This window comes from uncultured Shewanella sp., from assembly GCF_947495455.1.
Classification (GTDB): domain Bacteria; phylum Pseudomonadota; class Gammaproteobacteria; order Enterobacterales; family Shewanellaceae; genus Shewanella.
Genome location: NZ_CANLZC010000034.1, coordinates 1 through 49,121, shown reverse-complemented (window position 1 = coordinate 49,121; position 49,121 = coordinate 1). Strand labels below are relative to the sequence as shown.

Below are 49,121 nucleotides of genomic sequence, written 5' to 3'. Positions count from 1 at the left end.
CGCTTTTCGCTTTTCGCTTTTCGCTTTTCGCTTTTCGCTTTTCGCTTTTCGCTTTTCGCTTTTCGCTTTTCGCTTTTTAAACCAGTGTGAATATAAAAATAACCATCGGAAACAAGGATGTTTCCGTTTGAGCCTATAGGGACATATTCACGGCGAGTTATTTTTGTATTTACACAAAAGCCTGCGGCAGGCAATAAACTCGAATATGGCTATGATTTTCAATTAGCTACCCAAGACAACGACGGATAAATGACGTTATCATTGAGTATACTTGCAAAATACTTGAAGAAAAATCCATATAAATGAGCGAGTACCAATAAGCCATCCATAAAAAAGACCACTTAATGTGGTCTTTCGGTTCGATCATACAAAATCAATTCTATTGATTTTGTATCAACTCCTTTGGCGAGCAGGCTTATTCGCCGTCGCTTTGTGCTTACGTACTGCACGACGAATTTTTGCGCCGCGCACTTTATTACGGGCCACACTGTGCTTATCGGTACCTAAAAGTGTGCGCGTCTCAGCTTGCATGCCCGCTGTTTGACGCAAGTAATTGACTTGCTCAATGGGCAGCTCAATCCAGCCACCACGAGGCAATGACTTAGGCAATTCAATATTGCCATAACGAATACGGATCAAACGGCTCACTTGCACTTCTTGTGATTCCCACAGACGGCGAACTTCACGATTACGCCCTTCAGCAAGAGAAACGTGCCACCATTTATTCATGCCTTCGCCACCAGCAGGTTTAACTTTATCAAAGCTGGCGGGACCATCTTCTAAGATCACCCCTTTTCGCAGGCGCTGAATACAAGCATCGGTGACTTCACCAAAGGTGCGCACCGCGTACTCACGCTCTACTTCGTTAGAAGGGTGCATGAGTCGATTGGCCAGCTCGCCATCAGAGGTAAATAACAATAATCCTGAAGTATTAATGTCCAAACGCCCCACTGCCACCCAACGTGAATCTTTAGTGCGAGGCAGACGATCAAACACCGTTGGACGCCCTTCAGGATCTTTACGGCTACAGATCTCACCTTCCGGTTTATGATAAGCAATGACGCGGCATACCACATCTTCTTCAGCTTTAATTGACACCGCACGACCATCAATGCGCACCTTGACATCAGATTCGACGCGATCGCCTAATTTTGCAATTTCACCGTCAATACTAACTCGACCTGCAGCAATCCATGCCTCCATCTCACGACGGGAGCCATGGCCTGCACGGGCCAAGACTTTCTGCAATTTTTCACTCATTAGTAGACTCTTCTATTTTTTCTTTTCAATGTTCTGGCGCCATTTCCTCATTGGAAAACAGGCCCGCTAACGACTCAGGATCCGTTAACAGCGGTAAGGCCGTTATACTCTCTAAGCCAAAGTACCCTAGAAAATCGGCCGTGGTGGCATATAAAGCGGGTCTGCCCGCCACTTCTTTATGGCCCACGGTTTTAATCCAATTTCTGTCTTGTAATGTTTTGATGATTTGGCTGCTCACCGCCACCCCTCGAACTCGCTCAATGTCACCACGAGTCACAGGTTGCCGATAGGCGATCACAGCCAAGGTTTCTAATGTGGCACGTGAATACTTAGGTGATTTTTCTTGCCAAAGTGGCTGTAACAATGGACTTAATTCGGTTAAGGTTTGAAACCGATAGCCATTTGCCACTTTCACCAACTGTACGCCTCGCCCCTCATAATCTTGTTGCAATTGCTCAATCGCCCTTTGAATATCAGCTCGCGATACCGAGAGTGACGCTAGTACTCCAGATTTTAACCCGCTGATCGTCATAGGTTTTGCCAATACAAACAAGCTTGCTTCTATTAGCTGTTTGAGCTGTTGTTCATTTATCGTTGACAATTAATAAGCCTTTACATGTATGTTTGAGAAAGGATCCGTTTGGATCAACTCAACCAGTAACTCCTTAATGAGTTCCATCAGGGCCAAAAAGCTCACCACCACACCACTGCGTCCTTCAGTGATATCAAATAATGCCTCAAAAGGTAAATAGTCTTGCCCTTTGAGCTTGGCTAAAATTTGTGTCATTCGCTCACGTGTCGATAAAACCTCACGTTCTATATGATGATGAACATGGGCTTCCACCCGTTTCAAAATCTGCGAAAATGCCCTTGCCAAATCACTTAACGAGACCTCAGGGGGCAATAATTCTGGCTGAATATTATCAGCAGGAGTTGCCCTTGCCTGAAAAAAATCCCGCTCTAATCGCGGCAAGTTATCCAATTGCATTTGCGCTTCTTTAATCACTTCATAGGCCTTTAGCTGCCGAATTAATTGCAAACGAGGATCCTCTTCTTCCTCCTCGCCCAGATCCGGCTTGGGCAGTAATAACCGCGATTTAATTTCAGCCAAAGTCGCCGCCATGACTAAGTAATCTGCTGCCAACTCCACCTTGCTGCCTTGTAAAAAGGCCACATATTCTAAATATTGCTCCGTGATCACATGAATGGGCAAGTCCACCACATCCAGCTTTTGCTTACGGATCAAGTACAGCAATAAATCCAATGGCCCTTCAAAAGACTCTAAAAAGACTTCCAACGCTTCTGGAGGAATAAAAAGATCTTTGGGAAAAGCCTTCATTGGCTCGCCTTGGATCACGGCTAAGGGGGTGGAGTCTTGATGCCCTTCCATCCGTTTATCCTCTTAGTTAAATCTCTATCTTACTCATTAGTTTGTTGAGACAAACAAGACAGACCGCCTTTAGCTCACAACCCAATTTGATGATAAAGGGATCATTATCTGCGCGCGCTCAAGTTAAACATGCATTCAAGTTAAACATGCACTCAAATTAAACATGCGCTCAAGTTAAACATGCACTCAAGTTAAACATGCACTCAAGTTAAACATGCACTCAAGTTAAACATGCGCTCAAATTAAACATGCGCTCAAGTTAAACATGCACTAGGGATCCCATTAATGCAAATAAAAATCCCTCTGTTTATTGAAACTGTTTGCTATTGGCTCAACTTGCCCCGCGCTAGCTCCTGTTTTAAGCGTGCGCCATTACAAAGGCGCGATTATACCTGCAACAAAGTGACAATTAAAGAAAAGGCGTTACATCTCCCGCCCCTTCTCGAATAACCTTGATGTCCCCTTCTGATAAATCAATCACTGTGGTGGGTTTTTCACCTAAATAGCCACCATGAACAATCACATCCACTTGATGTTCTAACAGATCACGAATGTGCTCAGGATCGGACTCGGTAAAATCTTGCCCTGGCAAAATCAAACTCGTTGACATCAGTGGCTCATCGAGCGCTTCCAATAAAGCTAATGCAATCACATTATCGGGCACACGGATCCCAATGGTTTTCTTTTTAGGACTTTGCAACCGCTTAGGCACTTCTTTTGTGGCTTTAAAAATAAAGGTATAAGCCCCTGGCGTATGATGCTTAAGTAAGCGATAAGCTTGATTATCCACTCTGGCATAAGTCGACAACTCAGATTGATCACGACACATCAAAGAAAAGTCATGATCGTTGTCAATTTGCCTAATTTTTGCAATGCGGCTCATGGCATTTTTATCACCAATTAAACAACCCAATGCATAGCCTGAATCCGTTGGATAAACAATCACTCCCCCATTTTTTAATGCATTAATAGTTTGATTGACTAATCGTGTTTGAGGATTATCTTCATGTACGTAAAAAAACTGACTCATTTTGCTTCCATCCAACGTTTTGATTCCCAAACCCAATTAACACCTTGGGGTTGAAACAAATTACGGCCTAATTCTATCCAGCTACCGGGAAAGTGAAAATCACTGCCTAAGGAACAAGATAAATTATTTAATACACTTAATGCAATTAACTGAGCGCGATCGTCAATGGTCTGTTGACCTAGCACCACTTCCATCGCGTCCCCACCCGCTCCCTTAAAGTCTCTGACGAGCCGCTTCACCCATTTTGTAGACAATTTATAACCATGGGGGTGAGCCAGCACAGCGACACCGCCCGCTTGGTGGATCACATCAATGGCCTGCTCCATACTTCCCCAATTATTGGGCACATAACCGGTTTTCCCCCGTGCTAAATACCGTTTGAACACATTGGCGGTATTGGTCGCATAACCTTTCTCTGCCAGCCAACGTGCATAATGACCTCGGCTAATAGCGGCGTCCCCCGCGTAGGCTTTCGCTCCTTCATAGGCGCCTTCTATGCCCGCTTTTTGCAAACGCTCTCCGATTTCTTTGGCACGCTCCCTGCGCAAAGTACGCTGGTTTTCAAGAAAATCCACTAATACTGGATTATCCACAGCCACTTTTAAGGCCACAATGTGAATATCGAAGTTATGCCAACGGGTTGATATTTCAACGCCATCAATCAAAGTCAGAGGGGTCGCATGGGCATTATTATAGGCATGAGCCTCAGCAAGCCCATCTGTTGTATCATGATCGGTTATCGCAAACACCTTCACGTTTTTTTCGATTGCCCGCTCAATTAATTCAGACGGTGTTAATTGCCCGTCTGACGCTGTGGTGTGACTGTGCAAATCAGTCAATATTATTTCATCTGTCATGGGGGCGCATTCTACGTGAGTTTTATCTTATTAGGGAGTTTAAATCAGCATTAATGCGTAATTAATTGGCTGAATCGTCCGCTCAAGCATAATTCCTTAACCATTAGCTTTATTTGTTTCGCAAACCTGTCAGTCCATGTTCAAAAAAAGCAGGTAAAAAAATGCCAATCAAGGATATGATTGGCATTATATCGATGTTAAATTGAAAAGCTTTATCGCACTTTACGTTGCTCGTTCATTAATTCTGTGAAAGTTGAAGAGACTTGCTTAACAATGCTGTCGGCAACGGGCTTGTCATCTGCATCCGTTAAATAAATCGCCGTTTTATTAGGCTCACCCGGCACATCTTTTAAGGTGATTCTGTATTCGCCTTCGGGGATGGTCATGTCACTGTCACTCCAAATGGAGCTCCAAAAACCAGAGTCATCGACCACTTTCACAAAATACACGCCTAACTTAGGATCTGTGTCCGTAATATCAAAGCCCATTTCAGGGATCACTACCCCTAATCGCTCCCAAGCGCGTTGGAAACCGGCATCCGCTATCCAATGCGGTGCTTCACCACTGTCATTAATGAATTGAACGGTGATCCCTTGACTTTCTTCTAAGCGTTTGTTTTTAAGCGCGCGATCACGTTTAATGCCAATATAACTCACCACCTCATTGAGCATATCGATAGTATAGCGACGCTTATCATCTGCCGTTAATAAAATATCTTGAGGTTCACCATTATAGCTTTGCTCATGCTCAGCCAAATTAATGGTTAAAGACCCCGTGCGGCCATGAGGACTCACATTGATATCAAACAAATAACGTTGACGTAAAACAAAGACCTTATCTTCCCCCCACATACTGGAGTCGACCACTTCTTTGGTGGTGATCCAATCGGTTTCTAGGGTGCCGGCATCAAAATTTTCTTTTAAAATCTTAATACCTGCTTTTGACAAATACTCTTTCACATCGCCAAACAATTCTTGTTTCAGATCAATATCAATACCTATGCTTTCAACAATGACTTTGATATTATCACTGCCTTCTTCAACCCGCGTTCCTTCTGCCATAGGCAAAACTTGAAGCGGCGGACGAATATCTAAAGCGGGACCAATCAATTTCGGATCGGCCTGACTCCCAATAGCAGGAATGTCATATTCTAAACTGTATTTAGGGGTTAATAGTCCTTCAGGGATCGTCAGATCAGGCGTTACCTTTGCATTGGCATATTTCTCAGCACCATTGGCTTGTCTTCGTTCCATGGACGTACTGCAAGCTGAAACAGCTACAATCAGGATCAGTGGTGTGACTTGCTTTAGCATTATATTAATTCACCTCTATGTGGGCTTTTTTCATTTCTTCTACTAACAGACCATGATGCTCATCAGAAAGTTCCGTCAAAGGAAGACGAATCGTCCCGTTAGGGATCAATCCCATACGATGAGTCGCCCACTTAACCGGAATAGGGTTCGCTTCACAAAATAAAGCGCCAAATATTCCTTTTAAGGGGGTTTCTATGATCTTGGCTTTTTGAGTATCACCTGCCAACTGTGCATCGCACATATCTTTAAACTGTCTAGGCACAATATTATTAGCAACAGAAATAATCCCATTGCCGCCGAGTTCGATAAATTCACGGCCAGTATCATCATCGCCACTGTACAGTAAAAAATCAGCGCCACATAGCTCACGTAAACGCGCAACTCTTGACACATCACCAGTGGCTTCTTTAATACCAATAATATTGGGTACACTTGCTAATTCGGCAACGGTTTCAGGTAACATATCCACAGCCGTTCGCCCTGGTACATTGTATAAAATTTGAGGAATATCGGTACTGGCTGCCACGGCTTTAAAATGGGCAATAAGGCCTTTCGGTGACGGCTTATTATAATAAGGTGTGACACCTAACATCGCTGCCACTCCCACTTTCGCTTGCCCTATGGTTAATTCAATGGCCTCAGCGGTGGAATTAGCCCCATTTCCACCAATAATGGGAATACGTCCCTTTGCGAATTTAACCACTTGTGCCACAACGTTAATGTGCTCTTCGGTCGGTAACGTGGCTGACTCGCCTGTAGTACCGACGGCCACAATGGCATCAGTCCCTTGGGCGATATGGTATTCGACGAGTTGTTCTAAGCTTGCAAAATCTACTGAGCCATCACTATTCATTGGTGTGATTAAGGCTACAATGCTTCCGGTTATCATGTGTCTTCCCCAGGGGTTCAGGATTCGCTATGGTACTGATGACAAGGTTGAAAAACAAGCCCTAGTCTACTCTCTCAACCCGTTATCCGCAATTCTCATTCAAGGAGATATATGATTAATGACCATTTAATGAATCGATTTTCCCCTTCACCCTGCCACTTAAACAAGTTAAAAATTAATATTCAATGAGTTAATTCACATTTTCCCCCTTCATCACGTGATTTAGATAACATGATACTATTTATCCCTGATAGCAAGTTTAATTTTACGTTAGGGTGATAGTGACTCCCCACAAAAAGAATAAGTTGTGATAGCATTACCCAAGAAAAAGCATGAAAGCCCCTTGGCTGCTACTATTTTAATCAATAATGAGGAATTGGAATGTCCAATCACTTGGTTGTCACATCAATGGGCGCTGATCGTCCTGGCATTGTCAGTAAATTTGCTCGATTAGCCAGTGACTGTGACTGTGATATTGTCGACAGTCGAATGGCATTATTTGGTAATGAGTTTACGCTCATCATGATGCTATCAGGATCTTGGAGTGCAATCTCTCAAATGGAAGCCCAATTACCAGAATTAAGCGTCGCCCTTGAAATGATGACGGTGATGAAGCGTACGTCAAAACATACCGCACCTCACTATCCTTCTCGCTTAGAAGTGACATTTAATGGCGTCGATCAACGCGGTACCATGCAAAAAATTACTCAGTTTTTAGCAGATCAATCCCTTGATCTCGCCGCCGTTCGCTCCTACTCTGAAAATGATCAAACAGACGGTCCAACACAACACGTCTATTTAAGTATTAATGTTCCCGAAACAGCGACATTGGACACACTTGAACTTAATATCAAACAACTTGCCAATGAACTGTCTCTTGCGTGTAACATTCAACGAATGCAAAATATATCGGCACATGAAAATCAGGACGCTATAACACAATGAATACGTTAAAAGCAGGCGATAACGCCCCCCATTTTACGCTTATGGATCAAAATCAAAACAGTATTTCACTTGAGGACTGTTTAAAAAAAGGGCCGGTACTGGTTTATTTCTATCCTAAAGCCATGACACCTGGCTGCACTGTCCAAGCCTGTGGATTACGGGATAGTCAAGCCCCCTTGAATGAGAAAAATGTCACCGTATTAGGCTTAAGTCCCGATCCTGTGGCTAAATTAGCGAAATTTGCCGATAAACACGCGCTCAATTTTTCACTATTAAGTGATGAAGATCATGCCATTGCCGATGCTTTTGGTGTGTGGGGCGAAAAGAAATTTATGGGAAAAGTCTACGATGGCATTCATCGCTTGAGCTTTTTAATTGGTCAAGACGGTAACGTGAGTCACGTGTTCGATAAATTTAAAACCAAAGATCATCATGAAGTCGTACTGGCACATTTAGAAAAAGAATAAGCTTGTACTCAAAAAGGTTTCAGGTGCTCGCCCTCTCGTTGACTTGAAACCTTACATTTTTTACACACTCTTTCAAGATCACAATAAGTTTAGATAAGGCGCAATCAGGATCACAGCAAGAGACCACATGACTAAACAAATTGCCCTATCCAGATAAACCCAAGCCTGTGAATGGGTAAATAATGGACTTAAATATTTTGCCCCAAAACTTAAACTGAAAAACCAAACTAGCGATGCCATAATCGCCCCAATAGCAAATAAAGTGCGCTCAAGACCTTGAAATTGTACACTAATACTACCTAACAATAGCACAGTATCTAAATACAAACTGGGATTTAACAGACTCACTCCTAAAGTAAGCAATAATACTTGGGAAAAGGAACCAACAGATTTGGACTTCATACTGAGCTGTTCATTGCAAACGAAAGACATATACAGAGCATGGGCACCATAGCCAAAAAGAAACAAGGCACCACCAACTCTTGCCACATTAACAATAACAGGATAAGCATCAATAACTTGACCAAAACCTAATACGCCAAAGGTGATCATTATGGCATCAATACACGAACATAACACCGCAATAAGCAGAGGATAAGACTGCCTTAACCCTTGTTTTAGAATAAAGGCATTTTGCGCTCCCACAGCAACCGTTAAGCTCCCTCCTAGACTAAATCCTTGTAAAAAAGCGATTTCCATTCAACCTTTCCTCGACAAATATCAAAATAACCTGTTCACTGATTATCGAGCTGCTCAGGTGACGCTGATACAGCCTCAGGCACTGGCCAAGCATTGACAACAGCTTTGATCAAAGAGGCTAAAGGTATTGCAAAAAACACCCCCCACACCCCCCACAAGCCACCAAAAATCAAGACTGCGGCAATAATAAAAACAGGGTGTAAGTCCACCGCATCTGAAAAAACGATTGGCACTAACACATTGCCATCAAGGGCCTGAATAATGCCATAACCTAACATGAGATAACCAAATTCAGGTGTGATCCCCCATTGAAAAAAAGCTACTAAAGCAATAGGTAATGTCACCAAGGTGGCACCAACATAGGGGATCAGCACAGACAAGCCCGTTAACACGCCAAGCAAAGCCGCATAACGAAGATCCATTAAAGCAAAAAAGAGGTAACTCACTACTCCCACAATCACAATTTCGATCACTTTACCGCGAATGTAATTTAAAATTTGTTGATGCATCTCACGCCAAACGCGATGAGAGAGTTCTCTATTTTGTGGAAAGAATCGCGTTATGCTTTTGATTAAACTCTCCTTATCCTTTAAGAAGAAAAAAACCAATAACGGCACTAAAATAACGTAAACCATGAGGACTAATAGGGAAGCCGAGTACCCCAATAAATGTTTACCAAAATTCAATAAATGTTGGGTATCTAACAGTTTTTTGATTTCCAATATCATGCTATCTAATTGGGCAGTATTGACCCATTGTGGATATTGGTTGATGTAAGATTGTAAGGTCTTCAATCCTTGATCTAACATAGAAGGTAAATCAGACGTTAACGCCACTCCCTGACGCCAAATACTGGGCACTAAACCAAACACAGTTAATACACAAAGCCCTAAAAAAATCAGTAATACTATCGATGTCGCCGCCGTACGCTTAATGCCTAAACGCCCCATTTTGGCGACAGGCCACTCCAACAAAAAAGCCAACACTAAAGCAACCAATAAGGGAGCTAGTATATCAGCGGCGAAATACAAAATGCACGCCCCGCCCAATAAAATCAACACTAAGGTGACGGCTTGGGGATCGCTAAAGCGCCTCTTATACCAATGACGAATAATCGAAAACATGTGACTTCCTAAAAGGATTTCTAAAATAATAGATGAAAATAAGGCAAATCGGCGTCATTTATCCTGATCACCTGATCAGAGTTGACGTACTCATTCACCCTATATAAAAATAAAAACGAGTTGTTTTTCTTAAGAGCTGAAATTTCAAAGGGAAACGCTCAAGCGCATCACGCCTTGATCTATAACAGTTTCATAGCAATAACCCTTTTTTTTTAAAAACAAGGGAACATCTTGCTTAGAACCTGTGTCTGACAATAACACAATTAAAGATTGATTAGGCTGCAGTTGTTTTAAGGCCAACTTAAACTTAACCAGTGCTAACGGGCAAACATCATTTGTTAAATCAATAATATTCATAATCAACTTGCTATCAACAATCTTTGCCTATTATCCTAGTAATACCAATCTAAGTAAATAAATGATCATTCAGCGGGAATTAAAAATACGGTAGGAAAAGTCGTTAATTGCTCCTGCATTAACAGACAGTCCCACCATCCATGGCGGTCGCGTCTGTTTGACGCTAATAGTGATTCTATATCGAAAAGTGAAATCACAAGCTTGTCATTTCAAGTGCTTTATGTGATATCTTGCTCGCCATGTACTGCAAAAGGCGCTAAAGCAAGATAATATGTGTTGTATCGTTGTTGCTGTAATCTATAGAGGTTAAAAAGGATCCATTTGAGTAACTCTATCTTTTCTAAAAAAATACTGGCAAGTACCTTATCGCTACTGATCTCGATAAGCCCCGCTATGGGGAAAAATAGCACTGAACTTCCGGATTTAGGCACGGCTGCGGTTAATACCTTTAGCTTAGAAAAAGAAGCCATTTATGGTGATGCCTATATGCGGGTGATCCGCTCCTCCAGTCCGGTTTTAAATGATCCCGTGCTCAACCAGTATATTACTGAGCTTGGCAATAAATTAGTTGCCCATGCTCAAGATGTCAAAACACCCTTTTACTTTTTTCTCATTCGAAATGATGAAATCAATGCCTTTGCTTTCTTCGGCGGCCATGTCGGCGTGCACACTGGACTCTTTTTAAATGCCGATAACGAAAGTCAGTTAGCCTCAGTGTTAAGCCATGAAATTACCCACGTCACCCAGCGCCATTTAGCCCGCTCTATTGAAGCGCAAGATAAAACATCCACCGCCACCATGGCAAGCATGTTAGGCGCCATTTTACTGACTATTGCCGCTCCTCAAGCGGGAATGGCGGCACTGGCCACGACACAAGCCCTGTCGACACAAGCAAAAATCAATTACACCCGCTCTAATGAAAAAGAAGCAGACAGAATAGGCACACAAGTAATGGTTGATGCGGGGTTTGATCCTAAAGCCACAGTTGACTTTTTTGCCAAATTAGCTGCCCGTTATCGCTATACCACCACGCCGCCTCAAATGCTGCTAACTCACCCTTTGCCAGAATCACGGATCACCGATGCTCGCAATCGTGCATTGCAATATCCCAATCGCTATGTGCCTGACAATTTGAATTTTCAACTCGCAAAAGCCCGTATTCAAGTTCGCTTTTCCAGCTATAGCCCTGAAGCGGCATTGAGCTTATTTAATCAAGCATTAAAAGATAAAAGCTATACCTTTAAAAGCGCAGCCCTCTACGGTAAGGCGCTGGCCTTATTTCGCTTAAAAAAATACGATGAGTCCAAAGCGATTATTGATAACTTATTGGCCAAAGATAAGCATAACGTGTTTTATATCGACACAGAAACCGACTTATTGCTGGAAAAACAAGAGTATCAACAAGCAATCACTATGCTCAAAAATCGTCAACAGCTCAAGCCAACTTCCATTGTCATCAATACTAATTTAGCCAATGCCTATATTGAAGCGGGAGAGCCTACAAAGGCCATTCCATTATTAGAAGATCTTATTTTTCTCAATAAAGAAGATCAAATTGCCTATAGTTTGTTAGAAACCGCCTATCAAAAACTCCACAATAAAGGCATGGCCTATTTTGTAAAAGCCGAATCTTTGGCACTGATGGCCGATTATAAAAACGCCATCGATCAACTCAATTATGCTTATCGCTATTCAAAAGGTAAGCCTTTACAGCTGGCGCGGATCAATGCCCGCATTCAACAATTTAAACAGGCAGAGAAAACACTCGACAGTTTGAAATAAGTTCATTGGCCAAAACAGTCAATTACAGTATCATAAGCCGAATATTACACATAGGATCAACCTTGTTATGACACAAGTCAGCATATACCATAACCCTAGATGCTCAAAGAGCAGACAAACATTAGCCCTATTAGAAGAAAATCATTGTCAAATTACTATTATCGAGTATTTAAAAACGCCACCGAGTGCACAGACATTAACGCAAATACTGGATTTATTAGCCCTCACGCCGAGGGAGTTGATGCGCAAAAAAGAAGCAGAATATAAAGCCCTTAATTTACAGGATGAAACCCTCAGTTCCGCTGATCTGATTCAAGCCATGGTCTCAAACCCCAAACTCATTGAACGCCCGATTGTGGTGACCGACACGCAAGCTGTCATTGGTCGACCGCCAGAAAATGTCTTAGCCTTGCTCGATCAGGATAAGTCCTAATGAATACCCAAACCCTTTTTATCTTGTGCCGCGCAGGCTATTGTTTATTATTAGTGCTGTTAGGGACGCAATTTATCCATCAAGGGATCAGTGGCGAATACTCACTGATATTCAGCTTATTGTGGCTTGCCCCCCTCTTATTTCCCTTAAAAGGCGTGTTAACAGGTAACCCTTATACCTACGCTTGGGGCAGTTTTATTTTATGTTTGTATATGCTCCATGGACTGACATTACTCTACGTCACACAAGATCAATTCATTTTTGCATTAGGTGAAGTCTTACTCATCAGTGCCCTATTAATCGGCTTTCCCTTTTACGCGAGAATGCGAGGAAGAGAGCTAGGCTTAGGATTAAAAAAGAAACAGAAAGCTTAGTATCACAGTTATAAAATAAGCCCATTGTCGCTCTGCTTTAGCGCGACAATGGCGCCCCTTTCTCTGCTACACCTGTGATAATTCAAGCTTATCAAACCCACCAAGCATCCATTATTCACACCCAATGATTATACCATGTTGGATCAAAACCTGCCTTATACTCACCCTACTTTCACAAAAAACCAGCCAGTAAAATCTACCTAACCTGAACTAGGGATAATGAGTGTCAAAAATGTGAGGTAACCCATTTAATATTAAAAAATTGAATAAAATTGGGTCATTCTTTATTTTCGGACTTGGCTTAATACTGCAATTTTTGTCGATATCAAGGCGGGATTTCGTATCTAATAGCGGGCTATTAGTAGAAAACACAACACAGATAGGGGCAAAAATAGTGCTATTAAGCGGCGCTGCTTATCCCGAGTTCAGGTTACCTAATACCACCCTATTCTCACAAAAAACCAACCAGTGTTCTATTGTTACATTTAGGTTAAATAAAACGATAAAAAGTGGACACAAAATGAAACTTAGTACACTGTTATACTTTGGATGTGCAATCACCTTGCTCAGTTTGCTCAGTGGGTGTAATGATGAAAATAACGCGTCGAGTATTAGCTCAACTGCCGAAATCCAAACAGGAGCCTTAGTCGTTAATGGAGCGGTGGCCAATATTGCCTACATGACACCCAGCTTAACAGGAAAAACCGATCAAAATGGACACTTTAAATACCGCGCAGATGAGGGCACAAGCGAAACCGTTATTTTTTATATTGGCAATGAAAATAATAAATTACCATTGCCCGCAGTAAACGCCAGCAATATTATTAGCTTAGGCAGTTGGTATACCCAATATGACAACATCAATATACCCATTAATATTAAACGACTATTGCTGACCTTAGATGACGACTTGAGCAGCGACAATGGCCTTAACCTCATCGATACCGACTCTCTTGAACTAAACACTGGTATCCCCCTTGACTATACCCTTGACAGCGATAGTTTTGAAATCAGCTTACTCTTGTTTGACGCGCTCAAATCGCTATTTTTAAACCATACAGGTCTAGGACAACTCATTGAAGAAACAGTCGCATCAACGGCTTTCAACAGTTATATTGAGCCACAAGATAGCTTTTATGATCCTAACGATTTAAATCTAGGCACCACAGTCCCACTGGATCATACTTTTCGCGTCAGTGAATTTGGCAGTGACAACATCGCAACCGATCATACTTATCAGCTTTGCATCGACAACCTTTTATGCCGTGATTTAACCAATCACTATAACGTCACTAAACTTGAAAACACCTATAATACCTCAAAAGAAACCGCATTCGACCTAGATCTCACTCTTGGGGATACTCAGCACAGTATCACTGAAGATGATATTGAAATAGCGAACTTTACCACAGGCGCTGCCGATAATCCTCAAGGCCATTACACTAACACGCCGGAAATCACTGATTATACTCTTGAAGAATTAGAGCAATCTTATGAAGATGCACTCAATTTAACCCTTGCTGAACGAGCCTTAATTGAACCCGTTTTTCCGCATATTGCCAATCCTCCTTATCGGCACCGTATTCACAGCACAACATTAACCTATACCACAGCCACTCCCGATGGAGAACTCATTGAACTCTCGGCCTACGTGGCGTTTCCTAATGTCGATAATTTATTAAATCCATTAACCAGTGAAGATGTTAAAATACTCAGCTATCAGAAGTACACAGGCGAAAATGTCGGTAAAACAGACAGTGCCGCGCAACTATTGGGAAATCTCGCCGCTTCAAATAACTATTTTGTTATCGCCTCTTATTATATCGGTCATGGCGCCACTGATGGTGATATTCCCGCCTACTTAATTGAAGATGCCGCGGCCACTTTTAGTCTCGATGCCCTTAAAGCCTTTGAAGAGTTTTATAATGAAAACTACACAGACGACACAGGTATCACCATAGACATCACCAGCCAGCCCACCTCATTATTTGGTTATTCTCAAGGTGGCCATTCCACCATGGCGGTGATGCTCAGATACCTGTATGAAGGTTATACGAACTTAGCAGCCACATGGGCGGGTGAAGGCCCTTATAATCTACTCAGTACCATGGATGGTATGGTATCTCGCTATTTAGACAGCACAGATGACACCTATTTAAATTACACTGAATATGCATTAGTGCCTTATCAAGTGGGTTTTTTACAAGAGTATATATTGCCTAGCTATAGAGAATATTACGGACTCAACCTTGACGATGATGACGTCTTTATTGAAACCAGCTTCCTCGGCAATACGGTTTATACGCTCAAACCCAGTTTTGCACTTGAATATACTTATACCAATAAATACGACACCTTAAAATCACAATTGTTTAAGAACAGCCTGACAAATATGTCAGAAATCAGCTTATTATTTGAAGATACCCCTTTTGATGTGGCATTAAATGAGTATATGGCATTCAAAGAGATCGATTTTCCAATATATCTCTATCAATATGAAGAAGATGTACTAGTGACAGAAGGCAATTATGAAGACATGGCCGCTCTGCTTGAGCAGAATGTCATCAATAATATTAATAGTACGCGAGGTGTCTGTGAAGTCACCGAAGACGGCATTATTGCCGCCTTAGATCAAAAAATCTTTGATTTATTCACACTCGATCCTACCGGCACCCATGTCATTTGCGGATTTTACATGCTCAATGATTTTATTGACACTTTTTAAAAAATACTCATCCTTATGATTTAGCTGATGATTTAACGCCATTGGCGTTAAATCATGCCACGGGCTTGAGTCCTATCAAATACTGCTCAAAATCCACTAAGTAATCATATTCAGTAAGAATATGCCTACCAGTATTGATAAATCCATGGGTTGAGGGAATGGCAAAACGAACATAACGGGGATCAACGGCTTCAAGTTTATTTGACACAGTAAAAGTATAATGAAAAGGCGTCTTCTTATTATCCGTTAAAGTCACTTTAACTTGTGTACCATCAATAAGATGTTGAGTCTTTGCATCAACAAAGTCATGACTCGGTTGAGCAGCCTTTTTTTTCGGTGTCACTATCATGTAAGCAATACCAGTATCAATAAGTAATGGCGTTGTTTGCTTAAAAGCGGGGAATTGACCACCTTTAGGCGGTAACAATGTCGTGGTGGCCATTGCCGTCTCACAGTTTAAAGGAAAAGAGAAATGGTTAAAGCTTTCCCTAACAGCCTCAGAAAAACCAAAACTGACATGTGAGCGAGTAATAATATAAGCTTGTGAATAGTCCCTTTGGAGCATTTGAGGTAAGTTTAAAAAAGGGTTATAAGTCTCACCATACACCTTAGAGTGGATCCCCACTCCCATCATGCTCACTTGCGACACATCTTCACCGATTTTTTCTTTCACCGCAAAAACAGGGATCTTCTCAATTTTTATGTGATTACCTTGATGATCCCTCAGCTCAAAGCTAGTGTATATCCACTCTCCGTCGTAATGCGCACCACTGGAACTATAGTGAGGGGCTGGAAGCTGAGGGTAAACTTTTTCACAGGTTGAATAATTAGCAATGGCCGAACACGGTACCACTATACCTGTGGAGCCTGTGTCCATCAGTATAAGACGCTCCTCACCTCCTCCAATTTTTGCCAAAAAACGCAGCGTATATTGCACACTATCAAGGGGGCCTGAATCCGTATAGTAAATAGATAAGGGAGCTGAACTTGTTTGACTTTCTATCACTCCCCCTTCTTTTTCATTCTCTTTTTTCATCACACTATGCTCCTAACGGCTTTAGCCATTATTTCGAGTTCTGTTTAAATAAAGCATAGTGGAGTCCATAGCCTCCATAGAAGCAAATGACAGGATCAAAACAATCATTGTATAAAAAACATTGCTAGGTGTTAATGCTAGCATTTCTGTCACTGTACCTTAATATTTCAACTTCTCTTTTGTCTTACCTCTAAAAATATAATAAGCATAACTGGTATAAATGAGTAACAGAGGGATCATAAAAGCAGCAGGGATCAAGGTAAAGGATAAGGTCATATTTGAAGCTTTTGCTTGCTCATAAGTCAGCTCGTAAGGCACGATATAAGGAAAAATATAAATAAACATACTCAAATAAGTCAGTATAAAAATAAAAACACTGAATAAATAAGGTAAGTAATGACGCTCGCCTCTAATAATAAAAAATAAAATAATAAAATTAACCAGTGTTAATGACAGCAGCAAAATCAGTAATACCATTTTAACTGAAAATAAAGCCAGACTCTTGTGCATCTCCGTTTGCAAGCCTAAAACCAGCATCATGATCAACAAAATAATGGCGAGTACCATGGCCAAATCTTGTGCTTTTTTTAACAAATCACCTTCGGTTTTTAAAATTAATCGACAAGCCCCTAATAACATATAACCTATGGCTAATGTGATTGCTGAGGTGATCTTAAAAACCAGTCCATCCAAATAATGGGCATTGGCATATCCCACCACCAACTGACCGACTAAATAGCCATGTATTAAGGCTATCATTAAAGATGAGATGAAAAAAAGACGATCCCAATTTTGAATCCCTTTCGTCGACTTCAGTCTAAACTCAAAGCAAATCCCTCTAAATAACAACATCAGAGCCAATATAATCGCAGGAAGGTAAATTTTAGGAAACAAAAAAGCAAAACCAATAGGAAACATGCCATAAAATGCCGCTAAAGAAAAAACCAGCCATGTTTGATTACCATCCCAGGTGGGCAATAAGACACTAATCGCAATATCTTTCTGATCATGATTAAAAAAAGGAAATAACCCTCCCACCCCCAAAGTAAATCCATCGAGGATCACATACATCAATAATCCAAAACCAATAATTAATAGCCAACTTAAACCGAGATAGTCCATTTTACGCATCCTTTTTCGAAATATTTTCTTCAACGGATTGAAAATATGCATAAGGCATTCTTTCGGTTCCTGCTGCAGAAGGGCCTTGCTTAATAATTCGGCTAAAATAACGAAAATAAAAAAAGCCAAACACAATGCAATAAATCACAATAATTAACGCTAATGAAATAGCCACTTGGATCACACTCAAGTCACTGACAACATCTTCTGTTCGAATCAAATTGTAAACCACCCAAGGCTGGCGACCGAACTCAGCGGTAAACCAACCCGCTATTATCGCAATAAAGCCAATAGGCGAACAGATCACACTTAAAGAGAGAAACCAGTTAGTCTGTTCCAATCGCTTTTTAAGCAATAAAATCGTGCCTATGACGCCCATCATTAACATCAATATTCCAATGGCCACCATGACCCTAAAGCTATAAAAAACAACGGCCACTAAAGGTCTATCTTGTTTATCCACACTCTTTAGCCCTATCAGCTCACCGTCCATTTGATGAGTATTAATCAATGAGGCTAACTTAGGAATTTCTATGGCAAAACGATTAATCTCCGCTTCTTCATCGGGATAGGCAAATAAAACCAAAGGGGCACCCTTTTGTGTATTCCACACCCCTTCAATGGCCGCCGTTTTAATGGGTTGATGTTCATGAACTTTAATGCCCACTTCATCCCCCACAAAAAATTGCACTAGGCTAAATAACAAAATACTCACCACAGAAAATCGAATACAAGGCAAGGCAAAATCGTGATTGATTTTTTTGATTAAATAATAGGCGCTCACGCCCAATATCACAAAAGAGGTACTTAAATAAGCCGCAATCAACATATGCGAATATCTGGGTAAAACAGAAGGGTTAAAAATAACGTCAAACCAACTCGTTATGATAAATTGACCATTAACATAATCCACTCCGTTAGGCGTTTGCATCCATGAGTTTGCCGACAGGATCCAAAAAGCCGATATTGTCACGCCCAAAAAAATCACAATATTTGAAAAATAATGTAATGCTTTACTGACTCTTCCCCAGCCAAAAATCATAATGCCCAATGCGCCCGCTTCAATAAAGAAGGCCGTCAACACTTCATAGGTAAACAAGGCTCCCAGCACAGGCCCCACTTCCTTAGCAAAGCCAGACCAATTAGTGCCAAACTGAAACTCCATGACGATGCCAGACACCACCCCCATGCCAAAAGTCAAAGCAAAGACTTTAGTCCAAAATTTCACAATAGTAAGATATTTATCATTTTTTGTGATCAGCCAAACCCCTTCAAAAATCATCAAAAAAGCAGATAAACCAATACTAAAAGCAGGGAAAAGGATATGAAAGCTGACAGTAAAAGCAAACTGAATGCGCGATAAAATTTCCATCCAATCCATAGAATTTTATTCCCAAAACAATTATTAAGACTCATCACAACCAAGTATAGAAGCAAATCCATCCTATAAAGAAAAATATTGTATAAAGAAAAAACATTGCTTGAGAAAAAGGAAATGGCTTAAAGGTAAAAATTTTTTTAAAGATAAAAAAGCCCAAGAGGTGATAAAATCACCTCACATTCGCAGGCTAACATTGGCGAACTAAGACAACACCTCACTGAAAAACCAAACGGTGAAGCGTAGCGTCAATTACACCAAAAAATCCAGTAATGATTGGCACTCATTAAACTGCCTTAATCGCCCACCTATGGCATTGTGATGTTCAATCTTTTCAATGTGTGCACGAAATTCAGGACTTTGAGAAAAAGCCATTTTAAAACTTTCCGCCGCTTGAGTTCTGTGAGCCTGTGTTGGAAATAATTGCCGGATCTTTTTAAGCTCGCCATAATCAAGCCAAATCCCCCCACATCCAGGGCAACGGTCAATTTCAACCTGATTTTTTGGGCTATAGAAATGCCGCGCCATCACAATGTCGGGACATTGAGGACAATGGATCCTAAGGGTTAAATCTATCTTTGGGTTATAAAATGGCTCAAGATGCTCAACCATCACTTCCCCTCGCCGTTCATGTGCTTCATCAAAATGTTGCAATGCATTATTATCAAAAAACACACCACCACAGTGTGTTGAATAGTCGATACGGATCCCACCGACTTTCACTCGACTCATAGCCGTATGGGTTCTTGGACACAGCATAAATACATCCCTTTATTATGTTTTTAATGCTCATTCTATCATTGCGCTTGCCAATGTCACTAGTACGGAGTTAGCCAGCGGGCTCTAAGGGGGTCTTAGCGGGTTCATTTATCAACAGTCAACATCGAACAAGCTTGATAGAATCTCAAGAAATAAAAACCACCTCCAGAAGTGATGTCAGAAGCGGTGGTTTGGATTAAAATGACATCAATTAATCAAGCGTTGAGTAACGACGAATTAATTTTTAATTAATTCAAATATTTAATATAAATAAAGCGATATGGATGAACAGTGGTTTAGTCTATTTACACAAACTGGCCGCGCCTGCTTCGGCAACCCTGTGATCATTCTCAACTGTACTGCCACTTACGCCAATAGCACCGATAATATTGCCATCCAAATCTCGTATAGGCACACCACCAGGAAAGGTGATCAGTCCATTATTAGAATGTTCGATATTATACAATGCACCTCCTGGTTGGGATAACTCACCTACATTTCCTGTATTCATATCAAAATAACGTGCCGTTTTAGCCTTTTTAAGAGAAATATCAATCGAGCCAAGCCAAGCTCCATCCATACGTGCAAATGCAACCAAATTGGCACCAGAATCGACAATAGCAATATTCATTTTAGTATTTAATTCAATAGATTTAGCCTGTGCTGCGGCAATAAGCTTTTCTGCTTGTGCTAACGTAATATTCATGATGATAGTGACTCCATAATTGAGATCGTATAATAATTTACGGCACAGAAAACCTAACTCATATAACCAATAGCAGACTGTATAGTTGAAATTAGCAATGACCTAAAACAATACATTTTAGCTCCAATGAGATAACTCCTCGCCATATTCTTAATCTATATCATATTTAGAGATCGAACCACTATCAGACTTAAGTCTAAAGTCAAGCTTGTTTCACTCAATCTCATTCAACAACGGCAAAAATCAATAAGAAAAAGCAATAAAAAACCACCGCTGAATGTGATATCAGAAACGGTGGTTTTGGTTGAAACTACATCAATTAACTATGGGTGTCTTAATTAATCCTATATTTAGTTAATCCAAATCTTTATTCATAAACTCTTGCAGCATAAAAAATTTCAGCAAAGACTTTCCAATTTATATTATCTGGAAACTCCTTTCCTTGGTTAACATAGAAACCGTCCATATCTTCAACCCATCCAGATATGGCCTCTAAAAAACTTAGTAAGTCTTGATTTTCCCAATCATCAGTATGATCTTTAAAGTCAACGATCATATTTATAATAAACTTAGAAAAATCCTCCTTTGTTAATACATTATCGAGCTCATTTACTAATTTTGACTTCATTACAAACCACCTCCACGGACTCTAATAGAAGCCCCCTCATTCTTACTCGTAAATTTGAATGCTTCATTTGCTATTTCGTCTGGGGTTGCCGGCTTTGTTCGTATTGGTACGCCAGCTTCTTGGAAAGCTTTTAACCGACGATTATCAAGAGAAAAAATTTTCCCATCTCGTTCGAAAATTCTGATTGCTGGCAGGTCATTGGCAGTGACTTTACCGGATTTCAAATCATCTATCAAATCTTTCAATGAACGACCATCCTTAAAAGTAGCCTTAATACTATCTTGCGTAAATCGAATAGAACTTGGGTCAGCTAGTCCCTCACCAACCCCTAGCCCACTTCCTTGTCCACTCCCCTTATGGCTATTGTGCCACGCCTGACCTTTACCGGGTTTGTAAGCATTAAGTTTATTGTTGTCTATACAATCATACAGATATTCAATTTCATAGAGGATCTTTGGATTCGCATTTGATTGCTTTAAGTATTTAAGCAGTGCACCTGCGGTTTCTTTAACGGTTTTCCCACCGATGAAATCAATACCTAACCCAATAGCGGCATTAATCAGGATTTGATTTCGTTCTTCAGGTGTCGCCTTAACAAAATCTTTAAACTTATCGACTAAATCATCGATTGTTTTGACAAATAAATAAGCCCGATAAAGCTGATATGCGGCTTGAAAGAAAAATTTATAGGCATTATTTTCAGCCGCATTGGCTCCTGCATCCGCTGCAATATTGACATCAGCATTGGCAACAAAAGCCACCAGCGCACTGCCTAATTTGGCTAGATCAACCCCTTGCGTCTTAAGTTTTTCAAGCCGCTCCATTGCTGTTTCAAGGCTAGTATGAGTTGCAATTTGAACTGCTTGTTGCTCTGTTGTTAATGCCTTAAAGGCATCTTCATCCATGCCAAGTTCAGCTAAAGCAGACTCAAGATCGTTTTCAGCCTTGTTATAAGCCTTCTGTGATTTAAAGGTATCCGCAATCACTTCCCCTACCACAGCGCCACCTGCGCCGGATAAACAGCTGATTTTGTTTTTCTTGTCGCTACCATGGACATTGGCGGTGGCTAAGCCAAGACCACACCCCAAGGCGGCATGGGACATATAACGCACAACTTGATTAATGTTCTTATTTTCAGCCGCTTCACCAATCTTACCCGCCATGTTTTTACCCAGCTTAGCGATAGCACTGGTTTGCATGGTTTGAACTTTTATAATTTAAAAAAAGTGATCGCCAAAGTCGCCGAAGTCACCGCCATAAACTAAGGTATTCACCCCAGCACTGATGGCTGATTCAGTAGGCATACAAAATAAAAAACCACAGCTATTGATATCAGTAGCTGTGGTTTTGGATTAAAACCTCATCAATTAATGATGGGTGTCTTAGTTAACCCGTTTATAGCTGCAAACTAGGCAAATAATTTTGGGTGTCTTGGTTAATGTTTCTGGATTAAAACCTCATCAATTAATGATGGGTGTCTTAGTTAACCCGTTTTCCCCTCGCCGTTCATGTGCTTCATCAAAATGTTGCAATGCATTATTATCAAAAAACACACCACCACAGTGTGTTGAATAGTCGATACGGATCCCACCGACTTTCACTCGACTCATGGCCGTATGGGTTCTTGGACACTGCATAAATACATCCCTTTATTATGTTTTTAATGCTTATTCTATCATTGCACTTGCCAATGTCACTAGTACGGAGTTAGCCAGCGGGGTCTTAGCGAGTTCATTTATCAACAGTCAACATATGACCTATTCATAGACCTATTCATAGACAGCCATTGTTAATAGTATATTTTAAGATCTCCGACTAAGCTTAATCAACTAGCTAAAAATAAGAGGTTACTATGCCCCGCCCAAGAAGAACGTTAATTAGCATTGAGGATACCCCTTACTACCATTGCTGTAGCCGTGTCGTTCGGCGAGCTTTTCTATGCGGTGATGATAAATACACTGGCAAAAACTATGATCATCGCCGCAGTTGGGTAGAATCTCAATTACTTAAATTGGCAGATATTTTTGCAATTGATGTTGCGGCGTTTGCAGTAATGAGTAATCATTTACATGTGGTGCTATATATTGATGTAGACAAAGCCAATAGCTGGTCAGATAGAGAAATCGTTGAGCAGTGGCATCAATTATTTAATGGCACTGCTATCACTCAAAAGTTTGCTAAAGGTGAAGTCATTGAAGCTCATCAAGTCACGCTATTAAAACATCAAATAGCGACGTATCGTGCTCGATTAAGCGACATTAGTTGGTTTATGCGATGTCTTAATGAACCAATAGCAAGGCAAGCTAATATTGAAGATAATTGTACAGGCCACTTTTGGGAAGGACGTTTTAAAAGCCAAGCCTTACTCGATGAAGCGGCACTGCTTGCTTGTATGGCTTATGTAGAATTAAACCCTATCCGTGCAAAAATGGCGAGTACACCCGAACAATCGAACTACACAAGTTTAAAGCTTCGTATAGAAGCTGCGCTAAAGGGAGAGCAGCCTAAACAGCTGCTCCCCTTTATTGGCAATGAACGCCAACAGCAACCAAAAGGTATTGGCTTTGGACTGAAAGACTATCTCAATCTCGTTGATGAAACTAGCAGAGTGATCCACTATGATAAACGAGGAAACATATCACCTAATGCAGAGCAGATATTGAATAGACTCAACATTCCAACCGAGAATTGGTTAAAAATCATTACTGAATTCGGAACATTGTTTCATGGGCCTGTAGGTACACTGCAAGAGCTAAGCCGTTACTGCGAGCATCTAGATAAACGCCGACGGCACTTTTCAAGCAGCTGCCAATATATACAACCAAACTAGGCCATCAGACCTCACTTTAAGACCAAGGTTACTCAGCTAAACAACTGAGTTAACACCTCACACCCTAAAAACAACCCTTTCAGTTCATTTAATCTGTTTTAGCACAATTTTTCATCATATCCTTTACTAAGTTAGTCTCAAGTTATGATTTTTACCCTTCAATCATTAAAAGCCTCTCTAAAGCCCGTTATCATATTGATTATTAATGACTGGCTTTGGTTTGTTTTGCTGATGGCAGATTCGGTAGGCATACAAAATAAAAAACCACAGCTATTGATATCAGTAGCTGTGGTTTTGGATTAAAACCTCATCAATTAATGATGGGTGTCTTAGTTAACCCGTTTATAGCTGCAAACTAGGCAAATAATTTTGGGTGTCTTGGTTAATGTTTCTTGGTTAATGTTTTAGTTAATCTTTGGTTATTGGGTGTCTTAGTTAATCTTTGGTTAATCTCATCAATTAATGATGAATGTCTTAGTTAATCCAATGACTGGATTGATTAATCAATCTTCAAGTAGATCTTGAATAAATTCACTAAAAGAACTATGAGTTACTTCATAGCTCTTATCTATCGGATCTACTTCTACAATACGCCATTCGTTTTCAGTATCAAAACCTGAACAATACCCCATAAAATCATCACCAAAAAATAAGATGTTTTTTAATTCCTCAGCCGATTCTTTATCATAAATTTCATCTGAAGCCATCAATCCACTATAGATCATATAAGAATCTTGCGCTAAACCACCAAAGCCTAACTCAGTTAAAAAAGAAATATAGTCTTGTGGTATATCTGGATGAATTTTAAATAAACCTAAAGACTCTTTGGAACTAATTTTCTGGAGGTTGAATAACTTACCCCCCAACTTAGCTTCACTCTGTAAATTAGCATATACAGGCATTCTATAACCACCTATCTAGGAAAAATTTCTCTTATTATACCATCTTTCCGATGTATCCCGCCTTGGTGTTGATCAGGAAAACGAGCCGGATGCATATTCCACCATTCATTTGGTCCACCATAACTGCTTTCGATAATATGATGAGCATCATATGGTTGACCAGCCTTCCTATTAATTTTTGTGCCATCTTTTGACATGAGGTTTTCGGTATATCGAGGCCATATTTGACCAGTATTTTTCTCCCACTCACTAATTAATTTATTTTTTGCTGTATTAAACTCGCGACGATGCTTCTTAGCTGCATGAGTAGATATTTTAGTAAACTCCTTTTCCCTAAGTGCATCCGCTAAATGCCCTCGTTGTTCTGCATTCACACTGAAATCCGTTTGCTGTTCTAAATCATCTAAATACTTCCTAGCATCACTTGATAGTTTAGTAAAACCTAAACTATTTTTACCAGAATCTTTTACTTCCCCTTTATTATTTGAATGGCCACTGCTTCCTTTATCCCACCCCAACTTAGGATGTTTAAAGGTGCCTTGTTCAATTTGGTTAATGACATCTTCAAAGGCTGCAGTTACCTTTTTGCCAAATTCAAATTTATTTAGCCCTGCTGATAACAACTTAGTCGCTGCTTTACTCCCCATAGTCATGATGACTTCAAAAATATTAAGACATCCATAATTATTTTCTTACACAACAATCCGAAATCTCCACATCAAAAATCGGCTCTGGATTCGATATCACTCATCCAAAGGTTAATTTAACATCAAAACTGTCGGTAACCATATAAAATCAGTTGATTTATGCGAATGACATCCAAGGTAAGCGACTGAACTGATTTTCAGAAAGTGTTCAGTATCTTAAAAGAAAAGTGTGGTTAATGGCTGAAGCTGAATATTCGTCAAGCCTAATTAAGCACTACTAAGCCAACGATGACAATTTCCTGCACCTTGTCGTCGTTTTCGCTCTAAATGCGCACAATAAGCATCCAACTCTTGCAAGCGACCGACAGGCCCTTTAAATAAACGGGTAAATTCAGTCGTTAATTTAAGCCAGTTATCAGATGGAATATTCAGTCGATTAAGAATAGGCATTGCTACATCACTGATCGAGCCTCGTTTATCCTCCCTAATAATTCGACCCGTTTCATCGACCAACTGCAAATAATCATCCAAATGAAATGCTAACCCTTTTGGTGCTTCAAGCCTTTCATTCCCCACAAACGCTAATAAATTAGCAGGTTGCTCACCTTTAAGTGCGGCCTTTATGCGCCTTCGAATACTAGTAAAATCTGACTGCTCAGGCATATCGGCCATTTTTGCGCGAATAGGATTCAAATCAACATAAGCCATACAGGCTAACACAGCCGCTTCATCAAGTAGCGCCTGAGATTTAAAGCGTCCCTCCCAAAACCGTCCACTGCATTTATCTTCTATGTTCGCTTTTCGTGCAATAGGTTCATTTAACGCCCGTATAAACCAGCTAATATCACTTAACCGACTACGGTACTTAGCGATTGTTCCTGATAATAAAGCTATCTCAAAATCTTCAAGAACCAAACCGTTAACAAACTTTTGAGTAATTTCAGTCCCTTTAAACAACTGATGCCAACGCTGAACCACTTCCAATTCAGACCAAGCATTGGCTTCATAAATGTCCACATTTAATACCACATGCATATGATTAGACATCACAGCATAGGCACAGATATCGATTGCAAATACTTTTGCTAACTGAAGAATACGTTCTTCAACCCATGAACGCCGATGCTCATATGACTGACCTGTATAATCATCATGACCACACAAATAAGCACGTCTGACACACCGAGATATACAATGATAATATGGCGTATCCTCGATACTGATAATTGCTTTCCTTGGTATTGCCATAAACCCTCACATCGATTATTCATCAACTAATCAAAGCCTAGTTTACAGCTGCAAACTAGGCAAATAATTTTGGGTGTCTTAGTTAATCCTTAGTTAATCCTTTAATTTTATTCTTTTCTTAATCATTTAACGCCTTTTGAGACACATTTAAAGAAAAGTCAGAAGAAATAGCCCCTGTATGTTGAAAAAAGAAGTATTTTTTTCAGTAAATTTTCCAAAAAATGCTTTGTCTTTACTGGATGCTATTGTCGAATTAAAGGAGCCAAAGCCGCTTTCAAGGCTTCTTGCCTTGCTCGCAATACTAGAAGTACGAAATAAATAGTGGTAGCAATTTCCTCACCTTTTTCATTATGACTTCTTTACTGGTCAACACCACTGGACTTAAGTAAAAATGTAAATACCCTCTCAAAATGAGCTTAAATTCTCTAATAAAAAACCACCGCTGAATGTAGTACCAATAAGCGGTGGTTTTAGATTGAAATCTCATCAATTAATGATGAGGAGATTGGTTAATTTCCTCTCAATTTTTGTATGGTATAAAACTGAATATAAGGCTTAAAATCACTTTCATTTTTGATACCTTTTAAATACAGTTTACAGCCAATACCTAAGACGTCATCATTATAAATGAAGCACTTTTTTTTACTTTTTTGTGATACATAAAAACTAGAACATTTATTTTTTATCGTAACTTTATAATATCCAAACATATTTATTTTCAAACGTACCGAAAAATCATTTTCATTATAATTAAAACTCACGTTGTAATTTAGAAAATAAAAATAAGCTATAGTAAAGTTAAAAGCAAAAACTAGCCCTATTTCAACACCATAGAAATCAAATGAACTGATTAATATTGTTCCAATTAAGGCAATTGGTGCAACAAAAAAAACTTTACACCAATTTAACGGAACATTAGTTTTTAAATAGACGCCTTTACTCATTTTTATCCTTATACTCAAAAAGGGCTTTATATAAGCCCAATTGTAAATCAAATTTAATGACTTGGACTTGTCATTTGTACTGGATGTGGCAAATTATGATCTCTACTTGAGCCACTTGCCATGTTAGCTGCATGTGGCGAATTAAGTAGATTAGTCGTCTCTGCTACAACTGCGGCAGATTTTTCGGTAAGACCAATAGCCTTTGCATATTTATCAACCCCACCTCCAAAAGCGGATAGAGCAGCAGCTGAAACTACTTGCTGGTAATTAACATGCTGTACACCTTTAACAACACTTTTAGTTGTACTTGAAGCAAAAGAACTCAATGAACTAGTATCCGATTCAATTTTCGGAATAACTTGCCCAATAAAATCACCACTCCCACCTGCAATAGATCCAACAGCCATATGAGAAAACAAAGACGTTCCGCCTGTTAAACCTGCAATTCCACCAATAGTTGCACCAACAGATGCGGCAATAGCAGCTTGTTTTATATTCCCCCCATTTGCCAAAGAAGCCAATCCAGCACCGACGCCACCAACCAAAGCACCGAAACCTGCAAGTGGCACAGTAACAAACTCCCCATCAGGATCCACGTATTTATAAGGATTATTATTAGCATAAGCATAGCGGTTAAAGCTGTGGGTAGTATCTGCAAACCCTACAGGATCATTGGAATAAAAACGTCCAATTAACGGGTCATAGTAACGGGCCTGCATGTAAGTCAAGCCTAAGTCCTTGTCATGCAAGTGACCCGTGTAACCTATGCCAGCTTTGTCGCCGCCTAAGCGTTTACCAAAAGGATCGTACACACTGCGACTCAGTGCATTACCAGCTTCATCGCTTTGCATTACAGGGGAGCCTAACATATCCGTATGCTGGTAAGTGATTTTGGTTTTACGCTTAATATTACTGACTAAAGAGGGCGCACCACATTGATCATTCTTATTACAGGCTTGCAGCTCTACCTTGTTATTGCCTAAGTTTAGGCCCGCTAAGGCATAGCTAGTGCCTGTGACTTTAACAATGCGTTGCTTACCCTTTTCATCGGTAATAATGACTTGGTAATAATTAGCTTGCGGTACTGTATTCCATTTGAGCTGATAACTTCCATCAACAGATTCAGCTTTAACACTCATTTGAGTGGGCGTTGAGAGTAAAGGAATGAAAGTGACAATGTCCCCCACAGCGATAGGCACAAAAGCAGTTTGGCCTTGTGCCTGTGCTGAATTGGACAACAATGGCAATATCACGCCAAATGCCACTGCCAACACTTTTGCCATCATGCTCTTAACACGTGAGCGCTTCACTGATTGCTTAACTTGTCGCTTAGCTGATTTATTAATTGATTGTTTAACTGGTTGCTTAGCTGATTTATTAACAGAAAGCTGATTGAATAACCTAACGAATGTCATTGTCAGCCCTCCTTAGCGACTTTCAACATCGGCAATCAATTGATTACCTAAGTAAATGCTGTCGATTTTGTCACCAACTGCGTTTTGTCTATGAAGCAATTGACCATTTTGACTGTAAATGGAAAACTCACTGGCATTGTGATGAGTATCTTTAACCCTTCGACCATGGCCATCATAAACAAAGGTATGGCCCTTAGCTGAAGTGAGCTGATTAGCACGGTTATAACTGAGTCCAAAACGGCCGTTATTGAGGGTATTGCCTCTGGCATCATATTTGTAGCCATATTTATAAGCACCAGAAATGGACTTTAAGCGGTTATGACCATCATAGACATAATTGATTTTTGAGCCACTCACGCTACGGGATTTAATATTGCCCACCGTATCATAAGTAAACTGGCCTTTGCCCCACTTACCATCGGCCTTGATTAAGCGATTGAGGCCGTCATATTGTATATTTTTGACACTGTTTTTATCGTCGATGCCATCGATGATTTTGCTGAGGTTATCGTTATCATCATAGGCTAAGGTTAATTTAAGCCGAGCTTTATTTGTGGTGTGGCTATCTTGCATCTTATTGATACGTGATGATGTATCTAAACCAATGGAACGGCTGATGCCATTGCCATAAGTAAAGCTTTTCACTTGGCCATTACCATGATAAAGCGCTTTTGTTGCATAAATGCCCGCTTGGGTGGCTTGACCAAAAGCATTGGGTGCAAAGGTGATTTTTTTACCCGACGGATAGGTCAAAGACGAAACATTACCAAGATTATTGTAACCCCAAGCGATGTTAAAGGTTTTCTTATCGACTTGCAGTTTTTCTGAGGTCACTTTATCCATGACATTATAGCCATAGTTCCATGTGACCTTGCCTGCGGCAATCTTAGTGAGATTACTGTTTTCATCATAGGCATAGGTGATATTGGGCGTCTGGTTGGCTTTATTCACAGGATAAGTTTCAGATTTTAGTTGATCTAAATTATCATAGGCCAAAGTGACTTTGTTCTGTGCTGGTACCGTGGTATTACAAGCGGTTTCACTGCCCGAGATCCCTTCAGCACGCCAGATCGGTAAATTTTGCTTATTATAGCCAAAGGCGGTCATGCCTGTTTCTGGGCGCACAACTTTACATACATTTTGACGGCCATCATACACACGTTTTTCTGTTACATTCCCTTGTTTGATAGAAGTGATATTGCCATGAATATTGTATTTGATGCTGGTATTGGTACTTTCAGGCGCCGCTATCGCAGTAATGTATTCCTGCTCAGGCTCACCATAGGCCAGATAACTGGTGGTGATCACATTATTGTTCGGATCGCTGACTTGTTTTTTATTACCGTTTAAATAATCTATATTGGTCTCGGTCTTATCATTTAATCGCGTGATTTTAATCACTCGTCCCAGTGCATCATAGTCGGTTTTGGTTTGGACTAACGCATCGAGAGTATTAGCCTGATTGGTCTCAAGGATCACTTGATTGTTATGATCGTATTGCTTACGCTCATAGGTGGTCAGCTTATTTTTAGTGTCTTGCTTCACAAACAAATAGGGTCGTAATAAACTGTCAAAGTAAGTGATTTGTTTTAGGCTACCTTGCTGCTTAGTTTGCTTTAATTGCCCTTCTTGCACCAAAGCACCTAAATCATTACCGTCCCCCTCATTTTTCACCTTAGCATAGCTTATTGATTCATCTGCCCATGCTTTATTGTGGTGATTAATCTTAGTCATCCAACCTATAGCATTGTATTCATAGCTGGTTTTATGGCCCTTAAAATCGGTAATACTTTTAATGGTGGCGTCATTATTGACTTCTATTTTGGTCACCATAGTATCCGTGCTGCTGCCATTGGCTTTTGAACAAGCATTTTTCGTGGCACATGGAAAAATGATTTTTCTGGGTATGCCGCGATAATAGTCTTTAAATTGATCAATACGCATATTTCCATTGTAATAAATAGCTTGTAGCTGTCCAGCCTTTGAGTATGTACGAGCTTGTTTAAGCTCACCATGTTCATAAATCGCTGAAGGCAATAATTGTGTAATACTATAAACTGTTTTTTTAACAGGTACATCAAAGCTATTCGAACTAGAAACATACTCTTCAAGAGGTAAATTCAGTACCCACTTATTAATATTGTGTTGATAAGTGGTTTTAGTATAACGTTTCGCCGTCGAGATATTATTAGACTCGGTAACCAGTCGCGGCACGCCATAAGCATTAAAGTCACTATATGCTGTGTTATAAGTATCCCCCTCGTTCTGACGATTAATGTGTTTTTTGGTTCGCATGATGCGGTAATCGCGACTTTTCCAATTATCTAACCAGACACCAGAATGCCCCAAAGGCTTATCGCTTCTTTTATAGGTATATTGAGTTTCTTCTAATAGCTGATTATCCTGATACACGCGACTGGCCATGAGCTGACCTTCAAGGGGATCATTTCCGTTACGATTGTAATAATATTGTGTTTTGCTGCCATCGGGCTCAGTCACTTTAGTCCACTTATAATGAAAATTACCAATGTTACTGGGCAAGTCATCCGTTAATTTATGTATTGTTTTAGCGCTTTGCCCATACCAAGCACCTGCGTTCTTTGAGTACTCGTACTTCCATACTAGATTAGTCCCCAAAGGATTAGTGATAGACTTTTTATATATTGATAGTTTTGGACTACTTACTTTATGTGGTTTATCTGTTATTTCAGAATCTTCATCTTCATCACCATCAACTTCTTCCTTCCATAATATAACGTTAATGTCCGCCACATTGGTTCTTGTCATATTATGTTTTTTGAAATTAAACTCACCTTTCGCTCCATCTGGATGAGATACATTCAAAACTAACGTATCGTTTTGCTTTTTTTTCTTTCTAGAAACCCCTAAAGGATGCAAATAGGCACTATCGTTAAATTGATATTCCCAAGCTTTATTATCAGGTCTTGTCACCTTTTTCAAACGTCTGAATTTTGCATAACCTTTTCCTTTATGCTTTTTAGAATAGTCTGAATAGGCATAGCTCCACTTCTTGTGATCATAGCTAATGGTTTTTATGTCATTGCTATTATTATGATAGCTAAAAGTGATCTCTCGCTTATCACTGGCAGTAATTTTAGTTAGCTGATTATCTTTGTTGTAATGATAACTAATGGTATTACCGAATCTATCTTCAATTTTTGTAACATATAAATATGCGTTAAGTGTTAATCTTGATTGTGGTAGATTCGGCCTAGCTGTCTTTAATTGGTTAAAGGTGTATTTAGTACCATCAGGCGCATGACCGACAAATCCTTCACTGGTATTTTTTAACCCAGTATTATTAATAATATTCGTACAACTAAAACGCCAATTCGATTGAGTGACTCTAGGGAAACTATCGCTGCTTGTCTGTAACAAAAGTGAACTTTCATTCCCAGCTAATTCTAAAGTATCACCTAAATACAATGCAGTAATATCTTTTTTTCCTTTTTTATAGCGACTATTTTTATTATATTTCCCAGGGGCGATTTCCCCAGAGCAAGCCTTTCCTATAGCCCAAGCACCTTTGTAGTGACCAACATATGTAGGAACACTTTTTCCTTTATATTCGTTGAGATATAACGTTGTTTTGATTCTTGGAATATCTAATATCCAATCCCCTAAATTCCCATTCATATTAGGGTTAGATTGATCAGATAAGGTTCGGCTAATTTTAATATCAGGGCCATTGCCTTTGGCAACAAAGTCTGTTTGATTAAAGGTCACTGTACCCGTATTTAAATCAATGAGTTCACCAAATAAACCTGTATCGAGTTGTTTAAAGGCATCACTGGCTTTAGGGATCCGACTCATTAAATCATCATCATTACTCTCATCTTCTGCCATTTTTGAATGGCATTTAATACCACTTGTTTTGCATTGGTAACGACTGAGCATTTTTTGTTGATGTTGCGCCAAGTCTAGTTCAAATGCTTGCCTATCTTCATTCGACATGGCATCCATCAACACATGAAAATAGTCTTGTGCTAATTCGGCATGTTCATCGTCTTCCTCTACAAGATCCTCTTCTACAAGGTCATATTCTTCAAAGCCAAAATCATCATCATTCGCCTGCACAGGCAAGCTCAAGGTGATTACGCTGATACTCAGTAATAGACTCAAATAACAAAATGGCTTACACACTAAATTCAACTTATTCACCAGACGCTTCACAACATGATTAACACTCGCCACCACAGAATGAGCTACACTCTTTACTACACTCTTACTCACATAAGTGCTCTCACTGGCACTCACGCCTTTTAGCCGCCGACTTCTGGGTCGGCTATTGCTTAGATCTAAGTTAAACAATAACTTCATAACTAACCTTATTGGTTTAAAAAATATCCATGTCATTCCCATGAATAAGACAGTCCGCCCTCACCTTGGCCTCTCAGAACCAAATGAATAAGAGCGAAGAAAAAATAAAACACAAGGAAGGAAAATTTAGGCCATCTCATACAGCTACTTAATGCGGAAATCTTTAGCGCAATCGATTGGGCAATCTTAGATCACTGTCCTTGTGTTTTTTACGTTTTATAAAACGCTATTCAAAGCGAGCACTTAAGCCTGCCGAGAGTACCAAGAGTAAGAACAGCACACTCACACATTCCACGCGCATAAACCCACATTCATGAGCCCACGCGCATTAACCAATACGGACAAGTTTTATATAACTGCCATCACAATCTTTGTCACTGTAATAAATCTTAGTCCTTTTACCTGTGGCGAAGGCGGTCAAGGCTCTTGATAAAACTTGATGGCGGCGATCGGCAGGCGTTTTAGCCTCAATAGAAAAGTACACTGATGATTTACAAACGGATTTTTCAGGCATGTTATCCATTCTCACCAGAATACGATCATTGTTGGCGTAAGTTATTACTTCTGTTACCGTACCCACTGTATACGCCGCACTCGCGCTAAAGGCGCTACACAGGCCAGTAATCAAAAGGCAGGTTTTAAGCATTTTTCTAACCGTTGACATGTTCATTTTATTTTTTGTTTCCATTAAATAAGAAAAGATCAAACCTGAGGTAACAATTGTTACGCACAGGTATAAAAGGGGGCGAATAATAGCGATAAATGAAACACTTGCAATGATACAATTGCCTAACAGGCTGTTTTTAAAGCAAATCAAGACTTATGTCTAATAGGTGTTTGTCATAAGAAGAAGGGAAAAGGATCAGTCTAAGCGAGTAGTTAAGATAGTACCTAAACGAGTAAGAAGAGCGGTTATCACATCAAGGGATAACCGCTGTCACTGTCATGAACACCATAAGTGTGCTCACGCTAGAAATGCATGATTTCCACTTATATTATTTCCACGTGTAGCTTAAGTTTTTATCACCCACAGTGATGCGGCCATAGTATTGAAACTGCCATTCTTTCCAATTCCATGTGTAGCTTTCTTTGTAGCTGGATCCGCGGATCACACCCACAAAGGCACTGTAACTGCCATGGGTTTGTGCATTGCCCACAAAACTGCCCCACATTTGTCTGCCTCTGTCACCTTTACAACTGTAAATGCCATTGCTCTTGTCAGTGCAGTCTCGAAACATGGCCACATAACTGTCCCCTTTGCGGCCCACAAGCCAGCGGCCTTCTTGCTGCCACTCATCGAACTCGCTCTCAGGCCAGTAGATATTCACTTCAGTGCTGATCTCCCCCAGCCCAAAAGTATTGGCTAAACTTAACTCCGTGTTGGGCCAATACAAAATAAGGGCTAAATTATCTTCTTGTATCACTTTCGGTAAGTGGGTATTGGCCGTATAAGGTCGGTAGGTTTGCCAGTCATCCACATTCCCCGAGAGCGGCCACACGGCAACATCATCTGCAACAGCAATGACTGGCCATTGCTGATAGCCATAATATCCTCCCCAGTAATTATCAATGGAACTCAGTGCTGAGCCCCCATGTTTATAGATATTCAACTTAGCGCCAGTCAGTACTGAGCTGCGGCTGAAGGTGGCGCCTATAGTCGCGGCGGTATCGGCGAACCATTGAAGTCCATTGGAAATACCTGCGAAATTTTTAAAGGCTTCATGATCAGAGAGATCATAATGATTGATGGCCCATAACGTATCTTCAGCCACCGAAGGGGCAAAGTACCCTCCCATGCTCCATTGAAATACGGCTCTGTCTTCACGGTTAAGGGCGCTGTTTAAGGTAAAACTCTCCCCTAATGAATGACCGTTAACAAACTGTCCCGAAAACTGGGTTTGCCAAGAATCAAGTACAGGCGTCATCTCCAAGGTACTCGTCGCCAGAAAGCTAACATCCATCCCCGGGTTTTGTGGCACATTGCCTTTGCCTGTGAGTAAATAAATCAAGCCGTGATTGCCCGGATTGCGATAATGCTCTGTATAAGCGCGGCCCGTTGTTGGGGCGAAAGTGCCCGCTTCAGTGGTAAAGAGTAAAAACTGAGTTAACAATTTTTGTGCCGCTAATGAGGCTTGCGCTTTGATCTCACTGTCTATGGCAAAGTCCGCTAAATTGAGGAGCCCTGCTAAGGTAAACTTATAATACACTGGAGAATTAAACTCATAAAAACCATGAGTGACTTTTAAGTCTAAATAATGCCTGAGCCTTTGGGCGAGTGTTGGTGTTGGCGCTCGCCCGAAGTGCTCATGTAGTAACCATTCGCTGGACATCCACATGATCATATGATTTTCAGACCAGTACTGATATTGGGTCTCGCCTTGACTGATCCAATAAGGGAAATGCTCTATACCCGATAAAATACGATCATCATATTGATCGGAATTGAGTAAAATACGAATGAGTTTTATCAAGCTAAAGTCAGGAATACGAGCCGTTTGTACATTGGCTATCATATCATCAACCATGGCCGTATTTTCTATGCCTTGATAACTTAGCGCCAGCATATTGTCATGGTTAGGTGAGACGCTAGATTGGGTGAGTATTTCATCGACTCGATCTTGGTAACTCGATAAATCCAGTGCATTAACCACTGGCGACAACATAAAAACAAGCAACAAATAAAAACAATAAAACGGTTTCATTAAACGTCCTCCTGACATTAAAAGGGGTGAGCTAAGACAAGCTGCAAAACAACTTTGATTACGCTATCACTAAGCTGGGCGTCAATACGCTAACCCGCTTTCAATGTCACAAAAGCATCCGTTAATGTTCTGCTATGTGGCGCTATTTTCCCCTTAAGAGCGCCCATTAAAAAAGCCAGTCACAGGGTGTCACTGGCTTATTAGTTCACTTTCATTCAATATCTTATTTTAACAGATTGACAAAACTGACTATGACAATAGCCATGCTCTTCATCAAACGGATATTCAGTCAACCAAACATAAATAAGTCATGAATTCTTCATTAACTCCCCCTCTAATCTAGGGGCTTATAGGTTTGATTGAGCGAATAATGGCAACCTGTAAAACAACTAATATAACAGCTAGTATGACATTGAGTGTGTCCTTTATGCACCAGCTGCCAATACGGCGATTAATTCGGCCTCATCAATCACTTTCACCCCTAAATCTTGGGCTTTGGTGAGTTTTGATCCTGCCGCTTCTCCGGCCACTAAACAATCGGTCTTTTTCGACACACTGCCCGCCACTTTGGCTCCCAGCGCTTGCAACTGGGCTTTGGCGTCATTTCGATTCAATTGGGTTAAAGTGCCAGTCAGTACCCAAGTTTGCCCTTTTAAGGGTAATGCCGCCTCATCGACTGCCTCAATGGCCGGCCAATTCACTCCCGCTTCAATGAGCTTATCGATGACTTCGATATTATGAGGTTGACTGAAAAAGTGCACTAAGTGTTGAGCCACGATTTCTCCCACATCTTCCACCGCCATTAACGCCTCCACAGTGGCGGCTTTGAGGGCTGCTAGGGTTTTAAAATGCGCGGCTAAATTGGCTGCCGTGGCTTCACCGACTTCACGAATGCCTAACGCATATAAAAATCGCGCAAAGGTGGTTTGCTTCGCATCGTTAATGGCATTGGCCAATTTGGTTGCCGATTTCACGCCCATTCTGTCCAACATAGTCATGGCCGATGCGGACACATGAAATAAGTCGGCAGGACTTTGCACTAACTCTTTATCAATAAGTTGCTCAACGACTTTGTCGCCCATACCATCAATATTGAGCGCTTTACGTGACGCAAAATGTTTAATGGCCTCTTTACGCTGGGCTTCACAAAATAAGCCCCCAGTGCAACGGGCCACCGCCTCTCCTTCGATGCGCTCGATATCACTGTCACACACTGGGCATGTTTCAGGAAAAACAATATCTTGCAAAGCTGCATCTTGCAGTTCACTCTCTTGTGACTCATTCTCTTTTAGCTTAGCGGCGCGCTTTTCAAGTACCACGGCCACAATTTGTGGAATGACATCACCCGCGCGGCGAATAATCACAGTATCTCCCACCTTGACATTTAAGCGGGCAATTTCATCGGCATTATGCAAAGTGGCGTTCGAGACTGTCACCCCTCCCACAAAAACCGGCTTTAACCTGGCCACTGGCGTAATGGCCCCTGTTCGCCCCACTTGAAAATCCACCCCTTCTAATAAGGTCATCTCTTCTTGGGCAGGAAACTTAAAGGCGGTGGCCCAACGCGGCGCTTTCGCCACAAAGCCTAATGCTTGTTGCGCATGAATGTCATTGACTTTAATCACCATACCATCAATTTCAAACCCGAGATCATCACGGCGACTTAACATGCGGTGATAATAGTCCATCACATTTTGCGGGGTTTCACATAACGCCACCTCACGGCTCACTGGCACGCCCCAAGCTTTAAGCTGCTCCAGTTGACCAAAATGCGTAGAGGATAAGTGCCAAGTCTCAGGCTCTACCACGCCCAATGCATAGGCATAAAAAGAAAGTGCTCGACTGGCCGTTACTTTGCTGTCTAATTGCCTCAAGCTGCCCGCCGCCGCATTACGAGGATTGACAAACAGCTTTTCCCCTTTTGCCTTGGCTTTTTCATTGAGGGCATCAAACGCGGCTTGGGGCATGATCACTTCCCCTCGCACTTCTAATAAGGGCGGAAAATCATCACCTCGCAAGCTTAACGGAATGGCCTTGATAGTACGCACATTCTCGGTGATATCCTCACCCACTAAACCGTCACCTCGCGTGGCTGCACGCTCAAAAATCCCGTTTCGATAAACTATGCTGACCGCTAAACCATCCAGTTTGGGCTCACAACAATAAGTCAGTGGCTGTGCCACTTTATCAGTCAAGCGCTTGTTAAAAGCTTCAAAGTCGGCCTCATTGAACACATTATCTAAACTCAACATGGGCTTTAGGTGGGCTATTTGATCAAATTTAGACAAGGCTTCTCCACCCACACGTTGGGTCGGAGAGTCCGCTAGGCAATACTCAGGGTGTGCCTGCTCAAGTGCCTTTAACTGCCTAATCAAACGGTCGTATTCTGCATCGGGAATACTGGGATTATCATCCACATAATAACGATAGTTATGGGCATTGATTTCTTGTGTCAATGCCGCCATTTTAGTTTGTACTGAGTTCATTAAGTTCAATTCCAAAAATGGATCAGGCCGTACTCCTATCACTGACTAATATCACTGACTAAGTGTGATGGAATACGGCCTATAAAAAATGAATAAAAAAGAAGAGTTAAGCAGATAACGTTAATTGATGCTTAATACGTTGTAAGTAAGCTTGTTTCGTCGACTCTAGCCACAACTCACGGCCACCATCAAGCACTTGGCCCTGTAAGTCATCGGCAATTTGGTGAGCACAATTGAGCATAATGGAAAAATTCATTAATGCATCACCATGGCAAGGCAAAGTCATAAACAGCACCACCCCTGGCGTATTAAATTGTTCCATATGATCAGGATTAAACACGCCAGGTTTGACCATGTTCGCCAATGAAAAGAGCACTTGCCCTTTTCCTGCATTGTCTTGATGGCGATGAAAAATATTCATATCACCAAATTTAAAGTTCAAGGTCAATAAACTCGGTAATAATTCGGCACCATTAAAGATTTCACCGTCTTTTGCCGTCACATGCAAAACGAGGACATCTTGAGGCTCACCCAGTGTATTTTGATCAACCCGATTTTCTGTTTGAGTCTGAATGGGCTGAGGCTCGCTGGCAGCAGCTTGAGGATGATTGTCGTCCCGCTTTTGCTCAGCATGGCGAGCGTCTTGATGACTAATGCCTTGATGAGCAGCGTCTTGATGAGCAAAAAGTAGCGCATCTTGAGAAGCAGCCGCTTCTGCCTGCCTGTGGCTCAGTGGGCTCTGGTGCACACTTGCCTCGGCGCTTCTTTTTTCAGAGCCTCTTGTTTCAGCATCACTTTTTTCAGAAGCTCTTGTTTCAAAAGCTATCTCTTCAGAACGTCTTGTCTCAAAACTTGTTTTCTCAACACCTCTTGTCTCAGCACCTCTTGTCTCAGAAGATAGGGGCTTAGAAATACCTGGCATTTCCGTTAATTGTTCAATATCGACTTGATGTTCCGCTAAAGGTACCTGCTGAGCATTCACAGATTGAGAGACATTCACATTCACAGGCCCAGGGCTTGGCTCAGCGCTTGGCGTTTGAGGAGAATCAACACTGTGCGCACTTTCTAAACTGTGAGCACTTTCTAATGCTTCCGCTCTCGCCTGTTGATGGACACTGGCATTATCCTGAGTCGGCTTAATCGCAGATGCTTTCTGCCCGCGACCTTCCTGAGCATTTTTTCCAAGTGGCATCTTGTGTGTGTTGGCAGGCGTAAGCGGTTTGGCTTTACACACTCTCACTTTGCCAATGCCATCAGCGTCAAACCCTTCAGCATCACGATTCGACTGATCAGTAAAGCGCCCTTTCGTCGACGCTTCTTTTAATGATTTTGGTTGCTGTTTTCTAATGGACCAAAAACCATGCACAAGCACTGCGATAATTGCTATCGCACCTAATATAAGCAATACCAGTTGCAAATTTTCCATTGGCTACCCTGTCTTTCCTATGTTTATTCTGCGTCAGCCATAGCTAACGCTTCATCAATATCTACCGCAACTATGCGTGACACGCCGGGTTCATGCATAGTAACGCCAATAAGTTGATCTGCCAGCTCCATGGTGATCTTATTATGGCTAATATAAATAAACTGTACCGTTTGCGACATCTCTTTCACCAAACGGCAAAAACGTTCGACATTGGCATCATCTAATGGTGCATCAACTTCATCAAGCATACAAAAAGGCGCTGGATTCAGTCTAAATATAGCAAAAACCAAAGATAATGCTGTTAACGCTTTTTCACCACCGGACAGCAAGTGTATTGTGCTGTTCTTTTTTCCCGGTGGCCTCGCCATAATAGTGACACCCGTTTCTAACAAATCATTGTCTGTGAGTGCTAAATAAGCACTTCCCCCCCCAAAGACTTTAGGAAATAACAAGCCTAAATCTTGGTTGACTTTATCAAAGGTTTCTTTAAAACGAATTTTGGTTTCTTTATCAATTTTATTAATAGCCGCTTCAAGACTCTTTAATGCTTGATGTAAATCTTGATCTTGGCTATCGAGATATTTTTTCCGCTCACTTTGTTGTTCAAATTCTTCAATTGCCGCAAGGTTGACTGCCCCAAGCGCTGAAATACGTTGTCGTAATACGCCCAAATCCTTTTGACGCTTATGAGAAGAATATTGACTATCCATATTTTTCATGACACTGGACACATCAATATTTTGCTCTTTCAATAAACTTAATTGACTGTCAATTTGCCCATTAATTCCCTCGCGGCGCAATTTTATGCTGCTTGAGGATTGGGTCAATTGGTTCACTTTTCCAAGCCATTGCTTTTTGTCCTCAGTGACACTATCACAGGACAACTGAATGTGGGCTTGTTGGGCGCGAATGTCGGTTAACTTTTCCTCTTTTAGCGCTTGTTCACTCAATACCTTTGCAAGCTTTGATTGTAACTCCTGAGTATTTTCAACATTCTCACTTTCACCTTGAGCAAATTGTGCTTGCTCAAGGCTAAACTTTGTCATTTGTAACTCTTTAATACTTACGTCATGTTGATCCATTTTCTGTTGATTGACGGCCAGTTGCGTATTAAGGGATTGTAACTGGCTTAACGCTTGCTGATAATCAGTTTCAGCCTGAGCCAGTAAAGCGGCTTTGTCATTTAATTGGCATTGTTCGACCTTCCTTGTGTCTTCTAGTTGCTGTTTTTTTGCCTGTTCAATACCTAAGTCATCATGTAACTCACTGTACTCAAAAGACAGCTTATCTATTGCCGATTGCTCAAGCGCCATCTCCTCATACAAGCTTTGACTGTATTGCGCTAATTGTTCAAGTTGCGCCTTATTATGGGCGGTTTGCTCTTCTCTCTCTGCCATTTTTGATGTCAGCGCCGCAATACTGAGCTGACAGGCTTGCAAGGTGTCATTATTCTCAGCTTGGCGGTCTGTTAATGCTGTTAGCGCTGTTTGTGACGCTTGCAATGCTTGCTCAATTTGAATCAAGCCTTGCTTGAGCTCTGCCACATGCTCAGTCAGTTCGCTCTGCTCACGCTTAAGCTGTACCCAAGCGACGTCGCCATCTCCTGATATCTTTTTTAAAGCAAAGCCTTGTCCAATCATGAAACCGTCAGCAGTCACCATCATATCATCACTGCTCAGTTCAGGGAGCAAGCTTAAGGCGGCGGCTTTATCGTTAACCCAATGAACATGGCTCAACCAAGGGGATAGGTTGACTTTAGCTTGAACCACCTCATCTTTATATCCTGAGTGTAACGTAAACCCTTCTTGATGTGCGCCCACTAAGGTGGGCATTTTCAGTAATCCATCAAACACCCATTCTACCGCTTGTTCCCAGCCTGCTTTCACTTCTAAGTGTTGCCAAAGTGCTTGCTCAGTGACGACCGACTCTTCAGTATGTAATAAACGGGTCACCACACTTAACCGACCTTGTTTTTCCGCTAAGGACTGTTCCAGTAATGCTTTCTCGGCCTGAATAGCGCCTTGAGTTTGCTTCTGGGAAGTGAAAGCTTCTTGAAGATCCTGAGCTAATGCGGCGCAGGTTTTACGGATCTCCTGCTTATCTTTTAATTGCTGCGCGAATTCAGGTAAACTGTCTTGGGCTAACCGCTCCTGTAACCTTTGTATTTGCTGAGCCGTTTTCTCTTGTTGTTGCTGTTTTTGGCTGTAAATCACTTGATGATGACCATGCTGTTTACTGGCCAATTCAAAGGACAGGGTCAGTTGAGACACGCGCTCATTTTGCGCTTTTAAGGCTTCATTTAATTGAAATACCTTGTCATTTAACTGAGTGTGTGCGGCTTTATGCTCACTAAGTTGGGCCTGTTTATTGTCGTGCTCAGCTTGATGCTCAGCAATGGTAAGGGTCAATTGGCGGTGCACTTGTTCATCTTGCTGACTTTTTTGCTGATAACGTGCAATAGATGCATTCAATTCAGTCAACCGAGATTGAAAACTTTGCTCTTGCTGCTGGCGATGACTTAAGGTTTGCTCAAGTTGATTAATCTGGTTTTTACCTAAATAACAGGCTTCAACTTGGGTTTGCTCTTCTTTATCAAGCTCACTTAATGTCACTTGCCATTGGGTTAACGATAACTCCAGTGCTTGCAATTTTGCCGACTCAGCGGCCATATTTAACTCAACTTGGCTCAACTCAGATGTTAAGGTATCGCTTTGGGTTTGAAGCTCTTGATAACGCATCACTGACAACTGAGCTTCTTGATCTCGCTCAGCCTGTTTCAATTCACGGTATTCAAGGGCAACTTTAGATTGCTGAGAAAGTTTTTCCAGTTGCTTACCAAGCTCAATACGAATATCGCTTAATCGTTCTAAATTCTCTCTGGTATGACGCATGCGATTTTCTGTTTCACGACGACGCTCTTTGTAACGTGAAATGCCTGCCGCTTCTTCAATGAAGACTCTCAGCTCTTGAGGCTTAGACTCAATCAGCCTTGAAATCGTCCCTTGCTCAATAATGGCGTAACTGCGCGGACCAAGACCCGTTCCCATAAACAAGTCGGTGATATCTCGGCGGCGACATTTTTGTCCATTGAGAAAATAACTGGAATCGCCCTCACGGCTCACTTGACGTTTGACCGCAATGGCTTGATAACTGGCATATTCACCTGAGAGACGACCCTCTATATTTTCAAATGACAGTTCGACGCTGGCAACGGAAACAGGACGACGAGCACTAGAGCCATTAAAAATAACATCTGTCATGGCCTCACCACGCAGATGTTTAGCAGAGCTTTCACCCAACACCCATCTTACGGCATCAATCACATTGGATTTGCCGCAGCCATTTGGGCCAACAACCGCCGTCAGTGGGTTAATAAAAGGGATTTTAGTGACATCGGTGAACGACTTAAATCCTGCCAATTTTATCTGTTTGAGTCTCATTTTGTCAGTTTGTCGGTCATGTCAGAACTAGAACAAGCATCACATTCTAAAAGGCTAATATACTCAAAATGATGCATTCAAGCTCCCTTGGATAATGCAAGTATAGATAAAAATAAGAATATCTCTGCACTTTACCAAAGCATACCCTAATTTGTCATGTTTTATTGGCGGATCTGCGCTTTTAACTTGTCATTCAAGGATCAGTGGAACACAATCTAAGCATTTCGTGTCAAATTCAATAAAAATGGACAATATGAAACCTCAACATTTGCTAAACCAAAAAACCGGCGTCAATTATTTTCTCATGGGGTTTAGCCTCATTAAACGCTCAGGACTGCGTCGATTTGTTTTTATTCCACTGCTGGTGAATCTCATTTTGTTTAGCGGTTTATTCTATCTTGCCGTTAATCAATTAACCTATGTGTTTGATTGGCTCTCGGCGCAATTACCCAGTTACTTAAGTTGGCTCAACGTCATCTTATGGCCCTTAGCCATTATCACACTTTTAGTGATCTCATCCTTCATTTTTAGTTCGGTCATGAATTGGCTTGCCGCCCCTTTTAATGGCTTACTGGCTGAGAAGGTCGAACAACTCTTATCCGGTCAAGCTTTAAATACGGGCTCCAACATGGATGTCATTAAGGATATTCCTCGCACACTGTCTCGCGAATGGGTAAAACTAAAATACTATATTCCTCGTGCATTGGTGTTTTTTATTCTATTTTGGGTACCCTTATTAGGCCAAACGGTCGCGCCAGTATTATGGTTCTTATTTACTGCATGGATGATGGCCATTCAATATTGTGATTACCCTTTTGATAACCACAAAGTGCCTTTTAATGAGATGAAATCGGCACTGACCCAAAATAAAGGCAGTTCATTTAGTTTTGGCGCTATGGTGACCTTATTCTCTATGATCCCCATCATAAACTTTATTGTGATGCCCGTTGCCATTTGCGGCGCCACCGCCATGTGGGTAGATAAATATCGACACGAGCATAAAAACCCCTTGGTCGCTCCAGAATGAACCGACTTTCACTCCCATTAATTAATGGGAGTAAAAATTAATCCTCCCGTACCTGATAAAGACCCTCTTCTATGTTGCATAATTCATTGAGTTATCATAAATTTACGCTCTGAGAAAAGCGCTTTTTTTATAACATAGAATATACACAAGACTTTTAATAACCAAAAGTTATAAAGAAGAACAAACAATCACTTCTATTGGCGCTCAGAAAGATTATGCTTGATAAGTCCATAAAAAAGGAAAGCAGCTCATGAGTAACATTTTCGACGATAATTCACAAACCATAGGCCATACCCCACTGGTTCGCTTAAATCGCGTCAGTCAAGGTAATGTCTTAGCCAAAGTAGAAGCCCGCAACCCCAGTTTCAGTGTGAAATGCCGGATCGGTGCGAACATGATTTGGGATGCGGAGAAAAAAGGCACACTCACCAAAGATAAAGAGCTTATCGAACCCACATCTGGTAATACGGGTATTGCCCTCGCCTATGTGGCTGCAGCACGAGGCTATCGATTGACTCTGACCATGCCCAATACTATGAGTCTTGAAAGGCGTAAGTTACTTAAAGCCTTAGGGGCGAATTTAGTCTTAACAGAAGGGGCGAAAGGCATGAAAGGCGCCATAGATAAAGCCGAAGAAATTCGACTATCTGCCCCTGACAAATACGTATTACTGCAACAATTTAATAATCCTGCAAACCCTGAAATCCATGAAAAAACCACAGGTCCGGAAATTTGGAATGATACCGACGGTGAAGTCGATGTCATTGTTGCAGGTGTTGGAACAGGCGGCACAATTACCGGGATCAGTCGTTATATTAAACATACTCAAGGCAAAGCCATCACATCTGTGGCTGTTGAACCCGCTGATTCGCCTGTCATACAACAAACATTGGCAGGTCAAACTCTGCAACCCGGCCCCCATAAAATTCAAGGTATTGGTGCCGGTTTTATTCCCGGTAACTTAGACATCAAACTGATTGACCGTGTCGAAACCATCACCAATGACGATGCCATTGAAATGTCACTAAGACTCATGAAAGAAGAAGGTATTTTAGTGGGCATTTCATCTGGCGCAGCTGTGGTTGCCGCTAATCGCATTGCCGCTTTACCAGAATTTAAAGATAAAACCATAGTGGTTATTTTACCTTCAGCGGCAGAGCGTTATTTATCTTCGGCGCTGTTTCAAGGTGAATTTAGCGACGCTGAAAACGTGCAGTAAATCGCATTTTACCTTAAGCACTATGGTTGTTTCTAACTCATGCTCCTAACATCTCTTCCAATGTTAGGAGCATTTCATTTTTTAACCTACTGCATTGGCGATCATCGCTTTGACAATCGGCTGAAAATGGCGCTCTACTCGATTATCTTGATTCAACTCATGGACTTTCTCTTTTAATGCCCACGCACGATTGGAGTATTGACTATCATATTGGGCCGCGCTCATTTGAACCAAATATTGATATTCTAACCACTTAATCACCCCTAATACTTGATGGGCATCAATATGAGATGCTGTTGAGCCCACTTGTTTCAAAAAGCGTTCAATACTATTGAGCATGGCATCGTTTAATCGTTTCACGGCGACGGCTAATTGAGGGTTACGTAAGGCTTCTTCTTGAAAGGCCATTTCAATAATACAGTCATCCGTTTGCGCTATTTTTGCTTCAACATAATGACAAGCTATCTCACTTAAGGCTTGAATAAGCTGCTGTTTGTCATTCTGTTGTGAACACTGTGGTGACCATTCACTGAGCAGCTTCCAACTTTTATGTTCCAATTTTTCTCTCATCCATAAATGCTTCTCAGCAAAATAAGTGAGTGCATCACTGATTAAACACTTAATATCACTGAAATAATAAGTGGTTGATGCTAAAGGAACCTGCGCCTGTTTAGCCACGGCACGATGGCGTACTCCCCTAATACCTTCTTGAACAATGACAGCTAAGGTTGCTTCTAAAATCGCAATGCGACGCGCTTGTCCATCTTTTCGACTGGCTTTTCGTCCCACATACATTAATGGCTGCAACATAGTTATCCCTTTTTATTCCTCCAAAGCACTTAACGCCTCACTAACGAGCCACGAATTAATGGTGTATTTTTCCTCTCCAGTTCCCCTATGAGATCATTACCATGATAACTCAGCATAATCTGTTTTTTTGACAAAAAAAAGACAAAAACATGAAAGATAATGGCTTTGATGATTGCGACTCTTATGCCCTAAGCGATACAATCCCTGCCTAGTCGCTCAATAAGCTCACTCTCAATAAACCCAGTGTCATTTATTGAGCGACGCATCCTATTTAGCTATTTAGAGGTAGTAATGAACCATACATATATTCCGGGTAAAGACGAAGCCTTAGAAGTCTCCATTGCCGTCATGCAAAAAAGACTCGCAGAGCTCGGGTTTGATATTGAAGAAGCGTCTTGGTTAAATCCTGTTCCCTACGTTTGGTCTGTTCATATTCGTGATAAAAATTGCCCAGCCTGCTTTACAAACGGTAAAGGCGCTAGCCGTGACGCCGCCCTTGCCAGCGCATTAGGCGAATATTTTGAACGTTTAGCCTGTAATTACTTTTTTGCTGACTTTCATCTCGGCAAAGCAATCGCTAATAGTGAATTTGTGCACTACCCCAACGAAAAATGGTTTGCCATTACTGATGATACTCGCCCAGAGGGACTGATGAATGCGCCTTTATGGAAGCATTACGATCCTGATGGCGATCTTGATCTTAACACCCTAGTGGATATTCAATCGGGCAATACCGATAGAGGGATATGCGCCCTGCCCTTTACTCGCCAATCCAATGGTGAACTGACCTATATTCCCATGAATATTGTGGGTAATTTATTTGTCAGTAACGGAATGTCAGCTGGAAACACGAAAACAGAAGCCCGCACTCAGGCGTTATCTGAATGTTTTGAGCGTTTCGTGAAAAATAAAATCATTGCCGAAGCGATTTCGCTTCCGGAGATCCCAGCTGATGTGATTGCCCGTTTTCCAACGGTCGTCGCCTCCATTGAAGAGCTAGAAAAACAAGGTTTTCCGATCACTTGCTTTGATGCATCCTTAGGAGGTGAATACCCCGTCATTTGCGTCACCTTATTCAACCCTGAAAACGGAGGCTGTTTTGCCTCTTTTGGCGCCCACCCTAGGTTTGAAATTGCCCTAGAGCGTACCGTTACTGAGTTACTCCAAGGCCGTAGCCTGAAAGATTTAGACATCTTTCCGAGTCCCTCTTTTGATAATGATGAAGTGGCGGATCACACTAACCTTGAAACCCATTTTATTGACTCTTCTGGTCTTATTTCTTGGGATTTGTTTAAAACCACACCCGACTTTGCGTTTAACGACTGGAATTTTCAAGGCAGTACTGAAGAAGAATATACTCAGCTGTTAAATAAATTTCATGCCTTAGGTGCCGATGTCTACATTGCCGATTACGCCCATTTAGGCACCTATGCTTGCCGAGTATTGGTCCCTGGGTATTCTGAAATTTATCCTGTGTATGAGCTCAGCTGGGTAAACAATAACCGCGCCATGGCCTTACGTGAGCTTATTCAACAATGGATTAATGACAGTCAAAATGTTGCGTTAAGCCAAGAGATAATTGACGTTATCGATGCCTTAGATTTAGATGAATTCCAGCCAGTCGATCAACTGTTAGGCTTAGGCGTGGATGCCAACTCTCCTTGGGCAACCTTACGTATTGGTGAGCTTAGATGTTTATTGGCCTTAGCCACAAATGATCTTGAGACCGCCTTTGACTGGGCCATGTGGACCACAGATTTTAATGCGGGCGGAATAAGTCCTGCTCAGCAAAAACGTTTACGTTTTTATCATGCGGTCAAAGCCATTATCACAGTGCTAATGGAAGGCGATGATTTACAAGAATATGAAGCCAAACTCATACGCATGTATACACAACTTGATTATCAAGCAGCAAAAGCCCACGTAATGGGTGAAAGCCAAGGTTATGATTTAGTAAACATTAATGACTTACTTGGCTTTAATAAACATCAAAGCTTGTTAGCAGCTTATGACAAATTACAACAAGCCAAGGCCAAGTTCACCCAATGGAGCTAATGCTTAACTAAGGTATTTGATAACAATATTGCTTTAAAAAACAATCAAGCCAGTTAATCAATGTTAACTGGCTTTTTCTTTTTTACTTTAATTCCCATTCTATTATTCTGCGTAACCTCACGTCGAAAATTAGCATAAGATCTACGCTAATCTGTTGATTGAATATCGAGCTCTGAGGTTTTTCAGCGCTCTATATCGCTCACCTATACCCGTGATACTTGAAGATGCATGTTTTCAGAGCCTGTAAAAGTGCCTAATTCAAGACGTATTATTGCCGAAATGCTTATTGCCTTTTAAGATGATACAACGCAGAAGTCGGTACTTTTACAGACTCCCAAGGGGCTGGTTTAAAAGC

Annotated in this window: 40 protein-coding genes; 10 read left to right on the top strand and 30 right to left on the bottom strand. The window is 41.1% G+C overall.

All coding sequences use genetic code 11. From position 1 onward, the window contains the following. Positions 1-393: 393 nt before the first annotated feature. The 7 genes from rluB to dapA form a co-directional block, all read right to left on the bottom strand. Entirely contained in the window at positions 394-1,260 is an 867-nt protein-coding gene (gene rluB, locus Q0791_RS10950; protein ID WP_299006016.1) for a 23S rRNA pseudouridine(2605) synthase RluB, read from the bottom strand. A gap of 25 nt (positions 1,261-1,285) precedes the next feature. Further along, entirely contained in the window at positions 1,286-1,861 is a 576-nt protein-coding gene (scpB, locus tag Q0791_RS10945) for an SMC-Scp complex subunit ScpB (protein ID WP_299006013.1), read from the bottom strand. Next, positions 1,862-2,650, bottom strand: a complete 789-nt coding sequence (locus tag Q0791_RS10940) for a ScpA family protein (RefSeq protein WP_299006011.1) — start codon at positions 2,648-2,650, stop codon at positions 1,862-1,864. Between the two features lie 409 nt (positions 2,651-3,059). Beyond that, the gene (locus Q0791_RS10935; RefSeq protein ID WP_299006009.1) at positions 3,060-3,680 is read right to left on the bottom strand and encodes an L-threonylcarbamoyladenylate synthase; all 621 of its coding nucleotides are present in this window, start codon (positions 3,678-3,680) and stop codon (positions 3,060-3,062) included. Then, positions 3,677-4,537 (bottom strand): PHP domain-containing protein, encoded by an 861-nt coding sequence (locus tag Q0791_RS10930; RefSeq protein WP_299006006.1) that lies wholly within the window; start codon positions 4,535-4,537, stop codon positions 3,677-3,679. The genes Q0791_RS10935 and Q0791_RS10930 overlap by 4 nt, the downstream gene beginning before the upstream one ends. A 212-nt stretch (positions 4,538-4,749) precedes the next feature. After that, on the bottom strand, positions 4,750-5,850 hold the full coding sequence (gene bamC / locus Q0791_RS10925) for an outer membrane protein assembly factor BamC (protein WP_299006004.1): 1,101 nt from the start codon (positions 5,848-5,850) through the stop codon (positions 4,750-4,752). Positions 5,851-5,854: 4 nt separating this feature from the next. Next, entirely contained in the window at positions 5,855-6,739 is an 885-nt protein-coding gene (gene dapA / locus Q0791_RS10920) for a 4-hydroxy-tetrahydrodipicolinate synthase (protein WP_299006002.1), read from the bottom strand. Between the two features lie 381 nt (positions 6,740-7,120). On the opposite strand from dapA, the gene Q0791_RS10915 reads away from it, so the two are divergent. Further along, a complete protein-coding gene (locus Q0791_RS10915) occupies positions 7,121-7,684 on the top strand; it encodes an ACT domain-containing protein (RefSeq protein ID WP_299006000.1) in 564 nt (187 codons plus the stop codon). After that, entirely contained in the window at positions 7,681-8,151 is a 471-nt protein-coding gene (gene bcp / locus Q0791_RS10910) for a thioredoxin-dependent thiol peroxidase (protein ID WP_299005999.1), read from the top strand. The genes Q0791_RS10915 and bcp overlap by 4 nt, the downstream gene beginning before the upstream one ends. A gap of 78 nt (positions 8,152-8,229) precedes the next feature. On the opposite strand, the gene Q0791_RS10905 is transcribed toward bcp, so the two are convergent. The 3 genes from Q0791_RS10905 to Q0791_RS10895 all read right to left on the bottom strand — a co-directional run bounded on the left by Q0791_RS10905 (position 8,230) and on the right by Q0791_RS10895 (position 10,331). Further along, positions 8,230-8,850: a LysE family transporter gene (locus Q0791_RS10905; RefSeq protein WP_299005998.1), complete on the bottom strand. Its 621-nt coding sequence runs from the start codon at positions 8,848-8,850 to the stop codon at positions 8,230-8,232. Positions 8,851-8,885: 35 nt separating this feature from the next. Next, entirely contained in the window at positions 8,886-9,974 is a 1,089-nt protein-coding gene (locus Q0791_RS10900) for an AI-2E family transporter (RefSeq protein WP_299005996.1), read from the bottom strand. Positions 9,975-10,118: 144 nt separating this feature from the next. Then, positions 10,119-10,331, bottom strand: a complete 213-nt coding sequence (locus tag Q0791_RS10895) for a sulfurtransferase TusA family protein (protein ID WP_299005994.1) — start codon at positions 10,329-10,331, stop codon at positions 10,119-10,121. Between the two features lie 351 nt (positions 10,332-10,682). Between Q0791_RS10895 and Q0791_RS10890 the strand changes: the two genes are divergently transcribed. From Q0791_RS10890 to Q0791_RS10875, 4 genes are all read left to right on the top strand, one after another. Beyond that, positions 10,683-12,113 carry a M48 family metalloprotease gene (locus Q0791_RS10890; RefSeq protein WP_299006019.1) on the top strand — a complete coding sequence of 477 codons (1,431 nt, stop codon included), beginning with the start codon at positions 10,683-10,685 and terminating at the stop codon, positions 12,111-12,113. A 67-nt stretch (positions 12,114-12,180) separates the two neighbouring features. Beyond that, complete coding sequence (gene arsC, locus Q0791_RS10885) at positions 12,181-12,546, top strand: arsenate reductase (glutaredoxin) (protein ID WP_299005991.1); 366 nt, start codon at positions 12,181-12,183, stop codon at positions 12,544-12,546. Continuing rightward, on the top strand, positions 12,546-12,920 hold the full coding sequence (locus tag Q0791_RS10880; RefSeq protein WP_299005989.1) for a DUF2069 domain-containing protein: 375 nt from the start codon (positions 12,546-12,548) through the stop codon (positions 12,918-12,920). The genes arsC and Q0791_RS10880 overlap by 1 nt, the downstream gene beginning before the upstream one ends. Positions 12,921-13,440: 520 nt before the next feature. Further along, entirely contained in the window at positions 13,441-15,645 is a 2,205-nt protein-coding gene (locus tag Q0791_RS10875) for a hypothetical protein (RefSeq protein WP_299005986.1), read from the top strand. Positions 15,646-15,697: 52 nt separating this feature from the next. Here Q0791_RS10875 and Q0791_RS10870 read toward each other — a convergent pair whose 3' ends face one another. The 8 genes from Q0791_RS10870 to Q0791_RS10835 form a co-directional block, all read right to left on the bottom strand. Beyond that, positions 15,698-16,684: a hypothetical protein gene (locus Q0791_RS10870; protein ID WP_299005985.1), complete on the bottom strand. Its 987-nt coding sequence runs from the start codon at positions 16,682-16,684 to the stop codon at positions 15,698-15,700. Positions 16,685-16,840: 156 nt separating this feature from the next. After that, positions 16,841-17,803 (bottom strand): cytochrome d ubiquinol oxidase subunit II, encoded by a 963-nt coding sequence (locus tag Q0791_RS10865; protein ID WP_299005984.1) that lies wholly within the window; start codon positions 17,801-17,803, stop codon positions 16,841-16,843. Between the two features lies 1 nt (position 17,804). Beyond that, the gene (locus tag Q0791_RS10860; protein WP_299005983.1) at positions 17,805-19,184 is read right to left on the bottom strand and encodes a cytochrome ubiquinol oxidase subunit I; all 1,380 of its coding nucleotides are present in this window, start codon (positions 19,182-19,184) and stop codon (positions 17,805-17,807) included. Positions 19,185-19,433: 249 nt separating this feature from the next. Then, the gene (locus tag Q0791_RS10855; protein ID WP_299005980.1) at positions 19,434-19,940 is read right to left on the bottom strand and encodes a zf-TFIIB domain-containing protein; all 507 of its coding nucleotides are present in this window, start codon (positions 19,938-19,940) and stop codon (positions 19,434-19,436) included. Positions 19,941-20,241: 301 nt separating this feature from the next. After that, positions 20,242-20,646: a heme-binding protein gene (locus Q0791_RS10850; RefSeq protein WP_299005978.1), complete on the bottom strand. Its 405-nt coding sequence runs from the start codon at positions 20,644-20,646 to the stop codon at positions 20,242-20,244. A gap of 367 nt (positions 20,647-21,013) precedes the next feature. Beyond that, positions 21,014-21,274 (bottom strand): hypothetical protein, encoded by a 261-nt coding sequence (locus Q0791_RS10845; protein ID WP_299005976.1) that lies wholly within the window; start codon positions 21,272-21,274, stop codon positions 21,014-21,016. Further along, entirely contained in the window at positions 21,274-22,473 is a 1,200-nt protein-coding gene (locus Q0791_RS10840; RefSeq protein WP_299005973.1) for a hypothetical protein, read from the bottom strand. Before Q0791_RS10840 ends, Q0791_RS10845 begins: the two co-directional genes overlap by 1 nt. 261 nt (positions 22,474-22,734) lie before the next feature. Further along, complete coding sequence (locus Q0791_RS10835; RefSeq protein ID WP_299005970.1) at positions 22,735-22,911, bottom strand: zf-TFIIB domain-containing protein; 177 nt, start codon at positions 22,909-22,911, stop codon at positions 22,735-22,737. A gap of 215 nt (positions 22,912-23,126) precedes the next feature. Between Q0791_RS10835 and Q0791_RS10830 the strand changes: the two genes are divergently transcribed. Further along, a complete protein-coding gene (locus tag Q0791_RS10830) occupies positions 23,127-24,104 on the top strand; it encodes a transposase (protein WP_299005967.1) in 978 nt (325 codons plus the stop codon). A 503-nt stretch (positions 24,105-24,607) separates the two neighbouring features. Here Q0791_RS10830 and Q0791_RS10825 read toward each other — a convergent pair. From Q0791_RS10825 to Q0791_RS10775, 11 genes are all read right to left on the bottom strand, one after another. Continuing rightward, a complete protein-coding gene (locus tag Q0791_RS10825) occupies positions 24,608-25,006 on the bottom strand; it encodes an SMI1/KNR4 family protein (RefSeq protein ID WP_299005965.1) in 399 nt (132 codons plus the stop codon). A gap of 11 nt (positions 25,007-25,017) precedes the next feature. After that, a complete protein-coding gene (locus Q0791_RS10820) occupies positions 25,018-25,659 on the bottom strand; it encodes a hypothetical protein (protein ID WP_299005962.1) in 642 nt (213 codons plus the stop codon). A 261-nt stretch (positions 25,660-25,920) separates the two neighbouring features. Beyond that, entirely contained in the window at positions 25,921-26,901 is a 981-nt protein-coding gene (locus Q0791_RS10815; RefSeq protein ID WP_299005959.1) for a transposase, read from the bottom strand. 509 nt (positions 26,902-27,410) lie between these two features. Then, positions 27,411-27,845 carry a hypothetical protein gene (locus tag Q0791_RS10810; protein ID WP_299005957.1) on the bottom strand — a complete coding sequence of 145 codons (435 nt, stop codon included), beginning with the start codon at positions 27,843-27,845 and terminating at the stop codon, positions 27,411-27,413. Positions 27,846-27,898: 53 nt separating this feature from the next. Beyond that, positions 27,899-29,260 (bottom strand): RHS repeat-associated core domain-containing protein, encoded by a 1,362-nt coding sequence (locus Q0791_RS10805; RefSeq protein WP_299005954.1) that lies wholly within the window; start codon positions 29,258-29,260, stop codon positions 27,899-27,901. A gap of 12 nt (positions 29,261-29,272) precedes the next feature. Continuing rightward, positions 29,273-33,601, bottom strand: coding sequence for a hypothetical protein (locus Q0791_RS10800; RefSeq protein WP_299005951.1), 4,329 nt, complete (start codon positions 33,599-33,601; stop codon positions 29,273-29,275). Between the two features lie 328 nt (positions 33,602-33,929). Beyond that, positions 33,930-34,271 carry a hypothetical protein gene (locus Q0791_RS10795; RefSeq protein ID WP_299005949.1) on the bottom strand — a complete coding sequence of 114 codons (342 nt, stop codon included), beginning with the start codon at positions 34,269-34,271 and terminating at the stop codon, positions 33,930-33,932. A 325-nt stretch (positions 34,272-34,596) separates the two neighbouring features. Continuing rightward, the gene (locus Q0791_RS10790; protein WP_299005947.1) at positions 34,597-36,303 is read right to left on the bottom strand and encodes a hypothetical protein; all 1,707 of its coding nucleotides are present in this window, start codon (positions 36,301-36,303) and stop codon (positions 34,597-34,599) included. A gap of 425 nt (positions 36,304-36,728) precedes the next feature. Beyond that, the gene (gene ligA, locus Q0791_RS10785) at positions 36,729-38,789 is read right to left on the bottom strand and encodes an NAD-dependent DNA ligase LigA (protein WP_299005944.1); all 2,061 of its coding nucleotides are present in this window, start codon (positions 38,787-38,789) and stop codon (positions 36,729-36,731) included. Positions 38,790-38,895: 106 nt separating this feature from the next. Continuing rightward, positions 38,896-40,215 carry a cell division protein ZipA gene (zipA, locus tag Q0791_RS10780; protein WP_299005941.1) on the bottom strand — a complete coding sequence of 440 codons (1,320 nt, stop codon included), beginning with the start codon at positions 40,213-40,215 and terminating at the stop codon, positions 38,896-38,898. Positions 40,216-40,238: 23 nt separating this feature from the next. After that, positions 40,239-43,655: a chromosome segregation protein SMC gene (locus Q0791_RS10775; protein ID WP_299005938.1), complete on the bottom strand. Its 3,417-nt coding sequence runs from the start codon at positions 43,653-43,655 to the stop codon at positions 40,239-40,241. 253 nt (positions 43,656-43,908) lie between these two features. Here Q0791_RS10775 and cysZ point away from each other — a divergent pair, with 253 nt between their 5' ends. Both cysZ and cysK read left to right on the top strand, forming a co-directional pair. Then, a complete protein-coding gene (gene cysZ, locus Q0791_RS10770; protein ID WP_299005934.1) occupies positions 43,909-44,682 on the top strand; it encodes a sulfate transporter CysZ in 774 nt (257 codons plus the stop codon). A gap of 250 nt (positions 44,683-44,932) precedes the next feature. Continuing rightward, positions 44,933-45,901, top strand: a complete 969-nt coding sequence (cysK, locus tag Q0791_RS10765; RefSeq protein WP_299005932.1) for a cysteine synthase A — start codon at positions 44,933-44,935, stop codon at positions 45,899-45,901. 81 nt (positions 45,902-45,982) lie between these two features. On the opposite strand, the gene Q0791_RS10760 is transcribed toward cysK, so the two are convergent. Then, complete coding sequence (locus tag Q0791_RS10760; protein WP_299005931.1) at positions 45,983-46,711, bottom strand: TetR/AcrR family transcriptional regulator; 729 nt, start codon at positions 46,709-46,711, stop codon at positions 45,983-45,985. Between the two features lie 291 nt (positions 46,712-47,002). On the opposite strand from Q0791_RS10760, the gene ycaO reads away from it, so the two are divergent. Next, positions 47,003-48,766 carry a 30S ribosomal protein S12 methylthiotransferase accessory factor YcaO gene (ycaO, locus tag Q0791_RS10755; RefSeq protein WP_299005930.1) on the top strand — a complete coding sequence of 588 codons (1,764 nt, stop codon included), beginning with the start codon at positions 47,003-47,005 and terminating at the stop codon, positions 48,764-48,766. Positions 48,767-49,121 lie beyond the last annotated feature (355 nt).

Bases quoted from the DNA above. Each gene is read 5' to 3' on its own strand.
- Q0791_RS10930 (WP_299006006.1), bottom strand. From the start codon at position 4,537: ATGACAGATGAAATAATATTGACTGATTTGCACAGTCACACCACAGCG.
- cysZ (WP_299005934.1), top strand. From the start codon at position 43,909: ATGAAACCTCAACATTTGCTAAACCAAAAAACCGGCGTCAATTATTTT.
- Q0791_RS10905 (WP_299005998.1), bottom strand. From the start codon at position 8,850: ATGGAAATCGCTTTTTTACAAGGATTTAGTCTAGGAGGGAGCTTAACG.
- cysK (WP_299005932.1), top strand. From the start codon at position 44,933: ATGAGTAACATTTTCGACGATAATTCACAAACCATAGGCCATACCCCA.
- Q0791_RS10775 (WP_299005938.1), bottom strand. From the start codon at position 43,655: ATGAGACTCAAACAGATAAAATTGGCAGGATTTAAGTCGTTCACCGAT.
- Q0791_RS10800 (WP_299005951.1), bottom strand. From the start codon at position 33,601: ATGAAGTTATTGTTTAACTTAGATCTAAGCAATAGCCGACCCAGAAGT.
- Q0791_RS10810 (WP_299005957.1), bottom strand. From the start codon at position 27,845: ATGAGTAAAGGCGTCTATTTAAAAACTAATGTTCCGTTAAATTGGTGT.
- Q0791_RS10820 (WP_299005962.1), bottom strand. From the start codon at position 25,659: ATGACTATGGGGAGTAAAGCAGCGACTAAGTTGTTATCAGCAGGGCTA.
- Q0791_RS10845 (WP_299005976.1), bottom strand. From the start codon at position 21,274: ATGAAGTCAAAATTAGTAAATGAGCTCGATAATGTATTAACAAAGGAG.
- Q0791_RS10815 (WP_299005959.1), bottom strand. From the start codon at position 26,901: ATGGCAATACCAAGGAAAGCAATTATCAGTATCGAGGATACGCCATAT.
- ligA (WP_299005944.1), bottom strand. From the start codon at position 38,789: ATGAACTCAGTACAAACTAAAATGGCGGCATTGACACAAGAAATCAAT.
- dapA (WP_299006002.1), bottom strand. From the start codon at position 6,739: ATGATAACCGGAAGCATTGTAGCCTTAATCACACCAATGAATAGTGAT.
- Q0791_RS10935 (WP_299006009.1), bottom strand. From the start codon at position 3,680: ATGAGTCAGTTTTTTTACGTACATGAAGATAATCCTCAAACACGATTA.
- Q0791_RS10795 (WP_299005949.1), bottom strand. From the start codon at position 34,271: ATGAACATGTCAACGGTTAGAAAAATGCTTAAAACCTGCCTTTTGATT.
- Q0791_RS10860 (WP_299005983.1), bottom strand. From the start codon at position 19,184: ATGGATTGGATGGAAATTTTATCGCGCATTCAGTTTGCTTTTACTGTC.
- bcp (WP_299005999.1), top strand. From the start codon at position 7,681: ATGAATACGTTAAAAGCAGGCGATAACGCCCCCCATTTTACGCTTATG.
- bamC (WP_299006004.1), bottom strand. From the start codon at position 5,850: ATGCTAAAGCAAGTCACACCACTGATCCTGATTGTAGCTGTTTCAGCT.
- Q0791_RS10880 (WP_299005989.1), top strand. From the start codon at position 12,546: ATGAATACCCAAACCCTTTTTATCTTGTGCCGCGCAGGCTATTGTTTA.
- Q0791_RS10855 (WP_299005980.1), bottom strand. From the start codon at position 19,940: ATGCTGTGTCCAAGAACCCATACGGCTATGAGTCGAGTGAAAGTCGGT.
- Q0791_RS10875 (WP_299005986.1), top strand. From the start codon at position 13,441: ATGAAACTTAGTACACTGTTATACTTTGGATGTGCAATCACCTTGCTC.
- Q0791_RS10850 (WP_299005978.1), bottom strand. From the start codon at position 20,646: ATGAATATTACGTTAGCACAAGCAGAAAAGCTTATTGCCGCAGCACAG.
- Q0791_RS10865 (WP_299005984.1), bottom strand. From the start codon at position 17,803: ATGGACTATCTCGGTTTAAGTTGGCTATTAATTATTGGTTTTGGATTA.
- Q0791_RS10840 (WP_299005973.1), bottom strand. From the start codon at position 22,473: ATGCAAACCAGTGCTATCGCTAAGCTGGGTAAAAACATGGCGGGTAAG.
- ycaO (WP_299005930.1), top strand. From the start codon at position 47,003: ATGAACCATACATATATTCCGGGTAAAGACGAAGCCTTAGAAGTCTCC.
- rluB (WP_299006016.1), bottom strand. From the start codon at position 1,260: ATGAGTGAAAAATTGCAGAAAGTCTTGGCCCGTGCAGGCCATGGCTCC.
- Q0791_RS10940 (WP_299006011.1), bottom strand. From the start codon at position 2,650: ATGGAAGGGCATCAAGACTCCACCCCCTTAGCCGTGATCCAAGGCGAG.
- Q0791_RS10805 (WP_299005954.1), bottom strand. From the start codon at position 29,260: ATGACATTCGTTAGGTTATTCAATCAGCTTTCTGTTAATAAATCAGCT.
- Q0791_RS10790 (WP_299005947.1), bottom strand. From the start codon at position 36,303: ATGAAACCGTTTTATTGTTTTTATTTGTTGCTTGTTTTTATGTTGTCG.
- Q0791_RS10835 (WP_299005970.1), bottom strand. From the start codon at position 22,911: ATGCAGTGTCCAAGAACCCATACGGCCATGAGTCGAGTGAAAGTCGGT.
- Q0791_RS10895 (WP_299005994.1), bottom strand. From the start codon at position 10,331: ATGAATATTATTGATTTAACAAATGATGTTTGCCCGTTAGCACTGGTT.
- arsC (WP_299005991.1), top strand. From the start codon at position 12,181: ATGACACAAGTCAGCATATACCATAACCCTAGATGCTCAAAGAGCAGA.
- Q0791_RS10760 (WP_299005931.1), bottom strand. From the start codon at position 46,711: ATGTTGCAGCCATTAATGTATGTGGGACGAAAAGCCAGTCGAAAAGAT.
- zipA (WP_299005941.1), bottom strand. From the start codon at position 40,215: ATGGAAAATTTGCAACTGGTATTGCTTATATTAGGTGCGATAGCAATT.
- Q0791_RS10915 (WP_299006000.1), top strand. From the start codon at position 7,121: ATGTCCAATCACTTGGTTGTCACATCAATGGGCGCTGATCGTCCTGGC.
- Q0791_RS10825 (WP_299005965.1), bottom strand. From the start codon at position 25,006: ATGCCTGTATATGCTAATTTACAGAGTGAAGCTAAGTTGGGGGGTAAG.
- Q0791_RS10830 (WP_299005967.1), top strand. From the start codon at position 23,127: ATGCCCCGCCCAAGAAGAACGTTAATTAGCATTGAGGATACCCCTTAC.
- Q0791_RS10900 (WP_299005996.1), bottom strand. From the start codon at position 9,974: ATGTTTTCGATTATTCGTCATTGGTATAAGAGGCGCTTTAGCGATCCC.